Raw genomic sequence first — 57671 nt, 5'->3', positions numbered from 1 at the left:
AAAGCGGGTAACATCTCCCATAAAACCTTATTCGCCAGCTTCCCCGATTTCGGATTTGATGGAATGAAATGCGATAAAGCCGGCAACCTCTATATTGCCCGCTGGGGAAAAGGGGTGATTGCCATGATGTCGCCACAGGGCGCATTAATCCGCGAAATACCGTTGAAAGGGAAACAATGCAGCAACCTCGTTTTTGGGGATAAAGACAAGAAAACCGTGTATGTTACGCTGCAGGACAGAAAATGTGTAGAAACCTTTAGGGTGGCTATTCCAGGGAAATAAGCATTTGCTTTTACATAAATACAACGGGGATATAAGCACATGACTTATATCCCCGTTGTATTTATTTAAAGAAATGCCTAGTTCTTTATAATCAGTATTTTTCCCTTGTTCTTTGGAACCAGGATGCTGGCGTCTTTCCCCAATACCTGTCCCTGCTGGAAATTACGTATGTCCGGCGCCGTTATCTTAGCTGTTGCCGGATTAATACCCAGGGCTTTCCAGTCGATACTCAACTGTACGTTGGTATCTTCCGCTGCCCAACTGGCAATGGACACCAATACCGCACCGTCTTTCTTATAAATAGTGGCTGGTACCAACGGATTGCCGGTTTTAACCGGGTTGCTTTCTACCCAGTACCCGATCATTTTTGTACCCTGTATACCAAAGTCATCCCATACTTTCCAGATAGGTCGCGGATCTGAGTTTTCTGTCCATGGCATGCGATTAGTCATACCATATACCATTCCACGCCACTGATTTCCGCCATCCTGCAGCATTTCACCCATCAGGCCGAATGGAATACCACTCACTTCCGTGAGGAAAAAGTCAGGATTGTTGTTTTCGTAATCGAAGTATTCCCCAAACCAAAGCCTGTTCAGATACGGGAAGTGTTCCATATACAATACCGCACTGTTAATAAACCCATCTGACTTATTATATTGATTGGCAGAATGCAGATCAATGATACCTGGGTGGCTATCTTTTGTCAGCACTCTCTTTACACGTTTCATTGTTACACGGTCAAAGGCCACATCATCAAGATAGATACCATCTATGCCTACGTTCTGCACCAGCCAGTTCATGCCTTCCACATAGTAGTTATGCCAGCGATTCATGCCACTGTTAATGATGGCTGCGTCTTTGAACTCCGGTACAAACCAGGCAGCAATGTAATCTTTCCCGATATGTTCCTGCAGCCAGGAGAAGCCACCACCTTTACCCGGACTATACACCTCATGGCCCAGGCTACGCAATGGGAATGTTTCCCAGGCGTGATTAGACAGTTCTCTTACAGTGTTATAGATTTTTACTTTCAGCCCCTTGCTGTGTGCTTCATCTATATAAGACTTCATCTTTTTCCATTCAATAAATGGATAGTTGATCCAGGGGTTGATATCATTACCATGATGAATATTCACCACCGTAGCGCCGGTAGCCTTGATGCTATCCAGGTTGTTGTAACGGTGATAGAAGCGCGTAGACCACTGGAAGTCGGTGTTAATCGGGTGAAACGGCGTAATGATCAGGTGGAAGTTATAATACAATACGTCTCCCTTATGCAGCGTTCTTTCGCCGCTATAGCTGTTCACCAAAATAGCCTTCCCTTTTTCCCCGATGGTGATCCCTCCTTTATCGCCATTGCCCCAGGAAGTGGGCAGCAGCAAAGGCTTCTGGAGATAGAAGTTGGTGTTCAGTGGGCGTACATAGTTTTCATCCCGGAGATTGAATTGTATACCAGCATTCACATCTCCAATCCAGGCGCCGTCCTGGTTTTTATTTTTTACGTCCCATTTCCAGTCGATCTTTTCAGGACGCAGTCCTCCTTTCTGATTCAGGCCCATCATGTATTTGGCGGCTCCTTTATCAAAAGGCAGGTGCATAGTGATTTCCTTGAGAGATATGTCCTCCAGTGCTGTCACTTTTACGGTGTAATCCAGGAAGCCATCAAATTCCAGGGAAGCACTTACCTCCATTTGCAGGCCGGTAGTAGTATTTACTGCCTGCCAGCTTACTTTGCCGGCTTCTTTGGCCGTCATTTGCCAGCCATTGCTTTTCCAGGGCAAATCCTTACCGGTGGCGGCGGAGATGAAGTGGAAGTGTATGGGCTCTGTGAAAATATTCTTTGCCTGTGTGGATAACTCCGTCATTTCAGGCGTGAAGAAGGTTTGTATCTGTGCCGGGAAACCGTCTTTGTTAATACCTACTTTACGTCCCAGCAAACTGATCACGCTGTCTTTTACTTCCAGTGGCGTGTAAGGCGCAATCACGGAATTATCCTGGGCCAACGTAGAGTTCAGCCATTTTAAACGGGTTTGTTTCCATGGCTCATTGAAGCCACTGTTAACAGCCAGTTTATTCGTTACCGTTAGTGTGATTCTTACAGGCATGGCAGGCATACCAGCAGCGCTGAGTGTGGCAGTTCCTTTATAAACCCCTGCTGTGGCAGATTCTGGCACATCTACACCACACCACAATGCCTGTACCTGGTTGGCGGGGATATTTACCTTCGCCGTAAATGGTTGTGCATCATAGGTGGTACCGCTGGTATTTATACAATTTAACTGCGAAGCAGCAATAGTTTTACCACCCGGTGCGGTCAGATCAGCAAAAGTAATTTGCACGTCTTTCATATCATGCAGGGCGTAAATACCTACCTGAAAAGCGTAGTACTCTCCTCTGTCAGCCTCTCCTGCAAAGGATTGCGATGGTCCTTTCTTTATCCACCGTTGCGGCAGATCATCCGTCATTTTAATAGGATACTGCCTGTCTTCCGGAAATACAATATATCCGGCTCCCGGATGCTTCAGCAACAGTTGTTGCTTTTCTGCAGCAGTAGCAATCACCTCCATCGGATAAAAGCTATTGAACGTATCAATGGCTTCCATTTCCTTCACGATGGTATTTGGCTTCATACCGGCAGGAATAGACTGCAACCAGCTGTTGTCAGCGGTTTGCTCCGGCGCCAGGTACATGCCCTTGGGATAGTTATCCCTGCCTTCGTTTTTAGACGGCAGGTAATATATGTAGTAATCGCCCTTTCCGGACGTAGGCTCAAAGTAAATGTCGCCTTGTTCACGGGTAAGCGTCAACGTTTTTACGTTGGTGATTTTTTGTTTTGTTTTAGCATCCTGGATAATGATGCGTTTTGCTTCCGGATGTTCATCGCGGCGGCGCCATGGAATTACTACGCGGGCCACTTTAGCGACGCCGTTAAAGCTCACTACCACCCGGTGGTTACCAAGTGAGTCAGCATTCCAGCTATTATTGCCGGAAGTATATTTCAGCTCCTGGGCTACAGCCGTAGTCAGGACACCAAATGTAAAACCTGCCAGCAGCAGGCCTTTCCTGAAGTTACGGGAATGGTGGTTAATCTGATACATGAAGGAAAATAAGTTTTTAAATGTTCAYCGGTTATAAATTTACTATTGTTGTGCTTTCTTTTCCGGATTATTTTACAAAAGCAAAAGCCCCATTTACGGGGCTTTTACAGGATATTCTAATTAATCGGGTTTTGTACCAGGTTTGGATCGAGTAATATTTCCTGTTCTGGAATATAATGAACCACCCGTGGGTCCGTGTAGGAAATGGTTTGCGGATTCGTTTGTATACCCGGATAATTCCTGTATACGTTGCGGTTATTGCGATAGAGGTCGAAAGAACGATGCGTTTCAAAGCACAGTTCCAGGCGACGCTCATCCAGTACTACATCCAGTACGTTGGCATAACCCTGCATATTGCTCGAACTGAACAGCGCATTTCCGCTTAAACCAGCCCTGGTACGGATGATATTTACATCTTCCAGCGCGGCCGTGTTGTTGCCCAGTTTCGCATTGGCTTCCGCCCGGATCAGGTACATTTCAGCCATACGCAGCACTACTGGCGAGCTGAGAGTAGGTACGTTATCCTGGTTAGAGTATTTCAGGATATACCATTTAGGAACGCCATTACGTTCTGCCACTTTCTTCTTACCAGTAGCCGGGTCTATCACATCATTGCCATTATCATCTTTCTCATATACTACCTGTATGAAGGAATTACGTACATCTTCCGGATGCAGCTGGATCAGATTGCGGAACGATTCAGAAGCATACATCTCTCCATATCCCATACCGCCTGGCGACATATAATACATAGAGCCAATAGAGCTCCAGGTACGGTCATCCTGCAAAGTATGGTGAATAGCGAAGATGGTTTCCTTGTTGTTCTCATTACTCTTGGTATAATATCCGGGTAGATCTCCGGTAGATATTAGTCCGCGGTCTTTGGAAAGGATGACTGAGTCGGCATAAATACGTGCAGAATCATTTCTTCCCATATAGAGATATACCCTCGCCAGCAAAGCCCGGGCAGCGTCTTTAGACGCGTAGCTGTTGGTATTGGAATTATCCATGAGATCTTTCCCTTTTTTCAGGTCTGCTACGATCTGTGCGTATACTTCTTTTACCGTATTACGTTTAGGCAATGCCGTTATATCGTATTTGGTAACAACAGGTACGCCAAGGTTGGTTTCGGGACTCTGAGTATACGGACGACCAAAGGTTCTCACCAGGCTCCAATGTACAAAAGCACGAATGAACAGGTTTTCGCCGATCATTTCATTTACTGCAGCCGATTGATTTTCGGGCATTACTTCCAACAGCCTGTTTACGCCGTTGATCGCTTTGTATCCCATACGCCACAGCTGCAGCGAATTACCCTGGTTGGTGAGCAAACCGTAGTTATAAGAATACATCAGCGGATCTGTAGAAGTACCGCTTAACGCCACATCATCACTGGGAAATTCTCCCATCTGGAAATAGTTGCGCGTAAAATTTTCTTCTTTCAGTAAAGCATAGTTACCAGCAGTAGCAGCTGGCCATTTAGTGGGATCTTTCAGAATTTTATCGTCCGGAATAGCACTATATGGTTCTTTTTTCAACGAGCAGGAGCTGGCTACCGTCAACAGTAAAAGCCCTGCAAAATATTTTGACATGTGTTTCATGATCATCTCTTTTTAGCTCCTGTTAAAAATTAATTTCAAGACCTGCAAACCATTTGGTACTGCTTGGATACTTCACATAGTTGATACCACGATCATCTACTTCAGGGTCCATTCCGGAGAATTTAGTCAGTGTCCACAGGTTATCACCGCCAATAGAAATTCTGGCGTTTCCAACATGCACACGGTCCAGCCATGCTTTAGGCAGTGCATAGCTCAGGTTTACGTTTCTCAGGCGTAAATAGCTACCGTCTTCCAGGAATCGGGAAGATGGTTTTTGTGAGTTTGATTTATTCTTCAATACATATTTCGGATGAGTAGCTACATCGCCAGGTTTTTCCCAACGGCTCCATCCATGGTCCAGCGCCATGATGTTGTAGGTGTTATAGGCACCATCATTATCCATCAGTTCACGGGTGCTATTGTACACATCATTACCGGAAACGAAGGTCAGGAAAGCACTCAGCTGGAAGTTTTTGTAAGAGAAGGTATTGCGCATACCACCGAAGAACTTAGGTGTAGCGGAACCTACAATCTGCAGCGACGCATCGTTATAGTTGCTGGTAGTGGTTTTACCGGTTACTTTACCATTAGCATCGGTGATCAGTTTTTCCCACAGCGGATTCCCGTTGGCCGGATCTACGCCCGCCCATTTACGCATATAGAAGCTACGCATATCCTGTCCCTGTTGCAGCGTGAAATAGCCACTAATGGGATCAATGATTTGTGTTCTGCCTGCGTACAGGTCTGTTACGGAGTTTTTGTTGAATCCGATGTTAAAATCAGTACTCCATTTAAATGCTCCTACGAGGTTATCTGTGCTCAGATTGATTTCAATACCCTTGTTACGAACGGAACCTACGTTCTGTGCAATATAGCTATAGCCGGCAGTTCCAGGCAATGGCACATTAAACAGGAGGTCTTTACTATCTTTCTGATAAAGATCTACCGTCAGGTTAATTCTGTTAAATAATCCCAGATCGAAACCGATATTGGTATTATATACTTTTTCCCAGGAGAGGTTCGGCACATTATAAATGTTGGGATAAGCGCCGGGGAAGCCATTGTATTGTGTGTTGATAGCGTAAGCGCCAATAGCGCTATAATCGCCGATTTCCGCGTTACCTGTAGTACCATAGCTGGCCCTTACTTTCAGATTGGTAATGGCTTTAATCTGCTTAATAAAATTTTCTTCTGAAGCGGCCCATGATGCACCAAACGCATAGAAGTTACCATACTGCTGGTTGGCGCCGAATTTAGAAGATCCATCTCTTCTGAAGGAAGAGGTGAAATAGTATTTATAATTGTAGTTATAGTTAGCCTGTACGAAGTAAGAATTAAATGCGCGGGCAACTTTTGTTCCACCAATAGACATAGGGGAAGAAGTACCATCCAGTACATTTACGCCCTGCAAAATACCTTTACCTTTTGCATTGATATCATTCAGGTTTACCTGCTGAAATTCAGCACCTGCCAATCCATCAATGTTATGCACTTTGTTGATAGTATATCTGGCTTTCAACAGGTTAGAGCTGATATAGCTGGCAGAATCCTGGTAGTAGTTATACAGGTTACCACGATCGTCGGAGCCGGAGGAGGTTCTTACGTCGCCGTTGCTTTCCTGGTTATAATGATAGTACTGTGCGCGGTTAGTAGAGCTGAATGATAACCACTTGGTGATATCATATTCCAGTTTTACCAGGGCTTCGAGCGACTGTCTTTTATTTTTTTGGTAGTTGTATTGCTGATCGTACACAAAATTGCTCTGATCACGGCCATACCATTTAGCTACGTCCAGTGGATTTATCGGGCTGCCATTTGCGTCGTATGCTTTATCCCAGGGCAGGTTAGTATAGTACTGATAGAGAGAACCGTTGGAGTTGTCCTGGTCAGTAGTTTGCGTACCGGCGGCATTGAAGCTTACTCTGAATTTATCGGTGATGTTATGATCCAGGTTGAGGCGTGCGCTGAAACGCTCTACTCCAGTACCTTTCAGGATACCATCTTCCTTATAGTAGTTACCACCCAGGTAGAATTTTGTTTTTTCATTACCACCGCTGGTAGATAATTCGTAGTTCTGGTTGGTCGCATTTTGAAAGGCCAGTTTCTGCCAGTTAGTATTAATATTACGGAGAGATGGATCTAACTTGGCTCCTGCGGCTGTTTGCAGGTCGTACAGGTCGGTGCCGTTCATCAGGTGGAAATGTCCTGTGTTGAGTTGGGCGGTTCCGATGTTGGTGCGGAAATTAACCTGCGTTTTGCCGGCCTTTCCTCTTTTAGTAGTGATGACCATTACACCGTTAGCGGCACGGGCACCATACAAGGTAGTAGCAGCGGCATCTTTCAATACGGTTACGCTTTCAATATCGCTTGGATTGGGAAGACCACCAATGATACCGTCTACCACTATCAGTGGAGAGTTCCCGGCGGTGAGGGTACCATTACCACGGATACGGATTACCGGTGCTGCGGATGGATCTCCGGAACCGTTACCCACAAACACCCCGCTCACTTTACCTTGCAGCATTTTATCCATGCTGCTGGCGGTAACATCTTTCAGCTTAGTGCCGCTTACCGCCTGCGCCGCGCCGGTGAGGTTTTTAGTGGTAGTGGTGGTATAGCCCATTACTACTACTTCTTCCAGTTTCTTGGTGTCGGGATCCAATTTTACATTGATTTCCTGGCGACCACCTACTGGTACTTTCTGGGCCGTATATCCTATAAAAGAGAATACGAGTATCCCACTTTCTGCAGGTACCTGAATGGTATATTTACCGGTAGCATCTGTTACGGTACCGGTGCTGGTACCTTCAACGGATACGGTTACACCAGGCAGTGGTTCTTTGGTATTGGCATCAGTTACATAACCCGTTACTTTCAGCTGTGCAACGCCATTGGGGGTAATCACCACCAGGTTGTTTTCCAGCACACGATAAGTAACATTGGAGCTATTGAAGAGTAACTTCATGATGTCATTGATCTTCTTATCTTTCACATCAATGGTAACTGCTTTGTTGAGATCAGCGAAGTTTTCGTTGTAGAAGAAGCGATAATTACTTTTGTTCTCAATAAGCTTGAATACCTCTTTCACGCTTGCGTTTTCAGCATGTAGTTCTTTTATTTTCTCCTGAGCAGATACGCTGGCGGATACTTGTAAAAAACCTCCGAAAATCAGCAGACCGGTCAATTTCGTCATAAGCAATAATTTTCGCCCGGGGCAAAAAAATGCCGCCAGGTTTGCAGTGGATTTCATAAACTTGTATAGATTTTAGTTAAACGAATAATTACGGTGATATAGCCCGTCGCAAAGGCTATTCACCAACAAGTGATTTTCGTTGAATTGGGGGTGAGTCGCATCACTCCCAATTTTTTTTAGTTCTTCATATCGGGCATGTAAGTTTGTTTTACAGGTGATGAATGTTGATTCTCCTATACACTTTGGTGATTACTTTGTCTTAAATGCTTTAATGTATTTTTCTTTCAGTTCATTGTCCACTTCAAGGGTCACTGTTCCCTTATCTATGGTGTATTTCAGCGGAGCTGTTAATTTTAGAATATTCAATACCTGCTCCAGTGTTTCCTGTCGGAATGTACCGCTAAAGCGATACTCTTTCAGTTCTGGTTCTTTGAAGATCACTTTTACGTTAAACCGGCGTTCCATGGTAACCGCCAGTTCGTCCATGGTTTGAGCGGCTACAATCCAGTTGCCATCTTTCCAGGCGGTATATACTTCCGTATCGTTCACTTCCCGGGTTTCTACCGGAGCTGCAGTGGCGCTGTTTCCGCCAGACGCCTGCATAGTGTTGCGTTCACTGTTATTGTTTGTCAATGGTTTCTTATATACCACGTGTTGATGTGGTTTCATCATGAGACCAAACGGTGTAGTGGTTTTGCTGCCATCAATCTTCACTTCGCCATCTACCAGGGTAGTTACCACTGTTTTATCTTCCGGATATGCTTTTACATTGAAAGATGTACCCAGCGCGAGTATTTTCAGGTCGGAAGCCTTTACGGTAAAAGGTTTCTGCGCATTGGTATGCACTTTAAAGAAAGCTTCTCCTTCCAGTTTTACTTCGCGGCCGCGGAGGTTATAAGACTGTGCATACTGCAGCTTACTGCCAGCATTCAGCCATACTTCCGTACCATCAGACAATTCAATTTTGGTAGTGGCCCCTTTGGGGCTGGTTACGGTTACCATTCCGCTACCGTTATCTCCTTTCTTCAGCGATGACCAGGCGTATACCAGGCCTCCGCCAATTAAGAAGGGCAATGTATAGGATGCGGCTATACGGAAATAGCTTTTCCATCTGTTTACTACCAATGGAGGCGTTATGCCAGCGTTATGCTGTAAACGCTCCCAGGCGCCGGTGGTATCATATGATCCTGCTGCCGCTGTTGCCTGCCATACATCCCGCAATTGCAGGAAATAGGATCTGTGCTCTGCCTTGGCATTGATCCATTGTTCCAGCAATTCCTGTTCGTCGACAGTAATATTACCGGATAAAAAGCGTGCAATCAGGTCATCCACCTGTTCCCGTGTATAGTTAGGCCCCATCATATAGAAAACAAGTACTAAGACAATATTCGGGATTGTACCGGGTGACAAGGAAGGAAAAAAAAATCTTTTTTATTTAACACACTACTTCAACAAGGGAAGTAATTCGTCGCGTAACCGTTGCAGGGCGCGGGTCATCTGGGTTTTGACGGTATTGACGGAGATCCCTAAATGGCGGGATATTTCAGGATAACTGAGTTGTTCAAATCTGCTGAGACGGAAAACATCCTGGCACTGAGGGGGTAGTTTTCGGATGGCTTTTTCTGCCAGTTGTTCCAGCTCTGATGTTTCCAGCATGTTTGCAGGAGAATCTGAAGGGAGGCTAAAGAGATGAATGCGGGATTCTATTTGTTGCAGAAGCTCGCTGCTGTATTGGGTTCTGCTTTTGTTTTGTTTAATAAAGTTGAGACAATTATTTTGTACGGCTCTGTACAGATATGCCTTTTCGGATACCTGGATGTTGAGGTCATCGTATTTCTCCCATATCTTCATGAAGGTGTCCTGTACAATTTCTTCTGCCAGGTCATGCCTGTTCACAAAATCATAAGCAAAGGTGCAGAGCGCAGAGTAATACGTTTTGAATAATGATTCAAAAGTCGGCATTTGACGTTGTTGCTGGACTATATTTTTACTTACTTCCTCCAAAATATTCCTGACATCCTCACTGTGTTCACTTCGCCAAAAGATACGACAAGTAGACCCAATAAAAAAACGCGGGTTATAGGCCCGCGTTTTAACATCTTTAACTAATTGAATTACATACACAAACCGCCACAGGTGCTGATTGTTTGTCCGGTTACATAGCTGCTCATATCAGAAGCCAGGAAGAGACAAACGTTGGCGATATCTTCCGGAGTACCGAAACGGGCCAACGGAATTTGTTGAATATAATTAGCAGCGCCCTCTCCTTCTTTGAGGTAGCTGGTCATATCTGTTTCCACGAAACCTGGAGCTACTGCGTTGCAACGGATATTGCGGCTACCCAGCTCCTGTGCGATGGATTTGGTAAATCCGATAATCCCTGCTTTAGATGCGGCATAGCTGCTTTGGCCTGCATTACCCATAATACCAATAACGGAGCTCATATTAATAATGCTACCGCTTTTTGCTTTCATCATGGGGCGTATTACCTGTTTGGTCATATTGTATACGCTCTTCAGGTTAACGTTCATCACGTCGTCCCATTGATCAGGGCTCATGCGGAGCAACAGGTTATCTTTTGAAATACCTGCGTTATTCACACAGATATCAATTTTGCCGAACTCTTTTAATACATCTGCTACCAGAGCTTCGCTTTCTTCATATACGCCGGCATTGGATTTATATGCCTTTGCTTTTACACCCAACGCTGTCAGTTTAGCTTCCAGTGCCTGGGCTTTTTCATCGGAACTCACATAAGTAAAAGCTACATTAGCTCCCTGCGCTGCAAATTTCAAAGCAATTGCTTCGCCGATACCACGGCTGGCGCCAGTTACAATCGCTACTTTGTTCTCCAGTAATTTCATGTTATAGTTGATAGGTTTTAAGCGTTCATATTGTTGGCCGCAAATTTCAGGATTTCTTCCAGGTAGTTGCGGTCGTTATTCAATCGGGGAACTTTATGTTGTCCACCCAGTTTACCTTTACTCTTCAGGAATTCGCAAAAAGTTCCTTCCGGCAGTACATGTATCTGCGGCATATGTAAGGCGATATCTTTATATCTTTTCGCCTCATAGTCCGAGTTGATGGTTTTTAACGTACTATCGAGCACGTTAGTAAACTTATTCAAATCATCTGGCGCTACTCCGAATTCAATCAACCATTCGTGCCCACCGTTTCCGTTGTCGCTGAAATAAACGGGAGCAGCGGTATAATCATTCACCACGGCGCCGGTAGCCTCGGAGGCTTTGGCAATGGCGGTGTCAGAATTTTCTACGATCACTTCTTCACCAAAGGCGTTGATAAACGATTTGGTTCTGCCACTCACTTTAATGCGATAAGGCAGCAGGGAAGTAAATTGTATGGTATCTCCAACCATGTAACGCCATAATCCGCCGTTGGTGCTGATTACGAGTGCATAGTTTTTACCCAATTCCACTTCCTGTAATTGCAGTGTTTGTGGATTTTCCTTGCCCAGTTCCTCCATTGGCATAAACTCATAGAAGATGCCATGGTTCAGGAACAGAAGCAATCCTTCTTCCCCTACTACATCTTGTGCGGCAAAAAAGCCTTCCGAAGCGTTGTAGGTTTCCTGGTAATGCATGAGTGGCTTACGGATCAATTTCCTGAACTGTTCGCGGTAAGGGGTGAAGCTTACACCACCGTGCATGTATAGTTCTACATTGGGCCATACATCGGCCAGGTTATCTGTGCCGGTCAGCTCAAAGATACGTTTGATCAATACGATGGTCCAGGTAGGTACCCCTGCAATAGAGGTCACATTCTCGTGGATGACCGCATTGGCCATGCGTTCTATTTTCTCCTCCCATTCATCCATGAGGGCAATTTCCAGGTCGGGCGTGCGGATCATATTGCCATAAAAGGGCATATTCTGCAGCATCACGGCGCTCAGGTCTCCAAAGTAGGAGTCGCTGTTTTCCGACAGTTTGTTCACCTGGTGGCTACCACCGATGACCAGGGACTTCCCGGTAAAAACATCGGAATCGGGGAAATTATTGTAATAGAGAGAAATAACATCCCGGCCAGAGCGGTAGTGACATTCATCCAGACTTTCTACGGTTACCGGAATAAACTTGCTTTTATCGGCGGTGGTACCGCTGGATTTAGCGAACCATTTGATGGGTGTATTCCAGAGTACATTTTGCTGTCCCTCCATCGTGCGCTGTATATAAGGCTTGATGGTATCATAAGTATGAATAGGAACGCGCTGCTTATATTCGTCTATCTTATAAATCTTCGAAAAGCCGTACTGCTTACCAAATTCGGTGTATTGGGCGGCACTGATAAGGTTTTGGAATACCTGCTGCTGCACCTGCACGGGATACTGCATAAAATATGCAATACGCCCCATGCGTAATCTTGCCAGTTGTGATATTGCAGGACTTAAAATTCTCATATAGGATGCTGTAGAATTATTTTTATTGTTTAGCTGCTTCGTCCAGGTAATCTTTCCGGCGCAAAATGAAATTCTGGCCAAGATACACTTTTCTTACCTGTTCGTCCTCCGCCAGCTCTTCTGCTGACCCTGATTTAAGGATTTTGCCTTCAAACAATAAATACGCCCGGTCAGTAATGGACAGTGTTTCCTGTACATTATGGTCCGTGATGAGGATACCTATATTCTTATACTTGAGTTTGGCTACAATGCCCTGAATATCTTCCACAGCAATGGGGTCAATACCGGCAAACGGCTCATCGAGCAGAATAAACTTAGGATCTACCGCCAGCGCGCGGGCTATTTCGGTACGGCGTCTTTCGCCTCCGCTCAGTACATCTCCGGGGCTTTTACGAACGTGGGTCAGCCTGAACTCAGTTAACAGGCTTTCTAGCTTGTCCTTTTGCTCCGCTTTTTTGAGCTTCGTCATTTCCAGTACTGCCGCAATATTATCTTCCACGCTCAGTTTCCGGAATACGGAGGCTTCCTGTGGTAAATAGCCGATACCCATCTGGGCTCTTTTGTACATGGGCAGTTTGGTAATGTTCTGGTCATCCAGGTATACATTCCCTTCATCTGGCTTGATAAGCCCTACTACCATGTAGAAGGAGGTGGTTTTACCCGCTCCATTAGGGCCCAGCAGCCCTACTATCTCTCCCTGAGACACCTCCACAGATACATGGTTTACCACCGTTCTGTTGCCGTAACGCTTTACCAGCTGGTCTGTATGTATTCTTAATGCCATATGATCAAACTTAGCAAAAATAAACAATTCATTCAGTTAGCCTAGTTATAGTTGTCATAAGATTAAATAAAATTGATCTGATTATAATTAGGGGATATCTTATTTTTGCCGGCGTATTTTAGCAGGAACCGCCGTTTTCATCGCATTCTCCAAAGCTGATAAACTTTATGAAAGTAACTGAACATATTGCACAGGCCAAAGACACCCTGATTTCTTTCGAAATCCTCCCTCCTTTAAAAGGAAAGAGCATTGACTCGATTTATGACCACCTGGACCCGCTGATGGAGTTTAAGCCGGCATATATAAATGTGACTTACCATCGTAGCGAGCATATGTTCAAGAAAAAAGCAGATGGCTCATTTGAAAAGGTAGAAATCCGCAAACGCCCTGGAACAGTAGGCATTTGCGCTGCTATTATGAATCATTACAACGTAGATGCCGTTCCTCACCTGATTTGCGGCGGATTTAGCCGGGAAGAAACGGAGAATGCCCTGATAGACCTGAATTTCCTGGGCATAGATAATGTCCTGGTATTACGGGGAGATGCGCCTAAAAACGAAACTTTCTTTGAACCAGACCCTCACGGTCACAGCTATGCGATAGAATTGCTGGACCAGGTGGCTCATATGAATAACGGCGTATATCTGGAAGACGATTTACAGAGTGGTGTAAAAACCAATTTCTGCATTGGTGTTGCTGGTTATCCCGAAAAACATTTCGAGGCTCCCAACATGCAAACAGATATGGCTCACCTGAAAAGAAAGGTAGAAAATGGAGCTGATTATATTGTTACACAAATGTTTTTCGATAACCAAAAGTTCTTCGACTTTGTGGCCAAGTGCCGGGAAGCAGGTATCACCGTGCCTATTATTCCGGGATTGAAGCCACTGACCTCGAGAAAACAAATGACGATGTTGCCACGTATTTTCCATGTAGACATCCCTACTGACCTGTCTACCGAGATCATGAAATGCAAAACAGATAAAGATATCGAACTGGTGGGCACAGAATGGTTAATTGCGCAGTCGAAAGAATTAAAAGCATTTGGTGTGCCGGTGTTACACTACTATACACTCGGTAAACCCAAGGTGATTCGCCAGGCTGTAGCAGCTATTATGTAAGAGATAACTATCTTATAAAAAAGAAGGGAAGGACAGAAGTCTTTCCCTTTTTTCGTTTTCTCTTTCATATAAAAAAATAATGCCATTATGTAGATACATAGTGGCATATCCCTATAACTGTCACACTTTTAATTATAACTGTCCAATGATCGAAATCACCTTTCGGTGATCTCTTTCGCTAATAAGACGCAGTAAACATCATTGTCCCCTACTCCATTTTAAAAAAAATATAAATGCCGGCATCAATAGCTGAAAGCATAAAGCCGAAAGCAAAAAGCTATTAAAGCGAATGACCTAAGCGAGTAGTTAGTTTTACTTATTCGCTTAGGTCATTCGCTTTAATAGCTTTTTGCTTTCGGCTTTATGCTTTCAGCTAAAATTACCAGTCTTCGCGGTCAAACAAAAACCCAAGGCTCACGCCCCAATAGCGGTTATTTAAGTTCTCTGCTGATTTATCGATATTCATCAGGCCATATCCATAATGGCCGGTTATAGTAATACAATTATTAAACTCTACGCCGGCAACAAAGTTGAGCCCTGCATCCCAGCGTTGCATATTCATGCCAGTACCAAAAACATTGGGGGATGAGTCAAAGTCAATACGTTTAGATCCGGTAGCTACTTGTCCGCCGGCGCCAAAGGCCCTCAGCTTATAGTCAGCCCGTACACAATAAGCCGCGTAAGGACCTGCGCCTACCACGAATTTGCCAAAGCTTACCGGGATTTTATATACGAGGTTCACTGGTAATTCCAGGTATTTCATGGTTAGCTTGGTAGGACCAGAAGTAAACAGGTCCGGATGAGGAGGCATATAATTCAGGTTGGCCCCTTTTACAATATAACTTACACCTGGCTGCAGATATCCCCCTTTAAATAAAGGAATATTCAGGTAGGCGCCCGCCTGCCAACGGTCCTGACGGGAAGTACCTGGTGCGGTACTATGCTCTGGAACGGCTAGTCCCGCGTTTACGTATCCCCCACGTAAGCCTAAGCTTACCTGGGCATGAGAATTGGAAACAACAAACAGCAGCAGTGCTGCACAGGGGAGTGTAAAAAACTTCATCAGTAGTTCGGTACTAAAAGATTATAAAAAATTCACTGTGACACACGAATTGGGGAAAAGTATTAATGCTCAGCTGGTTACTGGTTACTGGGTGCTAAAGTAAACAAAGGTTTTGATAAAAATAAAAAACCACCCGGATTTACCGGGTGGTTAATAAAGAATTCATTTTGTGCGTGGCTTATTTGCCGCCAAATTTATATCCTACAGATACGCCGAAGGAGGTGTTTTTGAATTTACGACCGTTGTCGGTGTTATCAGCAGTGTTAATAAGACCCAGGTCTGTGTTCAAACCAAAATAAAGCCCCATTGGCATTTCATAACCAACGTTGATACCGGCACCGGCATCGAAACGTTTTTGTTTGAGTACAGAAGCGTCATTACTAAATACATCGACGTCAGTTCCTCCACCTTTTATTTTACCACCCAATCCGTAGGCAAGGTATGGACCGGCAGACAGTACCAGTTTGCCAGTACCTACTTCTGGTTTAAACATGAAGTGAATAGGCAACTCCAGATAAGACAATGTAATTTTCGCATCCGAGTTTTTAATCTTTCCACCTTTACCGGAATACAGTAATCCTGTTCCGATAAAAAAGTCATCTCCCAGTGGAAGATCTGCGGTAAACCCTGCTCTCACGCCCGTTAATATTTTAGTGGTTTCGTTTGAGGAGCCTATCAAAGCATTTTTAATGGTCATGCTGGAAAACTGCGGGCCCGCAACGATACCCCATTTAGTCTGACCAAAAGAAAGACTGGCTACTAATAAAGCCGCTGCAGATAATAATACCTTTTTCATGTTTGATGTAATTTGATTAATAGTAAAGCGGTGCCCACAGGTGAGGCATCGCCCCTAATTTTTTGATTGCCAACTATAGACGAACCTGTTTTTTGCTTGCTGCTGTTATTACAACTGATTCAGTGAATTGTTTGTTACCCTGTTATTTCATCTCAAAAGGTAACTAATGATCCCCTGAAACACCTCCATGCCAAAGACTATGCCAAAGGATTGTTAAAACAGCTCAAATAACTGATAATCAATTACAAAAAATATTATCTTTTCTTGTTATTACCGCGAAGCCGCCGCGTTTTTAGTGGTATTTCGGTCTAAAAATTCCTGTAATTGCTCCACGCCCAGTTTTTTAGCCACAATCTTCTTTTTATCATCGAGCAGGTAAATCATCGGCGTACTGTACACGTCGTATAGGCGGCGGTAATTGGTGGCAGATTGAGGATCAGAACCGTGTATCCAACCACTGAGATCATGGTCTTTTATGAACTGCAACCACTCTTCCCGGGAGCCTTCTGTTTTTACGGCGACCATGGCGACCCCTTTGCTTTTCCAGCTGGCCTTGAAGGCCGAATCAAGACGTGGTAACTCTGTTTTACAGTGTCCGCAAGTGGGGTCCCAGAAAACAAGGATGGTATACTTCGACTGGGTTTTATATAAAGAGAGCATATTGGAAGCAGAGTCTTTGAACTCGAGTGGGGCGGCCTGTTTTCCAATCAGATTAGGAGCCAACGCATAAGCCCGGTCCACAATTTTATTCAGCTGCTCATCATTCAGCCAGAAAGCTTCGCCAGGTACGTAGTATTTCTCTACCAGGTGAACAAATACAGCATCCATCCCCATGTAAGGAGAACTTTCATAGTTATAAGTCAGCCACCACAGCACAAATTTGAATGTCTCCTTACTTTTCCGTGTGCGGGCAATGAGGGCATCACAATCTACTATAATGGAGTCTGGCGAGGGCATTACCAGTTGCGTAAAATACTTTTTCAGTTTTCCTTCCAGGATAGGTGTTCTTACCAGGCGGTCACTTTCCAGGTCTACCTCATCCCAGTAGTGGCCTTTAAAATAGCGATAGGCAAAGGAAGAGTCCTCCCCTGCCGGCTGTTGGGGCACTTCCGGCTCCTTCATCGCCAGGAATATAGTGCTCAGAATGGTGCCAGGGTGTTTGGCGATAAAGTCGCTCCGGAAGTCCTGAATTTTCTTCCCCAGCTCTTTTTGAAGCGGAATCACTTTAGCCGTATCTGCTGCGGTATGTGCCGCCTGCAGCTGTTGCTGGATATTGCGGCTGAGGGTTTCCTGCTGAAACAGGAATTTATTATAAGACAGGAACAAATCGTTATCCGGGCTGCCTTTATATACCGTTTTATTGATCAGATCGGAGCTATCGAGCGTAACGCTAAAGAATTGTTGTTTATCGATCAGTGTTTCCACATACTTTTCTTTTCCGGGCAATACCAGCAGGTAGATGCCTGGCAACAGCTTCTCTTTCCCTTTGAGGATAGCATCGCCAGTGGCGCTTACGTCTGCCGAGTCGGCCAGGTAAGTGGATCTGCCCATATAATGGGCAAGAAAGAATTTTCCACCCGTAAAATTCTTCAGCTTAACGGCAATTTGATATCCCTGTGCCTGCAGGGTAAAGTGGCCTAAAAGGGTGGCTATCAGTATAACAAATAATTTACGCATAAGATTTCCAAGCAATATGTAAATGTAAGCGGAAAAAAGTAAAAACTGAAAGCAGTGTGGTGAGTGGTAATTACATGAATTAGGACGAGGATTCAGCATTTCCAATTACCTTTGCAGCCGTGAGGAAAAAAAATGTTGTTTTAGAAAATGTACCTGTTACTGCCTATGCGGCAGAGGGTAAAGCCCTGGCCCGTCAAGACGGGAAAGTTATATTTATTGAAGGTGGTGTGGTACCCGGGGATGTAGTGGATGTTCGCCTTAGTAAAAACAAAAAAGACTGGGCAGAAGGGAAAGTGGTTCACTTTCATAGCTATTCTGACAAGCGGGTAACCCCGTTTTGCCAGCATTTCGGCACCTGTGGCGGTTGTAAGTGGCAGATGCTTCCTTATTCACTGCAACTGGAATTCAAACAACAACAGGTGGCTGACCACCTGCAGCGCATCGGTAAACTGGTGTTACCTCCCATGGACCCTATTCTGGGCGGCGTACATACAGAACATTACCGTAACAAGCTGGAGTTTACCTTTAGTAATAAAGCTTATCTGACCAACGAGGAAATAAAGGCCAATGATGGGGAAATACCTGTAAAACCCGCGCTGGGCTTCCATGTACCTAAATTGTTTGATAAGGTCCTTAATATAGATACCTGCTATCTTATGCAGGAACCGGTAAACCTGATCCGTAATACCATTCGTGAATACGCCATTGCACATGAGCTGCCTTTTTACGATATCCGTGCACAGCAAGGCTGGTTAAGGAACCTCGTGATCCGCCTGTGTACTACCGGCGAAATTATGGTGAACCTGGTGATCCGTCATGAAGATAAGGAGAACCGCATTGCACTGCTGGATCACTTACTGAAAACGGTACCGGCTATTACCACACTGCTGTATACTATTAATTCAAAAGGTAACGATACCATTTTTGACCTGGAGCCGAAAGTATATTTTGGTAAGGGATATGCAGAAGAAAAGTTGGAAGACTTTGTATTTAAAATAGGTCCCAAATCTTTTTTCCAGACCAACACTTACCAGGGCGAAGTCCTGTATAAGGTTACCCGGGATTTTGCCGGGTTAACGGGAACGGAAACAGTGTACGATTTATATTGCGGTACGGGTAGTATTGGCATTTTTGTATCGCGTAATGCCGGCAAAGTAGTGGGTATTGAGTTGATAAAAGAAGCCATAGATGATGCGAAAGAAAATGCCGCCCGAAATAATGTTAACAATGCCGAGTTTTTTGCAGGCGATGTAGTAGATATTTGTGATGATGCTTTTTTTGCACACCATGGACAACCGGATGTAATTATCACGGACCCACCACGGGCAGGCATGCACGAAAAGCTGGTTAACAAATTGCTTGAAATTGCAGCGCCTAAAATTGTATATGTAAGCTGCAATCCTGCTACACAAGCCAGGGATCTGGCTTTGCTGGATGTACTATATACAGTGGAAAAGGTACAGCCAGTAGATATGTTTCCACATACACACCATATCGAAAATGTGGTGTTGTTGAAAAAAAGAGATAATAACTAAGCAACAATGAACGATTACAGGCCCGGAAAATTTCAGTACCTCCCTTTGGTGATCAAAAACCTGATGATCATTAATGGTTTGGTTTGGTTAGTGCAGATCACTCTGCTAAAAAGGTATGACTATGACATGAGTCGTTTGTTTGCGCTGCACTACTGGCGCTCCGAACTTTTCCGGCCACATCAGCTTGTCACGCATTTATTTCTCCATGATCCGAAGCACTTTACGCATGTGCTCTTCAATATGTTTACACTGTGGATGTTTGGCTCCACGCTGGAAAACGTATGGGGTTCCAAGCGTTTCCTGATTTTCTACATGATTTGTGGTGTTGGCGCCGCCCTCTGTTATATGGGAGTGCTTACCTATGAAAACATGAATCTGACCAGGTATGCAGATGCTTTCCTGAATGATCCTACTTTTAGCAACTTCGTACCTCTGGACAATAAATTTGATCTTGGCAGCGTATCGAACTTCAATATGGAGGGGCTCAAAAATGCACTGGCAAATGGCGATCCACGAGCAGTAGAGATTGCCAAGATATACGTACACGACTTTGTAAATTTCTACCGGAACATTCCAACATTAGGTGCTTCGGGAGCGGTGTACGGCATCCTGTTCGCATTTGGCTTTATGTTCCCCAACCGGTACCTCTATTTCTTTGCCATGTTTCCGATTAAGGCGAAGTACGTAGTAGCCTTTATGATTGTAGGCGAATTGTGGTCCGGCATACAGAATAATCCGGGCGACAACGTAGCCCACTTCGTTCACCTGGGTGGTGCACTTTTTGCCTATCTGCTGTTGAGAAACTGGAACAAACACCGAACAGATTTTTATTAATACAACTGTATTAATAAGCGTATTTTTGTATTGAAAAATATATGTACCATGCATGCGTTGGAAAAAGAGAAATTGCCCCGCCTCTCTTTAGGAGAAGGACGAAATATGGTGACACAATTGTTGGTCGTTAATCTTACTGTTTTTATATTCCTCCTCTTCACACTTGTTATTTACAAGATGGAGAATGTAGGTGAGGCGCGGTTCCACCAGGATATCATGTCCTGGTTAAGGCTTCCAGCCAGCCCGGCTAAACTGCTAACACGTCCATGGACGCTGGTCACCTCTCTGTTTACTCATATCAGTATCTGGCAGGTATTTACCAATATGGTGTGGCTATGGTGCTTTGGCACTTTTACGCAACACCTGGCTGGCCATCAGCGAATTTTGCCTTTATATCTTTTCGGAGGTATTGTCGGTAATCTCTTTTATGTGGCAGCTATGGCCGTAATCCCTTCCTTCCATGTAATTGCCGGTGCTGAATACTGGCTGGGCGCAGGCGGCAGCATTATGGCAATAGCCGTGGGCGTTACCGCTATTGCACCGCGTTATCGCATTTTCCCTTTACTGGCCGGTGGTATATCCCTGTGGGTGATCACCCTGTTATTTGTTATACTTTCTGTGGGTTCGTTGCTGATGTCATCTGCCTATGGCTATACTTACATTCCGGTATTGGCAGGCGGTGGTATTGCAGGTTTGATCTACATGACGCAGTGGAAGAAAGGGAACGACTGGGGCGCAGGTTTTAACAGACTCGCATTTAAGCTCACACACGTTTTCCATCCGGCGGCCCAACAGGTAAACCCGGAAGATCTTAAAAAAAAGCTGAGTACTCTTGATGCTGAACAACAGCCGTTCAGACGCATTGGTAAAGTGCCGGAACAACGACTGAATGAAATTCTTGATAAGATCAATGAAAACGGCCTGTCCTCTCTTTCTCCCGATGAAAGAGATACTCTGCTCCGGGCAAGCCGAACAGAATAAAAGCATTACGAATTTAAAAATACCTATTACGATAAAGAGGGACATATCCGCGACGTTTATTCGCTGATGTGTCCCTTTTAATTTGTAATTTAATTCCCGTAATCTGTAATTGGTTGTAACCCTATGCTACAAAAATTTTTTCGACAGCTTTTGCTTTGGGGCAGTTTGATTGTTGCGGTAGGCCTCCTGTTCAGCGCTTATCTTCCCTATCTCAACCCTGGCAAATATTGGATTACCGGGTTCTCTGGCTTCTTCTTTCCCCTCCTGTTTCCTGTTTGTCTGCTTTTAATCCCTGTATTGTGGTGGCTTAAATACAAAAAACAGTGGTGGCTGTGCGGTATCGCGGTACTCTGTTGTATTCCCGCAGCACTGGCTACCTGGGGCGTTCACATCTCCCGTAATAATAATATAGCCAAACAACCCAACAGCGGGCAATTTACCCTCATGACCTATAACACCAGCAGCATGGGACTGATGGCCTACAAAACGGATAAGGACAAGGAAGCCGCCATTTACAAGGTAGTATTGAAAAATAGCCCGGATATCCTGTGTATGCAGGAATTTTACAGCAATGATAAGCCAGGCATGGAGCATCATGTAGACAGTTTGATGCAAACAGGTCATTATACTTACCATTATTTTACCTGCGATAAAACCAAGTGGAATACCTGGCACTATGGTATTGCGCTGTTTTCCCGCTTTCCGATAGCGTCCGCAGTGGCTATTCCCTGTGGGGAAAGCAAGGTGGGTAGCGGCAGCTCTTTCCTGCAGGCCGATCTGGTGATGCAAGGCGATACCATACGGGTGTTTTCGGTGCAGCTAACTTCGTATATGTTTAGAGGTGATGACTATGAAAATATGAAAGCCCCTGGCGGTTCCGGGCTGATTCATAAAATGCGCGCCACTTTCCGGAAAAGAGCCTCGCAGGCAGAGCAACTGGCAGCACTGGTAGCTGAAAGTCCTTACCCAACTATCGTTTGCGGCGATTTTAATGATACGCCGGTATCGTATACCTATAAAACGGTGAGTCGCAATTTGCAGGATATTTTCCTGGAAACCGGCCGTGGATGGGGACGAACCTTATCTTTTTTATCCCCTTCCCTGCGAATAGATTACATCCTGGCACAGCGGTCCTTCCGTATTCATGGCGGACAGGTACTCACTACACATCCTTCAGAGCATTTCCCGGTTATGGCCTGTCTGTCGTTGAAAAAATACTAACTTTAGTACTTCAACAAAGTACGACGCGGTGCGATTTTTACGACTCTTTACGAAAGGATTTTTTTTGATCATCAACTTCGCCGTAGTATTACTTTTCCTGGGAGCCTGCCTGGCGCCTTATATTTCGCCGGCGTGGTTTTGGCCCATCAGTTTTATTACGCTGGCATTCCCGTTTTTATTGGGCGTGTTAACCATATTCCTTATCGGATGGCTATTTTTTAATTATCGCTATGCCTTGCTATCGCTGATTGCGCTTTTACTTGGATGGAAGTCTATCAGCGCTTTTGTGGCTTTTCATCTGCCGTCGGGCAATAAAGCAGCAAAGGGCGAAAATGCGCTCACCATCATGAGCTATAATGTTAGCCAGTTTGGACTATACCGGGAAAAGGACAGTAAATACAACCGTCAGGCGATGTTTGCCATGATTAAAAAGCAGGAGCTGGATATTGCCTGCTTCCAGGACTTTTATACCTCAGAAAAAAAGAATGATTTTAACAACCGGGAAGATATTTCCCGGGAGATGTCACTGCCGTATCGTTACTTTTCCAGCGATTTTAACCGCGATGGCATGCAACATTGGGGATCTATCATTTATTCCCGTTTTCCAATCATTGCCTCTGATAAAGTGAAGATGAGCGTAGGTCCCAGAAGCGAGAGCCTGATATACGCAGATATTGTAAAGGGAGATGATACCATCCGCATTATTAACATGCACCTGGAATCGTACCGGTTCGATAAAAAAGATTATACCGCCATTGAGAAAATCAAAAAGCAGGAAGATACCGGATTGAAAGCGACTAAAAGCATTATCCAAAAAATGCGGGAAGCGTATATCCGTCGCAGTCAACAGGCCGATATTGTAGGTGATTTTATCCGGCAAAGCCCTTATCCTGTAGTTGTTTGTGGTGATTTTAATGATACCCCGGCCTCTTATACCTACTTTACCATAAAAGGGGATTTACAAGATGCTTTTCTGCAAAAAGGTTTCGGAATAGGGCGTACTTTTACAGGGCTGGCACCTACATTACGTATCGATTATGTATTTGTGAGCAACCATTTTAAGGTAAATAGCTTCCGGAAAATCATTTCCGACCTGTCTGATCATTATCCTGTAATTGCCAATCTGAGTTTAATGGGCAGCGGAAAAACAGACGTAGAAGTAAATAAATAACTGTAATCATTATGAAAATGTATCATATTTGTTGGGCAGACCGATGTTGTTACGGGATTTAATCGTACCCGGAAAACAATTTTTATCTTTGCCATCCATCAATAAAAAATAAGATGTCGGAATCCGGTAGGCCGGACGACATCTGTCATTTACAGCATATGTCAGAACTCAGGATATACAATTCATTACATCGACAAAAAGAAGTATTCACCCCTTTACACCCTGGCCACGTAGGCATGTATGTGTGCGGACCCACCGTATCCGGAGAATCGCACCTGGGCCATGCCCGTCCTTACATCACGTTCGACGTAGTATTTCGCTATTTAAAGCACCTGGGTTATAAAGTACGTTATGTACGCAATATCACCGACGCCGGCCACTTTGAAGAAGAAGGCCGCGCCGCAGAAGATAAAATTTCGAAGTTTGCCATCCTGGAAAAGCTGGAACCCATGGAACTGGTACAGAAATACACCAACCTGTACCACTGGGCCATGCTGCAATTCGGCTGCCAGGAACCCAGCATAGAACCAACAGCTACCGGTCATATCATTGAGCAGATAGAAATGATCAAAACCATCATGGAAAAAGGCTATGCCTATGAAGTAGATGGCAGTGTATACTTTGACGTGAAAAAATATGCCGCCAGTCACGACTATGGCATCTTGAGCGGCCGTGTACTGGAAGATATGCTGGAAACTACCAGGGAACTGGAAGGACAGGACGACAAACGCAATAAAGCCGATTTTGCATTGTGGAAAAAAGCACCGCCTGAACACCTGATGCGCTGGCCAAGCCCATGGGGAGAAGGTTTCCCCGGATGGCATATTGAGTGCTCCGCTATGAGTGCTAAATATCTCGGTGGTCAGTTCGATATTCACGGTGGAGGCATGGACCTGCAGTTTCCGCATCACGAATGCGAAATTGCACAAAGTGAAGTGGCACATGGAGAAATGATGGCCCGTTACTGGATGCACAATAACATGATCACCATTAACGGCCGCAAAATGGGAAAAGCTTACAACAATACTATTAAGCTCACCGAAATGTTTTCCGGCTCTAATCCGCAGCTGGATAAGCCTTACAGCCCCATGACCATCCGCTTCTTTGTGTTGCAGACGCACTACCGCGGCACACTGGACTTCTCCAATGAAGCCCTGCAGGCAGCTGAGAAAGGTTTACAACGCTTATGGGCCGCGTACGAAACGTTGCAAAAACTTACGTACGCCAGCAGCAATGGACAAGGCATTAATGAGGAACTGGACAAACAGGTACGTACCTGGTGCGAAGAATGCACGGAGTTCATGAATGATGACTTTAACACCGCCAAAATACTGGCGAATTTGTTTGAACTGACACCAGTCATCAACTCCCTGAAAGGCGGGCAAATAAAAATGCACGAGCTCAGCGAAGCCACTTTCACCATGTTACAGGAAACCTGGAAAACCTTCCTGGTAGACATCCTGGGTATTCAACAGGAAGTGATCACCGGAGAAGATAATAAACTGGATGGCGTATTACAGATGCTGATTGAAATGCGGAAAGAAGCGAAAAGCCGTAAGGATTACGCCACTTCCGACAAAATCCGGAACGAATTATTATCTATTGGCGTACAGCTGAAAGATGAGAAAGACGGATCTGTTTCATACAGTCTTCAATAAACTAAATATTTGAGAAGATAATGCGTAAAGCTCTTATTACGCTGACTGCGCTGGCCATCGTGGCCGGCGCCTGTCAGCAGAATGGCCAAACAAGCGACAACAACAACGACAGTACCGGCGCCAGCAAGGTAGCCAAACTGGATGTACCGGTGCCTGTTTTCCAGGCAGATTCCGCCTATGCCTACACGGCAAAACAGGTGAGTTTTGGGCCTAGAATACCCAATACGCCGGCACAGGAGAAATGCGCCAACTACCTGATTGGTCGCTTCCGTTCCTGGGCAGATACGGTATATGTACAAAAGACTACGGTTACCGGTCCGAAAAATGAGAAGCTGCCCTGTATCAATATCATCGCCAGCTTTAATCCGGCCGCTAAACAGCGTGTATTATTACTGGCCCACTGGGACACCCGTCCATGGGCAGATGAAGATGCTTTTGATAAAACAAAGAAGCTGGATGGTGCAGATGATGGCGCCAGCGGTGTAGCAGTACTCATGGAAGTAGCCCGCCAGTTTCGTTTGCAGAAGCCGGAAGTGGGTGTTGATATTTTATTGGTAGATGTAGAAGACTACGGTGCCAAAAATGATGAAAACTCTTTTTGTCTTGGCACCCAGTACTGGGCCCAAAACCCGCATGTACCGGGCTACAAGGCCAACTATGGCATTCTGCTGGACATGGTAGGTGGTCGTGGTACACAGTTCTATATGGAAGGCTCCTCCAAAAAATATGCGTCTGCACAAATGAAAATGTTCTGGGATGTAGCTAACAAACTGGGGTACTCTGATCAGTTCCGGTATGAAGATAACGGTGCATTTATCACAGATGATCACATTGCGGTAAACACCATCGCCAATATTCCGACATTCGATGTCATTGCGTTACAGGCTAATAACGACTTTGCTCCTCACTGGCATACCCAGAACGACAACATGGATGTGATAGATAAAAAGACGCTGCAATCAGTAGGTCAAACCCTGCTGCAGTTGATCTATACACAGCCTTTCAATTATTAATCAGGGAATGGTATTCCGGAGTGGATGATAAGGTGCCGTATTCATTAAAAAACGTATTATGCCCAAATCAACAGGCACTCCGGAAGCCAGGCCGGTTCACTATCAGGACCATCTCGGCAARGACAAAAAGCTCCTGAAAATCATTGACGGCCCATTAACGGAGCTGACTATACGAAAAAACATCTGCCTGAAGCTGATCGCCTCTATTATGAGTCAGCAGTTGTCTGTTAAGGTCGCCGATGTGATCTACTCCCGCTTCCTGGACCTTTACGGCCGTAAGGAGCCTACCGCCCGACAAATACTGGATACTCCCGCGCTGACCCTTCGTGGTATTGGCTTATCCAATGCAAAGGTCACCTATGTGCATAACGTAGCAGCTTTCGTGATTGCGGAAAAACTCACCGATAGTAAGCTGAAGAAAATGGATGATGAAGCCATCATCGCCTATCTGACGCAAATCAAGGGTGTAGGCCGCTGGACAGTAGAAATGCTGCTGATGTTTTACCTCTGTCGGGAAGATATTTTTGCGATAGATGACTGGGGCCTGCAACAGGCTATGATTAAATTATATAAACTGGATCGGGACAACAAGAAAGAGTTCCGGGAACAGCTTCGCAAAATATCGGCGAAATGGTCGCCCTACCGTACTCATGCCTGCCGCTATTTGTGGGCCTGGAAAGATAATACGCCCGATAAATAACTCCACATATACACTGCGTAGCGTGTTCTTAAATTTATAGTATGAATGTGCAGGGAAGTTTCTTCGATGATGAGGATGCAGCCAAAGAGATTTCATTACTGAATGGAGAGCTGGTCTATTATCCACAGTTTTTCACAACAGTGGAGAGCGATGATTTCATGCGTATACTAACAGACAACATTGCCTGGAAACAGGAATCCATGATGATGTATGGGAAGCCTGTTTTATTTCCAAGACTAATGGCCTGGCATGGCGATGCTACCTCTTCTTACCGCTTCTCCGGAACTACCTATGCCCCTGAAGCCTGGACGCCAGCCCTGGCACAAATACGCGAGCGGATTACCCCAGTGAGCGGACATGCTTTCAACAGCGTGTTACTGAACTTATATCGTAATGGAAACGATTCTATGGGCTGGCATGCAGATGATGAACCGGAACTGGGCCATGAACCGGTAATCGCGTCTGTGAACTTCGGCGCTACCAGGCGATTTCAGCTGCGATATAAAAATGACCATCAGCGCAAATATGAGCTGCCGCTACAACATGGCTCCTTACTCATTATGAAAGGTTCTCTGCAAACATATTGGGAACATCAGGTACCCAAAACAACTAAAATAAATACAGGAAGAATTAACCTCACCTTCCGATTCATCAACCCTTAAAAACCGAATGTATCTTATGAAAAACCACGTACTATTGATTGGAAATGACATCAACAACATCTCCAGCGGACAAAGCTGGAAAGATCTCCTCCAGGATATCATCACCTTTTGCCATGCAGGCGACTGTGTAGAACTGGATAATAAAAAACCCTTCCCGTTGTTGTACGAAGAAATATTTTTAACCGCCAGCAAAAATCATAGAATCCGGGAGAAAGACCTGAAATCTTTTATCGCCATCAAAGCGGCGGAAATAAAAGGCAATGCCATACACAGCGCCATCAGGGCGCTTAAACCGGCGCATATACTTACCACCAACTATGAATTCACGTTGGAAGGCAGTACCCCCCTGGAAAATACCAGCCTGATCAACGAAAAGTTTTACAGCATCTTCAGAAAATATAAAGTTGGGGATACTAATTACTGGCATATTCACGGCGACTGCCTCAATCCCATGAGTATAAACCTGGGCTTTGAGCACTACGGCGGGCAATTACAGATGATGCGCAACTATGTAGTCAGCGGCACAGTGTATACGTCGAAAGAAGTGCCACGGCGCTCTCTGCTACGTCGCATACACTCCAAAGAAGTATACTTCCATTCATGGATTGACCTGTTCTTTACTGATGATATTCACATCTTCGGTTTATCACTCGACTTTGTGGAAACGGACCTGTGGTGGTTATTAACCTATAGAGCGCGACAAAAATTTCATCATAAAAATGTGCCGGTACCCAATAAAATATATTACTATATCCCGGAAGAATATGTAGTGGCTTCAAAATTCAAGCTGGATTTGCTCGCGGCCAATGATGTGACCATCATTGCTTTGCCGGGAAAAGATAAGCTGGCCTATTATGAATCTATTATATATGGTATAGGAAAAACAAACAAAACGGCCCACCATGGCTGCATTAGCGAATAATATATCCTTCAGAGTGAGTCTGGCAGCGTTTTTGAAAAATATGGGCTATTGTAACAAAAGATAAAACCTGATCGTTCCTTTTGTTGTTATTTATTAAAATCTATATTTTATGCTATTCGAATTAGCCATCACGCTCGCCACCACTTTCATGGCCCCCATTCAAAACAAGCCAGCACCTGCAAGAACGGAGGTGATCTATGTGAAAGAAAACAAGGAGCCCTGCACAGGAGTGGCGCCTATGGAGTGTTTGCAGGTAAAAGGCGTTAATGACGCAGACTGGTCCAATTTCTACACCAATATCAACGGCTTCAAATACGTACCCGGTTATCGTTATAAATTGAGAGTAAGAATTACCCCGGTAAAGAATCCACCGGCAGACGCACCGAATGTTAAATACACTTTAACAAAAGTGTTGGAAAAGAAGAGAATCCGCACCAGTAGCCAGTTAACGGGTATCCTCAACAAAAAATGGGTACTGGTTCAAATGGATGACGCCAACATTTCCGATGGCAAAACCTGGCTGGAATTCGATGCGACCAACAAACGTGTTTCCGGCAATGCTGGCTGCAACCGCACCATGGGTAGCTTCTCCTCTGCCGGCAATAACATTACTTTCAGCAAAATGGCCGGTACGCTCATGGCTTGCGCCGATAGAGATATCATGCAACGCGAAGGCGCCTTCCAACAGCATTTAGGCGACCAAACCTTCAAATATGAAGTCGTGGGCAGCACTGTAAACCTGATTCAAAACGGTAAAACCGTTATGCAATTCAACCTGCAGCCGAAAGGTAGTACTGCCGGCAACGCAAGCATCATCGGCAAAAAACTGACACTGACACAACTCAATGATGAAAGTATCAGCAACTCCGGTGTATGGATTGAACTGGATGCTAAAAAGAAAAACTATCACGGTAAAGGCGGATGTAATGGCATCTCTGGTGGTTATACTATGGTTGGCAATAAAATCTCTTTTACCAGAGGCGTAAGCACCATGATGGCCTGCCCTGATGCTGATGTAATGCGCCGCGAATCTGCCTTTCAACAATTACTGGGTGGACATAGCTTCACCTATTCTGTAGATGGCGAAACAGTAACCCTCTCTCAAAATGGTAAAGCTGTAATGCAGTTTGCTGTGGAAGATGCCAACCCAGATAGCAAACAATGGGCTTTCATCGCCAACAAAAAATGGAATGTAATTAAAATGAATGATGCTACGCTTACCAACGCAGGTATGTGGGTAGAATTTGATACCGATAAAAAACGTTTCCACGGTAAAGGCGGCTGCAACAGCATTTCCGGTGGTTACAACGCCACTAAAGAGGAGATCAAATTCTCCGCTGTTATCAGCACCCGCATGGCTTGCCTCGATGCTACTGCGATGCGCAGGGAAACCGAGTTTATTAAGCTGCTGAGTGAAAATACTTACCGGTATGATGTAGCAGATCAAACACTCAATCTGTATAAAGATGGAAAAATTATTCTCATGTTTGGCATGCAGGATAAATAATAATCAACTATAAAAAATGAAGGCAGCTGATATCAGCTGCCTTCATTTTTTATACGCCTTTCCTATCAGGAAGGGAGTACCACTTCTCCTCGCTCATTCAGCTCCCAGAATGGGTTGTGTGCTACTTCAAATATATGTCCTTCCGGATCACTGAAATAACCGCTATAACCACCCCAGAAAACCTCTTGCGCTGGTTTAAGAATTTCCGCACCTGCTTTAGCCGCAAGCTCTAACACAGCATCTACTTCGAGCCTGCTCCTGGTATTATAAGCCAGCGTGATGCCACTAAAGCCCTTCCCTACTGCCGGCTGAAGCGCATCTTCTGCCAGCTTTTCCCGGGAGTAAAGCGAAAGCACCATTCCTCCCAGCGAAAAAAAAGCAATATGCTCGTTGCTGGCCGCAGATTTTTTCCAGCCTAATCCCTGTTCATAAAATTGTAATGCACGCGAAAGATCGTGCACGCCGAGTGTGATTAATGTTAATCGTTGTTCCATAAAATAATGGCTTTATAACTGATATATAAAGGTAAAACGACCCGAAAAATATTGTTTGTATAAAAACGACAATCATTTAATAGCAGGAGGAATCACGGTCACACTTAATGGTTGACCTGGTGCTGCAAATACATAGTAGGGCTCACCCCGGAAAACGCACTAAACTCGCGTGTCAGATGTGCATGATCATAAAACCCATTCTCCAGTGCCAATGATAATAACGGTGTATTTATATTTCTTTTCAGCTGTTGCTTGATAGCGATAAAGCGTACTATGCGGGAAAATTTCTTGGGCGATACGCCAACGGTTTGCAGGAAATGTCTTTCGAAATTACGGGGGCTCATAAATACGGATGCAGCCAGTGTTTCCACTGCTGCATTGCCTTTGGATTGCTGAATCTGCGCAATACCATGACGCATACTTTCGGTGATTATTTTCCTTTCCGGGAGTTGCTGCAACAGGAATTTTTCTACGCATCGGATTTTTGCCGACAATAAATTTTCCTTTGCCAGTATGGGTTCTAACAGGGCATGCCAATGTCCCGCCATTTCAATTAATGGCAGGTGTACATCTGTAATCTGCTGTAAAGGCAAACCGGTAAAGGCATACAGCCCTCCCGGCCGAAACCGGATACCCAACAATTGCGTACCTGCTGCCATCAGTGAGTCCTGGAAAGCAGTCATAGTTCCTACTGCAAAAGCGGTATATGGCGCAATTTTATCACCATTATCAATGGTAATTACATCTTCCCCAATATTAAAAATAATATCTGCACAAGTATCCGGTAAGATGCGCTGCTGACTAAACGACACAGCGGCGCTTACCCAATAGGCATCTACATAATCTGAGAGTAAATGATGTGGCTGTATCTCCTTGTACATACAGCAAGTGTAGGTAAAAAAACTGAATTAAAACAGAATGGGCAGAGATCTTAACAGATCCCCACCCATTACATTTAACTCACACTCTTTTAAAAGCTGGCTGCTACCAACTTAGGATGATATGCAAACATCATTGCGTTAGAGATATTTTCACCAACCGTAACTACAACGGGGACAGTGGCTACTTTCTGTACAGGCACCTGTACCAGCAAATAGTTCGATTCTGCCCGCAACACCTGTGCAGGCACCGTTCCAAAGATTACTTTGTTCTGGTTTTTATCTTCACTAAAACCATGTCCTTTAATGATCAGGAAATTACCTGCATTACCAGTTACTAATTCAGTGGTGTTTTCTTTCTGATTAGGGGAACAAGCCGTCATGGCTGTTATCAACAGCATAATAGCTGCTACAAACATTCTAAATTTCATCTTATTAATTTCTTTTTGGGGGGTCACAGCCCTGTTAACAAATAATTCACCGGGGTTAACACTATTGCAATTGCAACTCTTATAGGCAACAGCATATTTCGGTATTCAAACGGACGCAAATTTACGACGTAATTTTCAAAAAAAGACAAGTATCCTAACTTATTTTTAAAATAAGTAGTATTACGTGTACGGGCCTATGAAAAGTTCATTTTATTTTTTCAGCACCTGCGCTTTGTTATACTCATAGTTCATGCGGGCAATGTGCAGCACAGATATTTGCTGCGGACATTCAGCTTCACAGGCTTCCGTATTACTGCAGTGGCCAAAGCCTTCTTTGTCCATCTGATCCACCATTTTCCTCACCCTTTCCTGCGCTTCTATTTTCCCTTGCGGCAGCAGTACCAGGTGCGATATTTTTGCACTGGTAAACAAAGCCGCACTGGAATTTTTACACACGGCCACACAAGCGCCGCAGCCAATACAAGCCGCTGCATCAAAGGCAGCTTCCGCCGTTGGAGAGCCAATGGGCATATCGTTCGCTTCCGGTGCCTGTCCGGTATTGACAGAAATAAATCCACCTGATTGTATCACCCGGTCAAAAGCAGTTCTATCAATTTTCAAATCAGATTTTACGGGAAACGCAGTAGCACGAAATGGCTCTATTACAATTTCTTCATTATCCTTAAACGTGCGCATATGCAACTGACAAGTGGTGGTATTCACTAATGGGCCATGTGCCCGCCCGTTAATCATTACACCGCATTGCCCACAGATGCCCTCGCGACAATCGTGATCAAACTCCACCGGACGCATGCCTTCCTGCAACAGCTGTTCATTCAGCGTATCCAGCATTTCCAGGAAAGACATATGTGGATCAATATTTTCCAATATATAATTCATCATCTTACCTGGGTCTTGCTGATTTTCCTGCCGCCATATTTTTAATCGTATACGCATAACCGTTAGTTTAAGTTATTTGTAGCTTCTTACTGTAGGTGTTACAAATTCGAAATGCAAAGGTTCTTTGTGTAATAATGGTGGTTTGTCCGCTCCTTCCCATTCCCAGGCAGATATAAAAGAGAAATCCTGGTCATTGCGCATTGCCTCTCCTTCCGGTGTTTGGTGCTCTACCCGGAAATGCGCCCCACAGGATTCGTCGCGGGCAAGAGCATCATAACACATCAATTCCCCTAACTCCAGATAATCCGCTACCCTGCCGGCTTTTTCCAGCTCGGTGTTAATAGCGTACCCACCCGGCACGTATAACCGTTGCCAGAACTCTTCCCTTAATGCCGCTATTTCCTTGATCGCTTCTTCCAGCCCCTCTTTCGACCGGCTCAAACCACATTTATCGTATAAGATTTTCCCCAGTGTTTTGTGGAAATAATCTGCACTTAAATTGCCTTGTATGCCCATGAGTCTTTTCAGTTGCTGCTGCACGTTTTCTTCTGCGGCTGCAAAAGCGGCGTCCCTGACATCTACAGGCCCCGATTTTATCTCATCTGCGAGGTAGTTGGCCATTGTATAGGGCGCAATAAAATAGCCGTCCACACAGGCCTGTAAGAGAGAATTGGCACCTAACCGGTTTGCGCCATGGTCCGCGAAGTTGGCTTCTCCCAAAGCAAACAAACCTGGGATGGTGGTCATCAGCTCATAATCCACCCACAAGCCACCCATAGAAAAATGCGCCGCCGGAGAAATACGCATGGGCTCCTTGTACGCATCTACACCGGTAATCTTTTCATACATGCGAAACAGGTTGCCGTATTTTTTGCGAATGGTGTCTTCCCCCTGATCCTTAATGGCTTTGGAAAAATCGAGATACACGGCATTTTTAAGTGGACCAATGCCGTAGCCCGCATCTATGCGCTCTTTGGCTGCGCGGGACGCAATGTCGCGGGGAGACAGGTTCCCAAAAGCGGGATATCTTCTTTCCAGGTAGTAATCTCTTTCTTCCTCCGGAATCAGGTTCGGCTCACGGGCCTCTCCTTCCTGCTTCGGTACCCAGATACGGCCATCATTTCGCAGCGATTCCGACATTAGCGTGAGCTTTGACTGATATTCGCCTGCTTGCGGCAAACTGGTAGGATGTATTTGGGTCCAGCTGGGATTAGCCATGTAAGCCCCCCGTTTATGCGCCCGCCAGATGGCAGAACCGTTGCAGCCCATCGCCAGCGTAGACAGATAATAAATTTTGCCGAATCCGCCAGTAGCGAGTACCACCGCATGAGCGCCATGGCGCTCCAGTTCCCCGGTATCCATATTGCGTACAATCACGCCCTTCGCTTTTCCATCTGCTACTACCAGGTCGAGCATTTCATGACGGGCAAACAATTGCACGGTGCCCGCACCTACTTGTCGCATGAGCGCCTGATAAGCGCCCAGCAATAACTGCTGCCCGGTTTGACCACGCGCATAAAAAGTACGGGATACCTGCACCCCGCCGAAAGACCGGTTATTCAGGTACCCACCATATTCACGCCCAAAAGGCACTCCCTGTGCCACCGCCTGATCAATCAGGTTAGCGCTGCATTCCGCCATCCGATACACATTACCTTCTCTGGCCCTGAAATCGCCACCTTTGATGGTATCATAAAACATACGATATACGCTATCGCCATCATTTTTATAATTTTTACAGGCATTAACGCCGCCTTGTGCAGCCACAGAATGGGCTCTCCGGGGTGTATCCTGAAAGCAAAAACTCTTTACATGATATCCCATCTCGCCCAGCGAAGCGGCAATGGAGCTGCCTGCCAGCCCTGTTCCAACTACAATTACGCTTAGCTTCTTTCTATTGGCAGGATTTACCAGCTTTGCATGTGCTTTGTAGTAACTCCACTTGTCTTCCAGTGGCCCGCCCGGTATTTTTGCGTCCAGCATAACCAACTATTTTAAGAAATGAACATAAATGGGCATTGCGGCAAATCCAACACTGATGCCAATACTGAATATCCAGCCTATCACTCTCACCCAACGTGCATATTTGGGGTGATAGAGCCCTAATGTGCGGGCCGCGCTGAAGAAACCATGTAACAGATGATAGCAGAGCGCCACCATGCAAATCACATATAAGATCACATACCATAATTCGCTGTAAACGCTGACCACCAGGATGTATAAATCCTTATGCCCATTAGCATCCAATGGCAGGCTGCCGTATTTGTACACGTACCAAAAATCTTTCAGGTGAAGCACCAGAAAAATAAAAATGATAGTCCCCAGCAGCCCCATATTGCGACTATACCACTTACTTACAGCACCTCTTCGGTCATACTGATATTTGACCTTACTTGCACGGTTATTGGCAATCGTAATAATGACCGCATATACCACATGGCCAATAATACTCGCAAAGAGAACATAAGAGATCACCATGATGATGATGTTCTCCGAAAGGATATGGGAATAAAGGTTAAACTGTGTATGCGCTCTTTCCGCCGGCAGAAACAATTGTAGATTACCTGCAAGGTGTATCACGAGAAAAAAGCAGAGAAATAACCCTGTAAATGCCATCCAGTTCTTTCTGGATAATGTTTGCTGCTTCCATTGACCCATAAAAATATTTTTAGCGATACGTTTACCAGATGCCTAATACTTTCCACCATACACCGCCCAGTCCCATCCATATAATGATCAATACTACACTTAACACAAATCCACATTTCCACCAGTCTTTCAGATCTACATAAGTGCTGCCGAAAAATACCGGCGCCGGCCCATGTCCGTAGTGTGTAAGCGTTCCAAATATGCCACCACAGAATCCCAATACCAACGCCAACAGCGTGCCGGGCACCCCAACGGAAATCCCCACTCCCAGAAAAGCAGAATACATAGCTGCCACGTGCGCTGTAGCACTGGCAAAAATGTAATGACTATAAAAATATACCAACACAATAATCGGGAAGGCAATTGTCCATTTCATACCCCCCACCTGCTGTTTCATCAACTCACTAAACCAGGGAATAAAACCCAGCGTATTCAGAAAGCTAGCCATCATTACCAATGCAGAAAACCAGACAATGGTATCCCAGGCGCCTTTCTCAGATTTTACATCTTCCCAGGTAAGCACCTGAGAGATCAGCAGGAATACCAATCCTATCAAAGCAGTAGTGGTAGCGTCAATACCGAAAAGATCTCCTGTAATCCACAGGAATAAAAGAATCACAAATGCCAGCAGCATCAGCCATTCATTTTTGTGCACCGGCCCCATCTCCTTTAATTTTTCCGCAGCCATCGCTGGTGCATCACCGGTAGATTTTAATTCCGGTGGATATATCTTATACAAAATCCAGGGCACCAAAAGAATAGAAGCGATAGCGGGAACAATAGCCGCTGTAAACCATGACATCCAGGAAATATCAATCCCCAGATTTTTCGCAAACTTCTGACACATGGGATTACTCGCTGTACCTGTTAAAAACAGGGAAGAAGTAATAAGGTTCATGTTATAGCTGTTTAATGTCAGATATCCTCCCAGCTTACGATGCGTGGCCGGCTCTTCAGGCACGGAGCCGAAGTTGATTGCCATAGACTTCATAATAGGATAAATGATCCCCCCACCCCTGGCTGTATTACTGGGGACTGCCGGCGCCAGCACCAGGTCTGCCAACCCAAGGCCATAAGCTAATCCTAATGAGCTCCTGCCAAATACCCGGATAAACAGATAGGCAATCCGTTTACCCAATCCTGTTTTAATAAATCCGCGGGCAATAAAAAAAGAAATGCCTATCAACCATATTACCTTATCGCCAAAACTGCTGAGTGCCAATGAAATAGATTTAGCAGGATCTCCCGGTGCCAGTACTCCGGAAACTGCCACCAGCGTAATCGCTATCATTGACATCGTTCCCATGCTAGCCGCTTTCATGATAATACCAACAATAGTAGCCAGAAAGATCGCCAGCAGATGCCAGGCGTCCGGCTTAACGCCTGCAGGAGGTGGTATAAACCAGATCAACAAGCCGAAAGCCAGCGTAATTAATAATTGCGGATACTTGATTTCTTTCATATAAACGGCCTTTAAAATCTACATTGTACCTGGGCAATCAGCAGATTGCTGTTATGGGTTTTTGTCCCCGAAATATCTTTATTATACTGGTCTATCTGCATTCCTAACTGAATACGACCTCCATAGTCTTTCAGGAAAGCCAGACTCACCATAGGAATGTAAGACCGGCGTGCATTTCCGTTATTCTTTTCGTCTTCATTAAAATATTCATACCGCATGGAAACCTCTATCGACGTTAGTTTGTGATAATTAATCTTATACCGGAAGTTGGGAAGTATATATATCCCGTTCATAATGTAGTTGCCAACACCTCCTTTGCGCACACTATCCGGCAACGCATAATACAACTGATGATTATTACCCTGCTTGTATTCCGACTGTAACTGCAGATCCCACCTGGGCGCCAGGGGGATTACTCCGCTAACATCTATCCCTAACGCATATACGCTCTGTCGCTTTACGGCGCCAAATCCTCCGTTTAGTCCCAGCGATAATTTATTCATATCGCCCAGTTCCAGCCTGGCCGTACCCAGTTTACCATTGTCATTATCAGATGGCTGGTTACGGTTATTACCATTCACAACGGAGAGCGCATACTTCATCGGTACCTTACTGTCTTTGTTAAAGGCCCCGAACATAGACACGCCTATTTGAAAGCTTTGCCAGCCATTGCTGCCAAAAGCATAGTATTGGTTGGAAAAATCCATGGACTGAATAATGTCTACCGGAAAAAGATCTTCCAGTCCAAAAGAAGGTCTAAACTGTCCGATCGTAAAGTTGAATGCATCGTTCCAACGGTAAGAGATATACGCATTTTCCAGCACCTTTCCTTTGGTATCGCCGGAAAACTCCGCGAGATTGATCAGTATGGCGGCTGTAAACCGGTCGCTTACCTGGGCTTTTGCCTGTAAGCGGGCTCTTTTAATACTAAAGCTGTTCCGTACTACTTCATCTGCATTGGGTTGATGTAGCCCATTCACGTCTACATCTTTCACTAAGGAACCAGTGTAACGGGCCTGAAAAACACCGCCAAAGGATATCTTCTTAATAAATCCTAATACCTTCTGCACAGATGAATCTTTTGCAGTGCTATCCTGAACAGGAGCAGATGACCAGGCATATGTATCGCTGGCAATACAGCAGCATATTATCAAAAAGATGGCAACGCGTAAAATTCGTTTATGCATGCACGGTTGTTAAATGGTTTTGAACAAAGGGCTTATCCGGATAACAGCCCGATCAAAAAAAAGTTTGCCATTTAACAGCATATCAGGGATAAAAAAATCCCGTGCCGGTATAACCGACACGGGACATTTCTCTCAAACTCGCTACTGGATTACTTCACCAGCTTCAGCTCATTAATAATATTCTTAGCACCACCCAGTTTTTCGATGCACCATAATACATAGCGTACATCTACACAGATAGTACGGTTGTATTCGGAATCGAACTGAATTTTGTGGCTCAGTGCTTCATAGTTACCATCGAAAGCAAGACCAATCAGTTYGCCGTTAGCGTTGATTACCGGAGAACCGGAGTTACCGCCGGTGATATCGTTGGTAGTAATGAAACCTACTACGATATCATTTTTACGGGTATCTTTATACTGACCAAAGTCTTTCTTATTGTAAAGATCCACGTAGTTGGCCGGCAGATCAAATTCATAATCACCTGGTACATATTTCTCGATTACACCTTTCATGGTAGTAACGTAGTCGTAGTGTACCGCATCGCGTGGAGAATATGGTTTTACCTGACCATAAGACAAGCGCATGGTAAAGTTAGCATCCGGATACCTGTTGGCGTTAGGACTCATCTGCATTACACCTTTCAGGTAAGTGCGGCCCAGGTCATTGTTTTTAGCCATGAACTGGTTGTAAAGCGGCAGGTATTTACCAACATAGTTTTTAACGAAAGTGCTGGCGTAAGCAAAGGCMGGATCACTTTGCAGGGTTACTGCATCCGGATTAGCAACGAATGCTTTCCATTTGGCGTCATCAAAAATGAAGGTATTGTTCATTAATGCGGCGGCCCAGGTACGGTAAGTATTTTCCTCGTCGAGGCTACCATATTTAGCTTTCAGACCTTCGTAAAATCCAGCTGGTTGCTGATCTTTAGCGATGTCAGTATAATACATACGGCAGGTAGCGGCGAGAATTTTCTGATCGCTTGGTTTGTTTTCGCCTTCCAGGAAAGCGGTTCTTGCTTTATCTGCAGCTTCTATGGCCTGTTTTACCGCATCTTTGGGTGCACCTGGTGTTACCAGTGCTCTTTCCACACCCATCAGTGAAGCTGCAAAAGAAGCTACCGGAGAGCCCAGGACACCTTCATTCAGGTAAACACGTTGTTTAGCGAATGGAGTCCATGCTTTATAAGAGGCTTCGTAGTCGCGGAGAATATTGGCAAACTCAGGTTTATCCTGTGCCCATTTTGCGAACGCAGCTTCCTCTTTTTGTTTTTCAGCCAGTACTCCGTGTTTTTCGAGTTGTTTGGTTTCGCCATCGAAGAATTTCCAGTAGTTAGCGATGCCCGCATAAGAAGAAGCCAACTGCAGTTTTACCGCAGGATCTTTCTTCATTTGCTCAAACATAGCTTTTAGTCTTACATCTCTCAGGTTCACCAGGTAAGGATTCTCGATAGATGTTTTCAGCTGGATACCATAAGAGGTTTCGTAGCGATTAGTTCCGCCAGGGTAGCCAAAAATCATGGCATAATCATTTTCCTTTACGCCTTTGATAGAAACAGGCAGGAAATGTTTAGGCTTCAGGGGAACGTTATCAGCAGCATAAGGCGCTGGTTTGCCATCTTTGCCGGTATACACGCGGAAGATGGAGAAGTCGCCGGTATGACGGGGCCATTCCCAGTTGTCGGTGTCACCACCAAATTTACCTACGCTTTCAGGGGGTGTTCCTACCAGGCGGATATCTTTAAAGCGTTCGTAAACAAACAGCAGGTACTGGTTGCCTTTGAACATGGGTACTACTTTGGCTTCGTAACCGGTATTTGCAGTGGCTTTGGCAATAATGTCGCTATAAGCCTGTTGTTCCTTTTTCGCTCTTTCTGCGCCATCCAGGCCTTTTACGGCATCTTCCACCTGTTTGGTGACATCATCCACTTTTACCAGGAATTGTACTGACAGCTGGGAAGAAGCGATTTCTTCCTGTTTGCTTTTTGCGTAGAAACCGTTTTTCAGGTAATTATGTTCTACAGAACTGGCTGCTGCAATAGCGCCGTAGCCGCAGTGGTGATTGGTGAAAATGAGGCCTTCATTGCTCACAATTTCTCCCGTACATCCACCACCAAAAATAACAATGGCATCTTTGAGGGAGGCTTTGTTGATGCTATACAGCTGCTCTTTGGTGAGCTTCAAGCCTTTCTTGACCATGTCATTGTAGGTTTGCTGCCCCAGCAAATAAGGAAGCCACATGCCCTCGTCTGCTTTAGCCCACTTGATACTTACGCTAAGCAATAAGAGCAAAACCAGTAATTTTTTTCTCATATTAAGTCAGGTTTTGTTTTTAAGGACCTCAAACCTAGCTATTTTTTCGTTACCAGGCGCAGGTATAGGGATCAATGGCGTACTTATCTGATAATTATTTTTATATGACGCCGGCACGATGCCAAAAACTGGAATATGTTTTGATAAGGGGGTAGTGCCTATGGGCTATGCCAATATTTTATTACCTTGAAAAAAAACGATTGCAGCATGAAAAAAATATTTTTAATAATAGGCCTCGCCGCATTTTTTGCCTGCAATGAGAGTAGCAGTCAGCAGGAAAAAAAGGAAGATGTAAAAGAAAATCTGCAAAAAGCAGGTGAAGAGTTAAAATCTGCTGCCAGCAATACCGGTGATTATTTGTCCGAACAAAAGAAGCTGGCAGAAGATGCCATCCGTGAAAGGATTAAAGACATTGACCAGACCAGTGCGGAGCTGAAAAAAGATGGCGATGAGAAAAGCGAAACAGCGCGTAAAAAACTGGCAACATTAAAGGCACAGATGAATAAGAAGCTGGAAGATGTAAAAAACAGTAGTGCTGAAACATGGGACAGTACTCGTGTAGCGGCTGACCAGCTGATGAAAAAATCTGATAAGGAGTGGACGGATTTCAAACAGAACTTCAAAGATCTGTTTAAGAAGGATTAAGCACAATACAGCGGTATTCCTTCAAAATTCCACAATCCTTGTTCCTTGTGCTTTAATCTTGTAATTTTACCCGGCTTAATATATCAGGATTTGCTACTTTCTTATCATCAGGAATTACTAACAGAAGCCGGCTGTGATGAAGCCGGAAGAGGATGCCTGGCGGGTCCTGTATTTGCAGCGGCAGTGATACTGCCTAAGAAATTCAGGCACCCATTGCTGAATGATTCTAAACAGATGAAAGCAGCCGACCGGGAAAAACTACGGACAGTGATCGAGAAAAAAGCCATCTGCTATGCGGTGGCGAGTGTGGATAACGTAGAAATAGACAAGATAAATATATTAAAGGCTTCTTTCAAAGCAATGCATCTGGCATTGGAGAAGCTACAACAACAACCGGAGTTCATACTGGTAGATGGTAACCGCTTTTACGCATACGGAAGTATCCCTCACGCATGTATTATACAGGGTGATGGTATTTATGCTTCCATTGCAGCAGCTTCCATTCTGGCCAAAACCTATCGGGATGAATATATGCAGCAGTTACATGCCACCTATCCTCATTTCGGTTGGGATGTGAATAAAGGTTATCCGACTAAGCAACATCGTAACGCAATACGGGAATTTGGCGATACGCCCTTTCATCGTAAAACATTCCGTTTGTTGCCGGAGCAATTAGAACTGGACTTATAGCTAGCTGTTAGCCATTAGCTGTTAGCTGTTAGCAAATGCAGCGGAGATGATGTTATGCAGACCTCCGCTGCATTTGCTAACAGCTAACAGCTAAATGCTAACTGCTTGGTTAAAATTTTGCCCCCTGGGAAACAATTATGCTAAAGCAGACACAACAGCAAAAATTATTACAGAAGCTTTCACCTCAGCAAATTCAGCTTATGAAATTGCTGCAGGTACCTACTGTCAACCTGGAAGAAAGAATCAAAGAAGAACTGGAAGAAAATCCTGCCCTCGAATACGGTGAAGAAGCCGGTGAAGACGAGTTTAAGGAACAGGACGAGTTTGAAAGCCCTGCTGAAGAGGATGAATTTGAACCAGATGGTAGTGAAAATGAATACGACAATATAGATATTTCCGAATATGTAAGTGAAGGAGATGATGATGTGGCGGATTACAAATTACGCGATGACAACTATCCTGATCCGGATGAAAGCAATAAAACCATTCCTATCCGGGTGGAAACTTCCTTCCACGAACACTTACTAAGCCAACTCGGCATGCTGGAACTGGATGACCACCAGAACGCCATTGCAGAACATATCATTGGTAGTATTGATGACGATGGATATCTACGCAGGGAAGTTAGTTCCATGGTAGATGACCTGTCTTTTTCCCAGAATATTGACACCACCGAAGAAGAGATTCATTCGCTGATTAAGAAAATACAGGACTTCGATCCGGCTGGCGTGTGTGCTACTGATCTGAAAGAGTGTTTATTGCTGCAGTTAAAGCGCAAATCGCAGGATGATGAAGGCGTACACAATGCCTATATCATCCTGGAGAATTACTTCGACGAGTTTACCAAAAAGCACTACGAGAAAATACAAAAGGCACTGAGTTTAACAGACGAAGGCCTGAAAGAAGCTATCACACAGATTATCAAGCTAACGCCTAAACCAGGTGGTAATTTTGCCACGCTGAATAAAGCGGAAAGCTATGTACTGCCTGACTTCTTCATCTTAAATAATGCCGGCAAACTGGAGCTCACATTGAATTCCCGCAATGCACCCGATTTACGTATTTCCGGTGGTTACCGTGAAATGCTGAAAGAATACGACCGTGGTGATAAAAAGGATAAGCGCCAGAAAGAAGCGGTATTATTTATCAAGCAAAAAATAGACGCGGCCAAATGGTTTATAGATGCCATTAAGCAGCGGCAACACACATTACTGTCCACCATGGAATCTATCATGGATTATCAGCGCGAATTTTTCCTTACGGGAGATGAAACCACGATGAAGCCAATGATCCTGAAAGATATCGCGGATCGTACGCAACTGGATATTTCCACGGTAAGCCGTGTAGCCAATAGCAAGTATGTACAAACCGAGTTTGGTACCTTTAAGCTGAAGTTTTTCTTCTCTGAATCTTTGTCTACCGATAGCGGAGAAGAAGTATCTACAAGAGAGGTAAAGAAGATTTTATCGGATCTGATAGAAGCGGAAAACAAACGTAAGCCGCTCAGTGATGAAAATCTGACGAAGATGTTGCAGGACAAAGGATACAATATTGCCCGCCGTACGGTGGCCAAATACAGGGAGCAGCTGAATATACCGGTAGCCCGTTTACGTAAAGAATTATAAGCACTATATACACCATGCAAGAACATGCAGTTTTAGACCGGAACGGGAATTTACAGGCAGCGCCGGAGTTTTCACCGGTAATGCGATCCCTCGCCCAGGTTATTTCCTATCTTACACATCCGCTGTTCATTCCGCTGCTGGTAACGTTTTTGGTGCTGGAGTCGATTCCGGAATACATGGTAGCGTTTAAAACTATCAGCAAACGTTTTGCCTTTGACATGTTATATTTCCGGGTAGCTATTATCAGTATTGGCTTTCCGGTACTGACGCTGTTACTGGCCAAGGCATTAAAATTTGTGTCCTCTGTATATATGAATACGCAACGCGACAGGATTATTCCTTACGTAGCCATGATCACGTATTACTTCTGGGCATTTTATACTTTTTTACAGGAAGGCCGGGCACCGAGGTTCTACACCGCTTTCTTTCTGGGCATCTTTCTCAGTGTCTGCATTTCTTTTATCTCCAATAACTTTATCAAAACCAGCATGCATACGGTAGGCTGGGGCGGCGTGATTGGTTTTTTATTGTCGTTGATGTGGGGAATGCATATGAATGTAACCGTACCCCTGGTCATTACTTTCTTTATAGCTGCTGTTGTTGCCACCGCCCGGATGGTACTGGATGCGCATACACCCCGCGAAATTTACCTGGGCTTTTTGATTGGTATTGTTTCTCAGCTGGCTGGCTGCTGGATTCTGGTAAAATAAGGGGTTAATMGCCACTCTATTTTCCTATTCCCTGCTGGATATCCACACAGGGAACAGGAAGAACAGTATATAGAATGGCTAAAAAAAATTTTGGGGTTTAACCTGGACCACTTCACTGTATCGCTTACACACATTGGATGCAAAGGCCACAAGGCAGGCTAACAAACAATCTTAACAAACAGTAGGGGGATTAACTTTCAACAACTAAACTTGACAATACAAAAGTCAAACTTTCTACGCTGATACTCAAGCGTATAACTACGCTTTTTAAAAATGCAGTAGAATTCTCATTTCCAGAGATCTATAATTTTTTTGAGCCGTTTGTTGATACGCATATTCAATGCGTAATGGGTTCGCATCTTTGTTATGTCGTTGCGAGTTATCCTTTAAATATGAAGCTGTTAAGCAGCAAATAAGGGTAATCAATAAGATACAAAAGCAAATACTATTTAATTTAGCATTTAAAAGAAATTGCTAAAAAATTTAGGAAAATAAAAAATTAGGTTATAACTTAGCAATCCAATTAACATGCTTTCTAATTGTGATCAGCTATCTTTTAAATTTGTAAAAACATTAATAACATGTCTACAGCCAATGCAGAAAAACTGAAGGCCCTGCGCCTCACAATGGACAAGATCGAGAAAGATTTCGGTAAGGGATCTGTGATGATGATGGGAGAAAAAGCAGAAGCACCTATGGAAGTTATTTCCACCGGGTCTCTGGGTCTTGATATTGCACTTGGAATTGGAGGTTTACCAAAAGGAAGAATTATTGAGATATATGGACCTGAGTCTTCCGGTAAAACCACTATTGCCATACATACTATTGCAGAAGCACAAAAGAAAGGTGGTATCTGCGCTATTATAGATGCGGAGCATGCTTTTGATAGCTCTTACGCAAGAAGACTGGGAGTAGATGTAGACTCTCTGTTGATATCACAACCGGATCATGGTGAGCAGGCGCTGGAAATTGCAGACCGTCTGATTCTTTCCGGAGCAGTAGATGTAGTAGTAATTGACTCTGTGGCTGCCCTGGTACCAAAAAGTGAGCTGGAAGGCGAAATGGGTGAAAGTAAAATGGGATTACAAGCCCGTTTGATGTCACAGGCGTTACGTAAGTTAACGGCTACCATCTCGAAAACAAATTGCTGCTGCATATTTATTAACCAATTACGTGAAAAGATAGGTGTGATGTTCGGTAACCCAGAAACAACCACCGGTGGTAATGCGCTGAAGTTCTACGCATCTGTAAGGCTCGACATACGCCGTATGAGCCAGATCAAAGATGGTGACGAAGCAATTGGTAACCGTGTGAAAGTAAAAGTAGTAAAGAATAAAGTCGCACCACCATTCCGCCAGGCTGAATTTGATATCATCTATGGTCTGGGTGTTTCCAAAATGGGTGAGGTCATTGACATGGGGGTTGAATATGGTGTGATCCAGAAAAGTGGTAGCTGGTTTAGCTATGATACCAATAAATTAGGTCAGGGCCGCGATGCAGTAAAACAACTGCTGAACGATAATCCTGAACTGGCAACAGAAATAGAAGCGAAGATTAAAGTGAAGATTCAGGAAAAACAAGACGCTGAATAAGTGATCGCTTTTTGAACGTTGTCAATTCATTTTGATTAAATCTTACTTTAAAGATATACACAGAAGTTAGTTTTAGTTTTAGTAAGCATTGGGTTAGTATGCACATCCCTGCCTTGTCCTGGGCGGGGATTTTTTTGACCCTTAACCCCGAAAAAGAAAAACCCGCTCCGATTACCGGAGCGGGTTTTTCTTTTTTCACTAGTTTATCTTACAAAGCGATTAAGCTTCAGCTTTCATGCTCTTTGCAGTTCTCTTACGCTCTTCTTCATCCAGAATAACTTTACGCATACGGATGAAGTTAGGTGTAACTTCAATACACTCGTCATGCTGGATGTACTCCATACATTCTTCCAGTGTCATCAGAATTTTAGGCGCAATGTTAGCCGCACCATCCGTTCCACTTGCACGCATGTTGGTCAGTTTCTTTCCTTCGTTTGGATTCACCACCAGGTCACCTGGTTTGTTAGTTTCACCAATGATCATACCCTTGTACACTTCTTCTCCTGGATCAACGAAGAAAGAACCTCTATCCTGCAGTTTATCGAGAGAGTAACCGGTAGTAGTACCTGCTTCTTTCGCAATCAACACACCGTTGTTACGGCCTGGGATAGCACCTTTCCATGGTTTGTAATCGTTGAATCTGTGCGCCATTACTGCTTCACCTGCTGTAGCAGTGAGCATCTGTGTACGCAGACCAATCAAACCACGGGAAGGAATTTCAAATTCCAGGTGTTGCATTTCACCCTTGGTTTCCATGATCAGCATCTCACCTTTACGACGGGTTACCAGATCAATTACCTTGCTGGCAAAATCCTGCGGAACGTCTACCACGAGGGTTTCGTACGGTTCGCATTTTTTACCATCAACATGCTTCACAATTACTTGTGGTTGACCAACGGTCAACTCGTAACCTTCACGACGCATGGTCTCAATCAATACACCTAAGTGCAGGATACCACGACCATATACCATGAAGCTATCAGCACTGTCAGAATCCATTACACGGAGTGCCAGGTTCTTTTCAGTTTCTTTTGTTAAACGATCACGCAGGTGACGGGAAGTAACAAACTTACCATCTTTACCAAAGAACGGAGAGTTGTTGATACCAAACAACATGTTCATGGTAGGTTCATCCACGCTGATAACCGGTAATGCTTCTGGTTCTTCAGCATCAGCAATAGTATCACCGATGTTAAAACCTTCAATACCTACTACGGCGCAAATATCACCGGCAAATACTTGAGTTACCTTTCTCTTACCTAATGCTTCGAAAATGTACAACTCACGTACTTTCTGCTTTTTGTTAGTACCATCTGCCTGCATCAAAGTAATCCACTGACCTTCTTCGATGGAAGCACGGGCAACTTTACCTACCGCAATACGGCCAAGGAAAGAAGAGTAATCCAGGGAAGTGATCTGCATTTGCAGGTTGCCTTCTGGTGTTTTAGGCTCCGGCACATATTGCAGGATACCATCCATCAGCGGCGTAATATCTTCACTCTGTTCCAATGTACTGTTGAACCAGCCATTTTTACCAGAACCATAGAAGGTTGGGAAGTTCAACTGATCTTCTGTTGCATCCAGGTTAAAGAACAATTCAAAAACAGCATCGTGTACTTCATCAGGACGGCAGTTTGCTTTATCAACTTTATTGATAACAACAATCGGCTTCAGATTCAGCTGTAAGGCTTTCTGCAACACAAAACGTGTTTGAGGCATTGGTCCTTCAAAAGCATCTACTAACAGGATAACACCATCCGCCATTTTCAATACCCTTTCCACTTCACCACCGAAGTCGGCGTGGCCTGGAGTATCAATAACGTTGATTTTGGTTCCCTTGTACTCAACAGAAGCGTTCTTACTGAAGATGGTGATACCACGCTCTCTTTCAAGATCGTTACTATCCATGATCAGCTCACCTGATTCCTGGTTAGCCCGGAATACATTTGCCTGATGAAGGATTTTGTCAACCAGGGTAGTTTTACCATGGTCTACGTGTGCAATGATTGCGATATTACGAATGTTCATATACTTAAATCTTTAGCTATCAGCCATTAACAAAATTTACGCTAATAGCTACAAAAAGAAGGCGCAAAGGTACGAAAACATAGCGAGAATGAAGGAAACACGTTTTAAATAAATGTAATCATTTAGTCACACTGCTATTACACATCATAAGATGCTGATATACATTTATTTACAATTAATTATAAGCCAGTATGACAAACCCTTTGCTTTATGGCGTCAATTTTGTTTTCACGACAACGTTCTAACCGCTTAATTCATTGAAGATGATAAAGTACGCACGCTCTCTTATAATCGCCTGTTTTACAATTGTTTCCACTCCTGTGTTCGCTCAACAAATTCCCAGTCAGGACATCACCCTCTCTCAATATAAATACCCTTTTCCTGTACATTTTCTGTCACTCCATATACAAGGTCAGCACCTCAAAATGGCTTACATGGATGTACAACCTTCTAAACCAAATGGTCAAACCATTGTTCTACTCCATGGCAAAAATTTTTGTGGCGCCTATTGGGATAGCACCGCGGCAGACCTCAGCAACAACGGCTATCGCGTAATTATACCCGATCAGATCGGTTTTGGTAAATCCTCCAAACCGGCCCACTTTCAATATACCTTTCAACAGCTGGCACAAAACACCAAAGCCCTGCTCGACACCCTGCAAATCACTAAAGCGGCGATACTGGGCCATTCGATGGGCGGTATGCTCGCCACCCGCTTCGCCCTGATGTACCCGGAAATAACCCAAAAACTCATACTGGAAAATCCCATTGGCCTGGAAGACTGGAAAGTAAAAGTACCCTACCAACCCATAGATAAATGGTACAAAGCAGAACTGCAACAGACTTACGAAAAAATCAAACAATACATGATGGATAGCTACTATGCCGGCAAGTGGTCTGCCTCCTATGATAAATGGGCACAGCTACAGGCCAGCTGGATCAGCAGCCCTGATTATTCTACTGTAGCATGGAATTCAGCGTTAACCTATGATATGATCTTTACCCAACCAGTATTATACGAATTTGAAAACATATCCGCTCCTACCCTGCTTATTATCGGGCAACGCGACCGCACCGCGCTCGGCAAAGCCATGGTTTCTCCGGATGTACGCAAAACACTGGGCGACTATCCTACGTTGGGGAATAATGCTGCCCAAAAAATTCCACACGCTACACTGGTGCCCATTGAAGGTGTGGGGCATCTTCCTCACATTGAAGCATATACGCAGTTTATTACACCACTGCTGAAATTTTTACGTCAATAAATTATTGATTCTCCAGCAGTTTAACTACATAATCCAATGCGCTCTGATTCGCGGGATTATCAAGTGCATGGGCAATGTCTAATTTTTCGCGGGAAGTAAGGTGCCACGATAAGGCTGCAGCCTTATCTGTTTTCTGTGGTACGTATTGGAAAATAACCCGGTGGAACTTATCAGGGAAATAACCTTCCATATAATTCAGTAAATCATCCTGGTCGAAGTCCTGCATGGCGCTCCAGTGCTGCTGCATCGTAAACAACGGCTCAAATAACAGGTCGCTGAGGTCTTTCGTTTTCTTGATAGGAGAAATATCGTTTTTACGCGTATCCCGTATCTGTATATACACGACCCCACTGGTGTTTTCATTGATCCATTTGCTAAAGGTATAAAGGTAGCGCAAGGTCGTTTGCTGACCGAAGTTATCGCGGATACCGGCATCCATTACATCTACAATAGGATTGCTGGGTAAAAACGCGTTGGGTAATACATAAGGGAATGTGGCGCACATGCGGATGGCGCTGGTTACCCGTAGGTCCATCGCATCCTGTGCGGCAAAATACTGCGCAAAATCAACCCCGTCGATATCTCTTACCTGCCGGGTTGGATACAAATACTGCGGACTGCACAAATAGCTGATCGGTTGCGGTGAAATCATCAAACGACGGCCATCCGCGTTGATGGTGGCATTCCATATCAACATCGGAATTTCGGCATTTGCTTCTGGCTGCCGATATTCCTGCAGCGTTTTATCCAGTACATTGTCTGTATGCTCATTTAGCTGTCTTTCAAAAGCATAGCCTCTGTCCTTTGCATACTGATTTTTCCCGATGTTAAAGCTTCTCCAGGGAGTAATAAAATCATTCACTGCCAACGCAGTAAATACAGAATTAAGCAGATCCATCGACACCCTTTCCGTATACACTGGATTAGAAAGGCGGATAGGCTTGCCTTGTTGCTGCTGGTAATATAGCTCACGGAAGTAACTGGCGCCCAGCATCCCTCCGGAGGCGCCGGTCATTAATACCGTATGCTCCATCAAACGGCCATGGAGCAAGCTGTCCAGTCGCTGCAACACATTCACAGTCCAGGTAGCGGAACGACTCCCTCCCCCGCTGAAATTCATCACAATCAATGGTGGCTTTTTATTCGCTGGAAATTTCCTTCTCCATTTATCTAAAATTTGAATTCCCTGTTTTTTATCTGCCTCATATTTCTCCCTCGTAAAAAACTGCTGTAACGCCCCCACACTGTATTCCGGGCGATCTTTCTTTTGGCGGTAGTTAAGACCGTAGGCCTTGTTCCGGTTATCTACCCAGTTATGTTCTACCATCCAGTTCAAACCAAACAACATTACCAGCAAAATGGGAATGGACCAGGTTTGCAGCATATAAGAATAGGCGCCTGCCACCCCAATCAGGAAGGCGAAAAAAATCAGCACACTGGCGCCTGCAGGGATTCTGAACACATTGTAGTCCATCATATAGGCCAGTATCACCAGGAAAATCAGGGAACATCCCACGGTGATCATGGCGGCAAAGTGATGTTGCTTCAGAATACTGTCGAGGTAATGCTTGTTGTAATGATCTACATTCCTGGCTCTGCGGATACGCCAGGGCGTTGAAAAGTAGTTGTGCACAGGTAGCGCATTTTCATCCGGCTCCTGTGTGGGCTTCATAATCATCCGCAAAAAATTGCGAGGATTACCAAAGCGTTTCTCCAAACGACGACCAATATTTTTATCTGCGTTAAAAAAATAGAAAAAGCAGAAAAAGAAAATGAACAATACACCACAGATAAAACCTTCTCCCAGCAACAGAATGTCCGGAATATCACTCAACTGCTCATATCGCTGATACTCCCATCCGCGGTAAAGCGTACTGAAAATAAATACCAATGGTATAATCGAGTTATTCAAACAATAACGGAAAAAAGGCTGAGAAGTGGTGGCCAGAAATTTGAAACGACCTGTATGCAGAATAAAAGTGGTGATTTGCCAGCTCATGATAAACATACCGGTGGCTAATCCTAATATAGTAGTACTATAGAAGTTTACCTTACCCAGGTACTCCGGCGCCAGATACAGCGCATCTCCACCAAACACCTTGGCAAAACCGCCATTAATGGTGCTAAAGAGTATCACCCAAAAAATAAGTAACACCTGGTACTTCCTGAAATGCAGGAGCAGTAACTGTATAGGGAAAGAATAGTAAGTTTTTATCAATAATAACTTCACCTTCATCAGACGATTATTGCAAATAAACCTACGGAAAATTTACGGATTTATAGAACTTGCGTAGCAGGTATTTCTTTAGGAGCAGAAAGCGGAAGGCATAAAGCAAAAAGCTATTAAAGCGAATGACCAGAGCAAATATGTCATTTTGAACACTCGCTCTGGTCATTCGCTTTAATAGCTTTTTGCTTTATGCTTTATGCTTTCCCCTACTCAGGAAAAGCGTCCATATCAGTGACAACAATAATAACATACCGACGCCCTGGTGCAGTATACCATAGCTAATCGGAATTTTAACCTGGCTATTTAACAAAGTCAATACCCCCAATAACACCTGCAACAGCACCAACAGCAGCGGCAGATAACGAATCATGTGTAATTGGCTATGGGTTGGCGTTTGTGCTGATTTCCACCACCAAATGGCAATCAATATGGTGATCAGGTAAGCAAGACCGCGGTGTATAAATTGAATCGTAATCGGATTATGCACAATATCCGCCATGAAACCACCTTGCGAGAACATACCGGCCGGTACCCAGGCACCGTTGATATCCGGCCAGGTATTGGCCACCAATGCGGTATGCAATCCTGCCATGAAAGCGCCGTAAATCAATTGTACGACCAGTAATACCAACAAAGTGATATTCAGTTTCTTTAATGTTGGCACCGCTAATATTTCTTCCTCCCGCACACTCAGTTTCAATGCAAACCAAAATACGTAGCACAACAGCACCAGCGCAGAAATAAAGTGAATAGCCAAACGGATATGGTTTACATACAGGTTTTCTTCGTTCAAACCACTCATTACCATTATCCATCCTATTAATCCCTGCAGACCGCCGAGCACGAATAGTATGATCATCGGATTGATCATACTTTTATTTATCTTCTTCTTAATAATAAAATAAATGAATGGTATAATAAATACCAGTCCCATTAACCGGGCCCAGTCGCGGTGCAGCCACTCCCAGAAGAAGATAAATTTAAAGTCCGATAATGTAAAATGGCTATTTACATATTGATATTGGGCTATTTTCTTGTATCCTTCGAAAGCACGTTGCCAGGCGGCTTCATTCATGGGCGGAAATGCGCCTAACAGCGGCTGCCATTCGGTAATGGATAAACCAGATCCGGTTAAGCGGGTAATTCCCCCCAGCAAAACCTGCACAATCAACATGCCCACGCCGATATATAGCCAGATGGCCACCGGCCGATTATTTTTTATTGTTACTGCTTCCATAAACGGTGCAAAAATAGGGAATGAATGCCGAACAAGTCCCTTAAATACTCACATTATTTTAACAAAGGCGTAATGTTCTGTTAATCCTGTTGTCGGAGATTTGCATCGAAAACATAAGGCACCATTGTATTAGCTAATACCGCCCTCATTTAAAAAAAAGACGAACACAATAAAAAATTAAGACATGAAACACTTACGTTTTGTTTTTTTAGCACCCAAAGCAGCATTGTTATTATTTGTTACTATCGTGTTACCCATCCTGCATGCCGCCGCACAGTCCAGCACATTTGCTTATAATGTAGAAAGACGTGCCAGCGAAAAGCCAGCAGCTGTTGCGCCCGTTGAATCTTTCAATGTTCATATTACACAACTGCAGAAAGATCAACTGTTATTTCAACTTTCTGTTGATAATCCAGGCAATGAAAAGCTGACCCTTTATATCAAAGACAACTACAATAACACACTGCACCGCGAAATACTGCCTTCTACCCTCCGCTTCGAAGCTCGCTATAATCTCGCATCCCTGGAAGATGGCGATTATATCTTCGAAATCAGAGCAGGAAAAAACAAACTGGCAGAAAAAGCAATTGCTATAAAAACACAGACATTGGTTAACAGAAACGTTTCCGTTACCGAATAAGCAAAAAACTAAAACGATTAAAAAACAAAAGCCCTAAGCGTATCATCGCTTAGGGCTTTTGCTTTTTAATCGTTTTTATTTCTTTATCGACTCATACACCGCTTCGAACATTTTTTCGCGGGTACGCAATGCCGTTAATTTCGTATTAGCGCCACCGTTAGGATACACCCGGTTGCTCAGGAATATAAAGACAATTCCTGATGATGGATCTGCCCAAACACAGGTGCCGGTAAAACCGGTATGCCCAAATGTAGCAACAGAGGCACTTTTTGCCGGATAAGGCTCCCGGCGGGTAGCGTTGTCTTTTTCGGGTTTATCAAAGCCCAGGCCGCGACGGCTGATATTACTGTTATGCGCAATAAATAACTGTATGGTTTCTGGTTTTATATACTGTACCCCATTAAAAGAACCCTTATTCAGCAACATCTGCATAATTACCCCCAGGTCGTTGGCATTGGAAAATAGCCCGGCATGACCGGCTACCCCGCCAAACATAGCGGCCCCGGGGTCATGTACATCGCCCCGCAGCTGCTGCATCCGGAAAGAATATTCACGTTCTGTAGGCGCAATTTCCGATAACGGGAAACGCTGTCTTGGTAAAAACCCAGTGGTAGCCAGTCCCATGGGCGCATAAAACGTTTCGCGTACGTAGTCGTTCAGCTTTTTCCCGGTAAGCTGCTCTACCACCTTTCCCAGGAAGATGAAATCGCAATCGCTGTACACATAACCCTGGTGCGGCGACAGTTTACTTTCCAGGATCTTCTTCCACATGGTGTCTACATAGTTATCTTCCATGTACATATTTTCTGCTACCCGGATACCGTGGGTGGCATCGGGAGCGGTGTGGTACAGGATTGAATCCGGAAAGCCACTGGAATATAATGTCTCTTTATAAAAAGGTATAAAAGGTACTAATCCGGCCTGGTGCAATAACACATCGCGGATACGCAGCCCGGCTTTATCTGTGCCCAGTACCAGGGGCAGGTATACGCCTAATGTGGCATCGAGATTTAGTTTACCCTCATCATAGAGGCGCATTACTGCGAGGGTGGTGGCGCATATTTTGGTCACGGAGGCCACATCATAAATAGATTGCGGCGACACCGGTTCTGCTTTATTGTATTCATAATGGCCGAAACAGCGGTTGTAAATCACCTTTCCGTCTTTCAAGGCCAGTACCTGAGCGCCAGGGGCGGCTCCGCGGGCAATCATATCATTGGCCAGGCCATCGATTTTCAGCAGGGCCTGTTCATCAACGCCGGCTTCTTTCGTAGTAGCCACGGGCAAAATGGTAAACTGATTCACTTTATAGGTGATGCCGGTACCGGAAGGCAGCGCAGGGCATACCGTTACCGGCAATTTACCGGATGGGCCCAGTTTGCCAAACAGCAGATCTGCGGCGGCTCTTTGTGTAGTGCTATCATCTTCGTAAGCGGCAATAATGGCGGGTGCATCACAGAAATACTGGATGGCGTAAGGGTTGCCGAAAGCCACGGTAACGGACGGCACTTCGGCCTGCAGCTGCCGGATAATAAGCCTTTCAGCCATGGTTAACCCGAAGTTATTGGCCGGGCGGCGGCTATAATCATGCAGACTGATAATAACGGCTTTATAATCGCGCTGGATGCGGGATACAATAGGCGCTATCTGATCTACCGATTGCCGGGAAGTGAAAATAAAGGCATCGGTGCCGGGTTTATATTCCTTGATGGTTTGCAGAAATGTGTTGCTGGCATCGGCGCCGATAGCAATTACCGCCAACTTTTGCTGGACCATGGCCGGAGAAAACGGCACCAGCTTTTTATCGTTGCGCACCAGTGTAATGGCGCTTTCGGCAATGCGTTTACGAAGGTTATCTGTTTGTGCATTCAGGTCGGCGGCCAGGTTGTTGGTATCGATATGCTGTGGCTTCCAGAGGCCCAGGTCATATTTGGCGCGTAGTACTTTCTTTACGCGCTCATCTACTTCCTCCTGGTCAATTTTACCTGCTTTGATGGCTTTTTTAATCGCTTCCACGCTACCGGCGGAAGTAGAAGGCAGGATCATCAAATCGTTGCCGGCCAATAGTGATTGTAAGGATTCCTGCCCTTTAGTATAAAATTTTGCGATGCCTTTCATTTCGAGGGCATCGGTTACAATCAGTCCTTTGTAGGCCAGTTCATTTTTCAGCAGTTTTGTAACCGCATTGTAAGAAATAGACGTAGGGGTATTAGGTTTTTTATCGATAGATGGGATATAAAGGTGAGCTATCATAATAGATCCCACGCCAGCAGCAATGGCTTCGCGGAAGGGATATAGCTCCAGTGAATCCAGTTGTTCCCTTGTTTTGTTGATGGTAGGCAAATCGAGGTGTGAGTCTACATTGGTATCGCCATGGCCTGGAAAGTGCTTGGCACAGGCCATTACACCGGCATCCTGCATACCGCGGATGGTGGCTACCCCCATGCGGGCTACCTGGTATTTATTTTCTCCGAAAGAGCGGTCGTTGATAACCGGGTTGGCCGGATTGTTATTCACATCCATGTCCGGGGCAAAGTCGATATGAATGCCCATGCGGCGACATTGTTCCCCCATTAACTTACCGGCATCATAGGCCAGGACGGTGTCCTGAACGGCGCCTATCATCATATTTCGGGGCAGGGAGATGACGCTGTCGAGACGCATCCCTAGTCCCCATTCTCCATCAATAGCAACCAGCAATGGTACTTTAGAGATAGATTGGTAGTAGTTAGTTAAGCCGGCTTGTCTTACCGGGCCACCCTGGAAGAAGATGACGCCGCCTACTTTATTGTCTTGTATATCTTTTATCACGGCGTTTACATGATCTGGGCCCAGGTTAGAGTGGGCGCGTATCATGATGAGTTGAGCGATGCGTTCTTCAGGGGTGAGCGACTGAAACACGCTATCTGCCCATTGCGAAGCTTTATCTTGCGGTGGGGTGGTTTGTTGTGTAGTGGTTTTCTTTTGTTTCTTTTTCTCTTTAAACATCCGGGGTGCGGAAATAGCGCTCCCGGTCATCATCAAACCTGTAAGTCCTGCAACCAATAATTGTTTCCTCATATCATAAACTTACAAAATTCGGGGGTAAATCCAGTGCTGTTCGGCTGAATATCAAAGAATTACTAATAATAAACATATGATTTTGTTAGATAGAAAGTAATTCACTAAATTAGGATAGCCTGTTGAAGATAATTTAGGTATTCTGGTTAAAAATTGAAATATGTTTACTATTTTGTCAGAATATTTACATTTAGTTCAACCAATCGTAATTTTAATTACCAATACATTCATCTGTTTCATATATTTGCAGCCTTGCGAGTAAAGTAGATTTTAATTAAACATGGTCAATCTCATTTTATTTGGCCCTCCCGGTAGCGGCAAGGGTACACAAAGTGCTAATATCATCCAGAAGTATGGACTTATTCATTTATCCACCGGCGATTTGCTGCGTAGTGAGATTGGTGATAAGACGCCGCTGGGTCTTGAGGCCAAGAAATTCATGGATCAGGGTCATTTAGTTCCTGATGAAGTGGTGATTGGTATGATTAGCTCCAAACTGGAAGCTAACCCGGAAGCGCGTGGTTTCATTTTCGATGGTTTCCCCCGTACTACTGCGCAGGCAGAGGCGCTGGATAAGCTGTTGGCATTGAAAAAGACGGCTATTTCCGTGGTGCTGTCACTCGAAGTGCCTGAAGATGCGCTGATTAAGCGTTTGCTGAACCGTGGTTTAACCTCGGGCCGCAGCGATGATGCTACTGAAGAAGTAGTGAAAGCACGTATCGTGGAATATCACAACAAAACCGCTCCTGTGGCGGATCACTACTCCAAATTTGGCAAGTTCAAGAAGGTGAAAGGTGATGGAACAGAAGCGGAAGTCTTCGAACTGTTGTCCAAAGAACTGGATGAACTGGTAGGAGAAAAAGTATAGTTGTAAGCGGAAACCCGCTACTACAAGGACTTATAGCATTTTATCATACAACGCAAAGATGGTAAGTATACAGCTCTTGGCACCCGGATGGTGCTAATTAGCGTAAACTTCCGATCTTTGCGTTTTGTTTTCTGTTGTTAATGGAATCAACAGAACTAAAATTCGAGAATAGTGGAAAAAGCGAACTTCGTAGATTATATCCGTGTATTTTGTAAATCCGGGAAAGGCGGCGCAGGGAGTATGCACTTTATGCGTACCAAGTTTAATGCGCAGGCCGGCCCTGATGGCGGCGATGGCGGTAGAGGCGGACATGTTATTTTGAGAGGCAATTCACAGCTGTGGACCCTCCTGCATCTCCGTTGGCACAAGAACCTGCTGGCAGAAGACGGCGAAAACGGCAGCGGCGACAACTGTACCGGTCGTTTTGGTAAGGATATTATCATTGAAGTACCGCTGGGCACACAAGCCAAAGACGAAGAAACCGGCAAAGTAGAAGCCGAAATTCTGCACGACGGCCAGGAAATTATCTGGA

46 protein-coding genes (2 of these 46 only partly in view) are annotated in these 57671 nt (G+C 44.6%); 22 read left to right on the top strand and 24 right to left on the bottom strand.

The genetic code is table 11. The features are described 5' to 3' along the window. Window positions 1-282, top strand: the end of a protein-coding gene (locus AC1DFM_RS16460; RefSeq protein WP_477077823.1) for an SMP-30/gluconolactonase/LRE family protein. Its footprint begins 612 nt before the window's first position; the window shows 282 of its 894 coding nt (coding positions 613-894); the start codon falls outside the window, past its left edge; it ends in the stop codon at window positions 280-282. Between the two features lie 77 nt (window positions 283-359). Here AC1DFM_RS16460 and AC1DFM_RS16455 read toward each other — a convergent pair whose 3' ends face one another. The 8 genes from AC1DFM_RS16455 to lptB form a co-directional block, all read right to left on the bottom strand. Further along, window positions 360-3383 (bottom strand): glycoside hydrolase domain-containing protein, encoded by a 3024-nt coding sequence (locus tag AC1DFM_RS16455; RefSeq protein ID WP_477077822.1) that lies wholly within the window; start codon window positions 3381-3383, stop codon window positions 360-362. A gap of 116 nt (window positions 3384-3499) precedes the next feature. Then, window positions 3500-4984, bottom strand: coding sequence for a RagB/SusD family nutrient uptake outer membrane protein (locus AC1DFM_RS16450; RefSeq protein WP_477077821.1), 1485 nt, complete (start codon window positions 4982-4984; stop codon window positions 3500-3502). A gap of 22 nt (window positions 4985-5006) precedes the next feature. Then, entirely contained in the window at window positions 5007-8177 is a 3171-nt protein-coding gene (locus tag AC1DFM_RS16445) for a TonB-dependent receptor (protein WP_477077820.1), read from the bottom strand. Window positions 8178-8426: 249 nt separating this feature from the next. After that, window positions 8427-9539: a FecR family protein gene (locus AC1DFM_RS16440; RefSeq protein ID WP_477077819.1), complete on the bottom strand. Its 1113-nt coding sequence runs from the start codon at window positions 9537-9539 to the stop codon at window positions 8427-8429. 81 nt (window positions 9540-9620) lie between these two features. Next, complete coding sequence (locus AC1DFM_RS16435; RefSeq protein WP_477077818.1) at window positions 9621-10139, bottom strand: RNA polymerase sigma-70 factor; 519 nt, start codon at window positions 10137-10139, stop codon at window positions 9621-9623. A 152-nt stretch (window positions 10140-10291) separates the two neighbouring features. Beyond that, the gene (fabG, locus tag AC1DFM_RS16430) at window positions 10292-11041 is read right to left on the bottom strand and encodes a 3-oxoacyl-[acyl-carrier-protein] reductase (protein WP_477077817.1); all 750 of its coding nucleotides are present in this window, start codon (window positions 11039-11041) and stop codon (window positions 10292-10294) included. 17 nt (window positions 11042-11058) lie between these two features. Then, entirely contained in the window at window positions 11059-12591 is a 1533-nt protein-coding gene (locus AC1DFM_RS16425) for a GH3 auxin-responsive promoter family protein (RefSeq protein ID WP_477077816.1), read from the bottom strand. A gap of 22 nt (window positions 12592-12613) precedes the next feature. Continuing rightward, entirely contained in the window at window positions 12614-13375 is a 762-nt protein-coding gene (gene lptB, locus AC1DFM_RS16420) for an LPS export ABC transporter ATP-binding protein (RefSeq protein WP_477077815.1), read from the bottom strand. Between the two features lie 167 nt (window positions 13376-13542). Between lptB and AC1DFM_RS16415 the strand changes: the two genes are divergently transcribed. Continuing rightward, window positions 13543-14496 (top strand): methylenetetrahydrofolate reductase, encoded by a 954-nt coding sequence (locus AC1DFM_RS16415; protein WP_477077814.1) that lies wholly within the window; start codon window positions 13543-13545, stop codon window positions 14494-14496. Between the two features lie 379 nt (window positions 14497-14875). Here AC1DFM_RS16415 and AC1DFM_RS16410 read toward each other — a convergent pair whose 3' ends face one another. The 3 genes from AC1DFM_RS16410 to AC1DFM_RS16400 form a co-directional block, all read right to left on the bottom strand. Further along, on the bottom strand, window positions 14876-15559 hold the full coding sequence (locus AC1DFM_RS16410; RefSeq protein WP_477077813.1) for an outer membrane beta-barrel protein: 684 nt from the start codon (window positions 15557-15559) through the stop codon (window positions 14876-14878). A gap of 178 nt (window positions 15560-15737) precedes the next feature. Further along, entirely contained in the window at window positions 15738-16355 is a 618-nt protein-coding gene (locus AC1DFM_RS16405) for a porin family protein (RefSeq protein ID WP_477077812.1), read from the bottom strand. 270 nt (window positions 16356-16625) lie between these two features. Beyond that, window positions 16626-18032 carry a DUF5106 domain-containing protein gene (locus tag AC1DFM_RS16400; protein ID WP_477077811.1) on the bottom strand — a complete coding sequence of 469 codons (1407 nt, stop codon included), beginning with the start codon at window positions 18030-18032 and terminating at the stop codon, window positions 16626-16628. 119 nt (window positions 18033-18151) lie between these two features. Here AC1DFM_RS16400 and rlmD point away from each other — a divergent pair, with 119 nt between their 5' ends. The 11 genes from rlmD to AC1DFM_RS16345 all read left to right on the top strand — a co-directional run bounded on the left by rlmD (window position 18152) and on the right by AC1DFM_RS16345 (window position 30236). Next, entirely contained in the window at window positions 18152-19567 is a 1416-nt protein-coding gene (gene rlmD / locus AC1DFM_RS16395) for a 23S rRNA (uracil(1939)-C(5))-methyltransferase RlmD (RefSeq protein ID WP_477077810.1), read from the top strand. A 6-nt stretch (window positions 19568-19573) separates the two neighbouring features. Further along, window positions 19574-20401, top strand: coding sequence for a rhomboid family intramembrane serine protease (locus tag AC1DFM_RS16390; RefSeq protein WP_477077809.1), 828 nt, complete (start codon window positions 19574-19576; stop codon window positions 20399-20401). 48 nt (window positions 20402-20449) lie between these two features. Continuing rightward, complete coding sequence (locus AC1DFM_RS16385) at window positions 20450-21382, top strand: rhomboid family intramembrane serine protease (RefSeq protein WP_477077808.1); 933 nt, start codon at window positions 20450-20452, stop codon at window positions 21380-21382. 123 nt (window positions 21383-21505) lie between these two features. Next, window positions 21506-22603, top strand: a complete 1098-nt coding sequence (locus tag AC1DFM_RS16380; RefSeq protein ID WP_477077807.1) for an endonuclease/exonuclease/phosphatase family protein — start codon at window positions 21506-21508, stop codon at window positions 22601-22603. 64 nt (window positions 22604-22667) lie between these two features. After that, window positions 22668-23774: an endonuclease/exonuclease/phosphatase family protein gene (locus AC1DFM_RS16375; RefSeq protein ID WP_477077806.1), complete on the top strand. Its 1107-nt coding sequence runs from the start codon at window positions 22668-22670 to the stop codon at window positions 23772-23774. 113 nt (window positions 23775-23887) lie between these two features. After that, on the top strand, window positions 23888-25432 hold the full coding sequence (gene cysS / locus AC1DFM_RS16370) for a cysteine--tRNA ligase (protein WP_477077805.1): 1545 nt from the start codon (window positions 23888-23890) through the stop codon (window positions 25430-25432). 20 nt (window positions 25433-25452) lie between these two features. Next, entirely contained in the window at window positions 25453-26445 is a 993-nt protein-coding gene (locus AC1DFM_RS16365) for a M28 family peptidase (RefSeq protein ID WP_477077804.1), read from the top strand. 58 nt (window positions 26446-26503) lie between these two features. Next, window positions 26504-27145 carry a DNA-3-methyladenine glycosylase family protein gene (locus AC1DFM_RS16360; RefSeq protein ID WP_477077803.1) on the top strand — a complete coding sequence of 214 codons (642 nt, stop codon included), beginning with the start codon at window positions 26504-26506 and terminating at the stop codon, window positions 27143-27145. A 41-nt stretch (window positions 27146-27186) separates the two neighbouring features. Beyond that, the gene (locus tag AC1DFM_RS16355) at window positions 27187-27807 is read left to right on the top strand and encodes an alpha-ketoglutarate-dependent dioxygenase AlkB family protein (protein ID WP_477077802.1); all 621 of its coding nucleotides are present in this window, start codon (window positions 27187-27189) and stop codon (window positions 27805-27807) included. Window positions 27808-27823: 16 nt separating this feature from the next. Beyond that, a complete protein-coding gene (locus tag AC1DFM_RS16350) occupies window positions 27824-28729 on the top strand; it encodes a hypothetical protein (protein WP_477077801.1) in 906 nt (301 codons plus the stop codon). 109 nt (window positions 28730-28838) lie between these two features. Further along, window positions 28839-30236 (top strand): META domain-containing protein, encoded by a 1398-nt coding sequence (locus AC1DFM_RS16345; RefSeq protein WP_477077800.1) that lies wholly within the window; start codon window positions 28839-28841, stop codon window positions 30234-30236. A gap of 65 nt (window positions 30237-30301) precedes the next feature. Here the strand turns inward: AC1DFM_RS16345 and AC1DFM_RS16340 are convergent, their stop codons facing one another. From AC1DFM_RS16340 to AC1DFM_RS16300, 9 genes are all read right to left on the bottom strand, one after another. Beyond that, window positions 30302-30730 carry a VOC family protein gene (locus AC1DFM_RS16340; protein WP_477077799.1) on the bottom strand — a complete coding sequence of 143 codons (429 nt, stop codon included), beginning with the start codon at window positions 30728-30730 and terminating at the stop codon, window positions 30302-30304. Window positions 30731-30834: 104 nt separating this feature from the next. Further along, complete coding sequence (locus tag AC1DFM_RS16335) at window positions 30835-31611, bottom strand: AraC family transcriptional regulator (RefSeq protein ID WP_477077798.1); 777 nt, start codon at window positions 31609-31611, stop codon at window positions 30835-30837. 89 nt (window positions 31612-31700) lie between these two features. Continuing rightward, a complete protein-coding gene (locus tag AC1DFM_RS16330) occupies window positions 31701-32039 on the bottom strand; it encodes an IPT/TIG domain-containing protein (protein WP_477077797.1) in 339 nt (112 codons plus the stop codon). Window positions 32040-32249: 210 nt separating this feature from the next. Next, window positions 32250-32996 carry a succinate dehydrogenase/fumarate reductase iron-sulfur subunit gene (locus tag AC1DFM_RS16325; RefSeq protein ID WP_477077796.1) on the bottom strand — a complete coding sequence of 249 codons (747 nt, stop codon included), beginning with the start codon at window positions 32994-32996 and terminating at the stop codon, window positions 32250-32252. A gap of 15 nt (window positions 32997-33011) precedes the next feature. Next, window positions 33012-34922, bottom strand: a complete 1911-nt coding sequence (locus AC1DFM_RS16320; protein ID WP_477077795.1) for a fumarate reductase/succinate dehydrogenase flavoprotein subunit — start codon at window positions 34920-34922, stop codon at window positions 33012-33014. A gap of 6 nt (window positions 34923-34928) precedes the next feature. Continuing rightward, window positions 34929-35597, bottom strand: coding sequence for a succinate dehydrogenase cytochrome b subunit (locus tag AC1DFM_RS16315; protein ID WP_477077794.1), 669 nt, complete (start codon window positions 35595-35597; stop codon window positions 34929-34931). 22 nt (window positions 35598-35619) lie between these two features. Next, window positions 35620-37050 carry an anion permease gene (locus AC1DFM_RS16310; RefSeq protein WP_477077793.1) on the bottom strand — a complete coding sequence of 477 codons (1431 nt, stop codon included), beginning with the start codon at window positions 37048-37050 and terminating at the stop codon, window positions 35620-35622. Window positions 37051-37061: 11 nt separating this feature from the next. Beyond that, window positions 37062-38237, bottom strand: a complete 1176-nt coding sequence (locus tag AC1DFM_RS16305) for a porin (protein WP_477077792.1) — start codon at window positions 38235-38237, stop codon at window positions 37062-37064. A gap of 149 nt (window positions 38238-38386) precedes the next feature. Further along, the gene (locus tag AC1DFM_RS16300; protein ID WP_477077791.1) at window positions 38387-40549 is read right to left on the bottom strand and encodes a S46 family peptidase; all 2163 of its coding nucleotides are present in this window, start codon (window positions 40547-40549) and stop codon (window positions 38387-38389) included. Window positions 40550-40756: 207 nt separating this feature from the next. Between AC1DFM_RS16300 and AC1DFM_RS16295 the strand changes: the two genes are divergently transcribed. The 5 genes from AC1DFM_RS16295 to recA all read left to right on the top strand — a co-directional run bounded on the left by AC1DFM_RS16295 (window position 40757) and on the right by recA (window position 45811). Next, window positions 40757-41194, top strand: coding sequence for a hypothetical protein (locus tag AC1DFM_RS16295; RefSeq protein WP_477077790.1), 438 nt, complete (start codon window positions 40757-40759; stop codon window positions 41192-41194). A 90-nt stretch (window positions 41195-41284) separates the two neighbouring features. Next, window positions 41285-41884, top strand: a complete 600-nt coding sequence (locus AC1DFM_RS16290; RefSeq protein ID WP_477077789.1) for a ribonuclease HII — start codon at window positions 41285-41287, stop codon at window positions 41882-41884. 137 nt (window positions 41885-42021) lie between these two features. After that, window positions 42022-43509 (top strand): RNA polymerase factor sigma-54, encoded by a 1488-nt coding sequence (gene rpoN, locus AC1DFM_RS16285; protein WP_477077788.1) that lies wholly within the window; start codon window positions 42022-42024, stop codon window positions 43507-43509. Between the two features lie 14 nt (window positions 43510-43523). Beyond that, window positions 43524-44219 (top strand): hypothetical protein, encoded by a 696-nt coding sequence (locus tag AC1DFM_RS16280; protein WP_477077787.1) that lies wholly within the window; start codon window positions 43524-43526, stop codon window positions 44217-44219. Between the two features lie 581 nt (window positions 44220-44800). Further along, entirely contained in the window at window positions 44801-45811 is a 1011-nt protein-coding gene (recA, locus tag AC1DFM_RS16275) for a recombinase RecA (protein ID WP_477077786.1), read from the top strand. 219 nt (window positions 45812-46030) lie between these two features. Here recA and typA read toward each other — a convergent pair whose 3' ends face one another. Continuing rightward, window positions 46031-47839 carry a translational GTPase TypA gene (gene typA / locus AC1DFM_RS16270; RefSeq protein WP_477077785.1) on the bottom strand — a complete coding sequence of 603 codons (1809 nt, stop codon included), beginning with the start codon at window positions 47837-47839 and terminating at the stop codon, window positions 46031-46033. Between the two features lie 263 nt (window positions 47840-48102). Here typA and AC1DFM_RS16265 point away from each other — a divergent pair, with 263 nt between their 5' ends. Then, the gene (locus tag AC1DFM_RS16265; RefSeq protein WP_477077784.1) at window positions 48103-49104 is read left to right on the top strand and encodes an alpha/beta fold hydrolase; all 1002 of its coding nucleotides are present in this window, start codon (window positions 48103-48105) and stop codon (window positions 49102-49104) included. 1 nt (window position 49105) lies between these two features. Here the strand turns inward: AC1DFM_RS16265 and AC1DFM_RS16260 are convergent, their stop codons facing one another. Together AC1DFM_RS16260 and AC1DFM_RS16255 are read right to left on the bottom strand one after the other, a co-directional pair. Next, window positions 49106-51340 (bottom strand): patatin-like phospholipase family protein, encoded by a 2235-nt coding sequence (locus tag AC1DFM_RS16260; protein WP_477077783.1) that lies wholly within the window; start codon window positions 51338-51340, stop codon window positions 49106-49108. 181 nt (window positions 51341-51521) lie between these two features. Further along, a complete protein-coding gene (locus AC1DFM_RS16255) occupies window positions 51522-52571 on the bottom strand; it encodes a COX15/CtaA family protein (protein WP_477077782.1) in 1050 nt (349 codons plus the stop codon). Between the two features lie 184 nt (window positions 52572-52755). On the opposite strand from AC1DFM_RS16255, the gene AC1DFM_RS16250 reads away from it, so the two are divergent. Continuing rightward, the gene (locus tag AC1DFM_RS16250; protein WP_477077781.1) at window positions 52756-53211 is read left to right on the top strand and encodes a hypothetical protein; all 456 of its coding nucleotides are present in this window, start codon (window positions 52756-52758) and stop codon (window positions 53209-53211) included. A 75-nt stretch (window positions 53212-53286) separates the two neighbouring features. On the opposite strand, the gene AC1DFM_RS16245 is transcribed toward AC1DFM_RS16250, so the two are convergent. After that, on the bottom strand, window positions 53287-56271 hold the full coding sequence (locus AC1DFM_RS16245; protein WP_477077780.1) for a glycoside hydrolase family 3 N-terminal domain-containing protein: 2985 nt from the start codon (window positions 56269-56271) through the stop codon (window positions 53287-53289). A 280-nt stretch (window positions 56272-56551) separates the two neighbouring features. Between AC1DFM_RS16245 and AC1DFM_RS16240 the strand changes: the two genes are divergently transcribed. Continuing rightward, window positions 56552-57139, top strand: coding sequence for an adenylate kinase (locus AC1DFM_RS16240; protein WP_477077779.1), 588 nt, complete (start codon window positions 56552-56554; stop codon window positions 57137-57139). A gap of 171 nt (window positions 57140-57310) precedes the next feature. Next, window positions 57311-57671, top strand: the 5' end (the start) of a protein-coding gene (gene obgE / locus AC1DFM_RS16235) for a GTPase ObgE (protein ID WP_477077778.1). The gene runs 653 nt beyond the window's last position; 361 of the gene's 1014 nt are visible here — the first part of the coding sequence; it begins with the start codon at window positions 57311-57313; its stop codon lies off the right edge, out of view.

The sequence above is a fragment of the Chitinophaga sp. 05T412 genome (genome assembly GCF_056396465.1).
The sequence above is the reverse complement of the archived record's forward strand: the minus strand, read 5'-3'. Positions and strand labels throughout refer to the sequence as shown.

Bases quoted from the DNA above. Each gene is read 5' to 3' on its own strand.
- AC1DFM_RS16325 (WP_477077796.1), bottom strand. From the start codon at position 32,996: ATGCGTATACGATTAAAAATATGGCGGCAGGAAAATCAGCAAGACCCA.
- AC1DFM_RS16310 (WP_477077793.1), bottom strand. From the start codon at position 37,050: ATGAAAGAAATCAAGTATCCGCAATTATTAATTACGCTGGCTTTCGGC.
- AC1DFM_RS16240 (WP_477077779.1), top strand. From the start codon at position 56,552: ATGGTCAATCTCATTTTATTTGGCCCTCCCGGTAGCGGCAAGGGTACA.
- AC1DFM_RS16450 (WP_477077821.1), bottom strand. From the start codon at position 4,984: ATGAAACACATGTCAAAATATTTTGCAGGGCTTTTACTGTTGACGGTA.
- AC1DFM_RS16355 (WP_477077802.1), top strand. From the start codon at position 27,187: ATGAATGTGCAGGGAAGTTTCTTCGATGATGAGGATGCAGCCAAAGAG.
- AC1DFM_RS16260 (WP_477077783.1), bottom strand. From the start codon at position 51,340: ATGAAGGTGAAGTTATTATTGATAAAAACTTACTATTCTTTCCCTATA.
- AC1DFM_RS16410 (WP_477077813.1), bottom strand. From the start codon at position 15,559: ATGAAGTTTTTTACACTCCCCTGTGCAGCACTGCTGCTGTTTGTTGTT.
- AC1DFM_RS16345 (WP_477077800.1), top strand. From the start codon at position 28,839: ATGCTATTCGAATTAGCCATCACGCTCGCCACCACTTTCATGGCCCCC.
- AC1DFM_RS16305 (WP_477077792.1), bottom strand. From the start codon at position 38,237: ATGCATAAACGAATTTTACGCGTTGCCATCTTTTTGATAATATGCTGC.
- AC1DFM_RS16440 (WP_477077819.1), bottom strand. From the start codon at position 9,539: ATGATGGGGCCTAACTATACACGGGAACAGGTGGATGACCTGATTGCA.
- AC1DFM_RS16385 (WP_477077808.1), top strand. From the start codon at position 20,450: ATGCATGCGTTGGAAAAAGAGAAATTGCCCCGCCTCTCTTTAGGAGAA.
- AC1DFM_RS16435 (WP_477077818.1), bottom strand. From the start codon at position 10,139: ATGCCGACTTTTGAATCATTATTCAAAACGTATTACTCTGCGCTCTGC.
- AC1DFM_RS16415 (WP_477077814.1), top strand. From the start codon at position 13,543: ATGAAAGTAACTGAACATATTGCACAGGCCAAAGACACCCTGATTTCT.
- AC1DFM_RS16455 (WP_477077822.1), bottom strand. From the start codon at position 3,383: ATGTATCAGATTAACCACCATTCCCGTAACTTCAGGAAAGGCCTGCTG.
- AC1DFM_RS16255 (WP_477077782.1), bottom strand. From the start codon at position 52,571: ATGGAAGCAGTAACAATAAAAAATAATCGGCCGGTGGCCATCTGGCTA.
- AC1DFM_RS16280 (WP_477077787.1), top strand. From the start codon at position 43,524: ATGCAAGAACATGCAGTTTTAGACCGGAACGGGAATTTACAGGCAGCG.
- cysS (WP_477077805.1), top strand. From the start codon at position 23,888: ATGTCGGAATCCGGTAGGCCGGACGACATCTGTCATTTACAGCATATG.
- AC1DFM_RS16295 (WP_477077790.1), top strand. From the start codon at position 40,757: ATGAAAAAAATATTTTTAATAATAGGCCTCGCCGCATTTTTTGCCTGC.
- fabG (WP_477077817.1), bottom strand. From the start codon at position 11,041: ATGAAATTACTGGAGAACAAAGTAGCGATTGTAACTGGCGCCAGCCGT.
- AC1DFM_RS16350 (WP_477077801.1), top strand. From the start codon at position 27,824: ATGAAAAACCACGTACTATTGATTGGAAATGACATCAACAACATCTCC.
- AC1DFM_RS16445 (WP_477077820.1), bottom strand. From the start codon at position 8,177: ATGACGAAATTGACCGGTCTGCTGATTTTCGGAGGTTTTTTACAAGTA.
- rpoN (WP_477077788.1), top strand. From the start codon at position 42,022: ATGCTAAAGCAGACACAACAGCAAAAATTATTACAGAAGCTTTCACCT.
- typA (WP_477077785.1), bottom strand. From the start codon at position 47,839: ATGAACATTCGTAATATCGCAATCATTGCACACGTAGACCATGGTAAA.
- AC1DFM_RS16315 (WP_477077794.1), bottom strand. From the start codon at position 35,597: ATGGGTCAATGGAAGCAGCAAACATTATCCAGAAAGAACTGGATGGCA.
- recA (WP_477077786.1), top strand. From the start codon at position 44,801: ATGTCTACAGCCAATGCAGAAAAACTGAAGGCCCTGCGCCTCACAATG.
- AC1DFM_RS16405 (WP_477077812.1), bottom strand. From the start codon at position 16,355: ATGAAAAAGGTATTATTATCTGCAGCGGCTTTATTAGTAGCCAGTCTT.
- AC1DFM_RS16400 (WP_477077811.1), bottom strand. From the start codon at position 18,032: ATGCGTAAATTATTTGTTATACTGATAGCCACCCTTTTAGGCCACTTT.
- AC1DFM_RS16335 (WP_477077798.1), bottom strand. From the start codon at position 31,611: ATGTACAAGGAGATACAGCCACATCATTTACTCTCAGATTATGTAGAT.
- AC1DFM_RS16425 (WP_477077816.1), bottom strand. From the start codon at position 12,591: ATGAGAATTTTAAGTCCTGCAATATCACAACTGGCAAGATTACGCATG.
- AC1DFM_RS16265 (WP_477077784.1), top strand. From the start codon at position 48,103: ATGATAAAGTACGCACGCTCTCTTATAATCGCCTGTTTTACAATTGTT.
- AC1DFM_RS16245 (WP_477077780.1), bottom strand. From the start codon at position 56,271: ATGAGGAAACAATTATTGGTTGCAGGACTTACAGGTTTGATGATGACC.
- AC1DFM_RS16390 (WP_477077809.1), top strand. From the start codon at position 19,574: ATGAACGATTACAGGCCCGGAAAATTTCAGTACCTCCCTTTGGTGATC.
- lptB (WP_477077815.1), bottom strand. From the start codon at position 13,375: ATGGCATTAAGAATACATACAGACCAGCTGGTAAAGCGTTACGGCAAC.
- AC1DFM_RS16320 (WP_477077795.1), bottom strand. From the start codon at position 34,922: ATGCTGGACGCAAAAATACCGGGCGGGCCACTGGAAGACAAGTGGAGT.
- AC1DFM_RS16250 (WP_477077781.1), top strand. From the start codon at position 52,756: ATGAAACACTTACGTTTTGTTTTTTTAGCACCCAAAGCAGCATTGTTA.
- AC1DFM_RS16330 (WP_477077797.1), bottom strand. From the start codon at position 32,039: ATGAAATTTAGAATGTTTGTAGCAGCTATTATGCTGTTGATAACAGCC.
- AC1DFM_RS16380 (WP_477077807.1), top strand. From the start codon at position 21,506: ATGCTACAAAAATTTTTTCGACAGCTTTTGCTTTGGGGCAGTTTGATT.
- AC1DFM_RS16365 (WP_477077804.1), top strand. From the start codon at position 25,453: ATGCGTAAAGCTCTTATTACGCTGACTGCGCTGGCCATCGTGGCCGGC.
- AC1DFM_RS16340 (WP_477077799.1), bottom strand. From the start codon at position 30,730: ATGGAACAACGATTAACATTAATCACACTCGGCGTGCACGATCTTTCG.